Origin of the sequence: Microbacterium sp. No. 7, from assembly GCF_001314225.1 — a bacterium.
GTDB lineage: Bacteria > Actinomycetota > Actinomycetes > Actinomycetales > Microbacteriaceae > Microbacterium.
In genome coordinates this window covers 2,662,389-2,717,003 of the sequence record NZ_CP012697.1, presented here as the reverse complement: position 1 = coordinate 2,717,003, position 54,615 = coordinate 2,662,389, and the positions used below count along the sequence as shown (strand labels likewise).

The following is a 54,615-nucleotide window of genomic DNA, read 5'->3' as shown; positions in this document are numbered from 1 at the left end:
ATCCTCAACGGTGTCGATCTCACCGTGCGCACGGGGGAGACCCACGCGATCATGGGCCCCAACGGCTCCGGCAAGTCGACGCTCGCCTACACGATCGCCGGCCACCCCAAGTACACCGTCACGGGCGGGACGATCACGCTCGACGGCGAAGACGTGCTGGAGATGTCGGTCGACGAGCGCGCCCGCGCCGGCCTCTTCCTCGCGATGCAGTACCCCGTGGAGATCCCGGGCGTGACGGTCACGAACTTCCTGCGCACCGCGAAGACCGCGATCGACGGCGAGGCGCCCTCGATCCGCACGTGGACCAAGGAGGTCAAGGAGGCCATGAAGAACCTCCGCATGGACCCGAAGTTCGCGCAGCGCAACGTCAACGAGGGATTCTCCGGCGGCGAGAAGAAGCGGCACGAGATCCTGCAGCTCGAGGTGCTCAAGCCCGCGATCGCCGTGCTCGACGAGACCGACTCGGGTCTCGACGTCGACGCCCTCAAGATCGTCTCGGAGGGCGTCAACCGCGCCAAGGAGCAGACCAACCTCGGCGTGCTGCTGATCACGCACTACACGCGCATCCTCCGCTACATCAAGCCTGACCACGTGCACGTCATGGTCGCGGGCCGCATCGCGGAGGAGGGCGGCCCCGAGCTGGCCGAGCGTCTGGAGGAGGAAGGCTACGATCGCTACCTCACCGAGACGGCGGACGCCTAGGATCGGTTCATGACCACGACCCTCACCCCCGAGAAGTACGACGAGGTCACCGAGGCGCTCAAGGACGTCATGGATCCCGAGCTGGGGATCAACGTCGTCGACCTGGGCCTCATCTACGACCTCAGCTGGGATGACGAGAACGACGCGCTCGTCATCCACATGACGCTGACCTCTGCGGGATGCCCGCTCACCGACGTGCTCGAGGAGCAGACGGCGCAGGCGCTGGACAACGTGGTCGATCAGTTCCGCATCAACTGGGTGTGGATGCCGCCGTGGGGCCCCGAGCGCATCACCGACGACGGCCGGGACATGATGCGGGCGCTCGGGTTCGCCATCTGACGGGCTCAGGGCTCCACGAGGACCTTGCCGACCGCTCCGCCCTCGTCGAGGCGCGCGAGGGCGGCGCGTGCGTCGGCGAGCGGGTGGACGCGGTCGATCACCGGGACCAGGTCTCCGGATGCCGCGAGGGCGAGCAGCTCCGCCGTGATCGGCGTGCGGGCGACGGCGGCGAGCACGCGCGCGCGCCGGCGGGCGCCGACCGACAGGATCGCGCCGTGCAGCATGCGTCCCAGCGGCCCGATGATGCGGCCGCCGTCGCCGCCGACGTCCACGACGCACCCGCCGTCGCGCACGAGCCGCAGCAGTGAGCGCAGCGGCGTCGCGCCGCCGAGCACGATGACGGCGTCGTATCCGCCGGCGGGCAGGCCCGCCAGGTCGAGGTCGCGCGGGTCGACGCGGGCCGCGCCGAGCGCGGCGACGGCATCCGCCGCCCTGGCGCTGCACAGCGCGTGCACCTCGGCGCCGCGCAGCACCGCGAGGCGCACGACGAACGTGCCCACGCCGCCCCCGGCGCCGAGGACGAGCAGCCGTGCGCCGGCGGTGACCCGCGCGAGGTCGAGGGCCTGCCAGGCCGTGCCGCCCGCGAGGGGGAGCGCCGCCGCGGTGCGGTCGTCGACGGCGTCGGGGACGGGCACGAGCCGGCTCGCGGGGGCGGCGAGGAAGGTCGCGAGGCCTCCGCCGGAGACCTCGCCCGCGACGCGGTCTCCCACGGCGAGGCCGGTCACGCCGTCGCCGAGGGCGACGACGGTGCCGGCGACGTCGCGGCCGGGAACGGGGGTGCGCGGCCGGCGCAGCCCGAAGGCGAGGCGCAGGATCAGGGGCTCGCCGCGCAGGATGCGCACGTCGGCGGAGTTCAGCGCGGCGGCGCCGACGCGCACGAGCACCTCGCCGCGGCGGGGGCGGGGCGTCTCGGCGTCGACGCGGCGGACGATGTCGGGTCCGCCGTAGGCGTCCTGACGCCAGGCGGTCATGGTGGTGGTCACGGTTCCTCCGGGTAGTGGAAGGCGTCTTCGATGCGGACGCCGAAGACGCGGCAGAGCTGGAAGGCGAGCTCGAGCGTGGGGGAGTACTTGCCCTGCTCGATCGCGATGAGGGTCTGGCGGGTGACGCCGACGCGGCGTGCGAGCTCGGCCTGGGTGAGGCCCGCGCCTTCGCGCAGCTCGCGCATCGAGTTGGTGACGCGTGTCGGGCGCGCCATCACGGCATCCCTCCCCGGTAGACGATGACGCGGGCGACGCCGCCGACGATCGACGACAGCGCGAGGCCGGCATAGACGGTGTTGGCGATCCAGAACCACTCCGCGCTCACGGCGCACAGCGCGATCGTGCCGACCATCGCGAGCACGAGGAAGGCCTGGCCGACGCGGTCGCCGAGCCGGGCGATGTCGCGATCGCGCACGTCCTCGACGTGGCGCTCCTCGGGATCGCGGGCGCCCGCGACGATGCCCCACACGATGCCGAGCACGATGGAGACGACGATCGCGCCGCCGACGGTCCAGACCATCGGCCACAGCCAGTCGATCTCGCCGGCCGGCCGCGAGCCGAGCTGGGGCGCCACGATCGCGACGTAGACCGCGATGCCGGCGATGCCCGCGATCAGGCCCGACCAGGTGTTCCGCTCTCCGTAGCCCATGATCCCTCCTCCATGTCTAAGATTCTTTACATCCACGGTAGGGTCGTCGCGAGGGAATGTCAAGAATTCTTTACTCGATGCCGATCGCCCGTCGAGCGGTCGGCGGTAGGCTCGGAGCGTGAGCCCCACTCCTCTCGACGCGCTGCCCCTTGAGACCCTGCGCCGGCGCAGCAGCACCAAGTGGCGCACGTACCCCGACGACGTGCTGCCCCTGTTCGTCGCCGAGACCGACTTCCCGCTCGCCGAGCCGATCACGCGCGTGCTCACCGAGGCCGTCGCGATCGGCGACACGGGCTACACGCCGCCGCGTCCCGGCGTCGCGGAGGCGTTCGCGGGGTTCGCGCGGCGCCGGCTCGACTGGGAGGTCGACCCGCGCCGGGTGCGCTGGACCGGCGACGTCATGATGGGCGTCGTCGAGGTGCTGCGCGCGACGATCGCGCCGGGCGACCGCGTGATCATGACGCCGCCCGTGTACCCGCCGTTCGGCCCGAGCATCGAGGAGGCCGGCGGCGTGGTCGAGTCGGTCCCGCTGATCGACACCGGCGCCGGCTGGGAGCTCGACCTGCCGGGCATCGAGGCGGCCCTCGCCGACGGCGCCCGCGCCGTGCTGCTCTGCAACCCGCACAACCCGACCGGGACGGTGCACACCCGCGAGAGCCTCGCGGGCCTCGCGGCCGCGGCCGCGCGCCACGGCGCCGTCGTCGTGAGCGACGAGATCCATGCGCCGCTCGTGCATCCGGGCGTGACGTACACGCCGTTCCTCGCGGCGTCCGACGACGCGGCGCGGGTCGGCTACGCCGTGACCAGCGCGTCGAAGGCCTACAACCTCGCGGGCCTCAAGTGCGCCGTCATCGCGACGGCCGACGAGGAGACGACGCGCGTCGTGCGCGGCCTGCCGTGGGAGGTCGAGTGGCGCACCGGCCTGTTCGGCGCCCTCTCGAACGTCGCCGCGTTCTCGGAGGAGTCCGACGCGTGGCTCGACGCGCTGCTCGCGGCGCTCGACCGCAACCGCCGGCTGCTCGCCGACCTGCTCGCCGAGCACCTTCCGCTCGCCCGGTACCGCATCCCGGATGCCGGCTATCTCGGCTGGATCGACGTCTCCGCCTACGGCTGGGGCGACGACCCCGCGCCGCGCATCCGGCGCGAGGCGCGCGTCGCGCTGCACCACGGCCCCGAGTTCGGGCCGCAGGGCATCGGGCACGTGCGGGTGAACTTCGGCTGCGCCCCCGAGGTGCTGACCGAGGCCATCGCGCGGGTGGGGGCGCTCGCCCGCGCCCGGTGACGACGGTCGCGGAGCGCCGGGGATGACGCGGACGCGGGGCGAGCCCGATCGCCGGGAGCTGCCGGCCTACGGGGCCGGGTCCGTCGAGGTGCCCTGGGTCATCGGCGTCTTCGACGAGGTCGTCGACCGGCCGACCGAGTGGAGCGGGCACTCGCATCCGACCCACGAGCTGCTCTGGAACGAGCGCGGCGCCTCGAGCGCGACCGTCGGGCGCCGGACGTGGACGATCACGCCGCGGCTCGGCCTGTGGATGCCGGCCGGCACGCTGCACTCCGCGCGCGCCGCGGCCGGCACGTGGTACCGCGCGACGCACTTCAGCACGCCCGTCGTGCGGGCGATCGCCGACGTGCCCGTCGTGGTGGAGATCACGCCGCTGCTCCGGCTGCTGCTGCGCCGGCTCGAGGAGCCGGGGCTGCGCGCCGACTCCCGCCGCATCACGGAGGTGATGGTCGTCGACGTGCTCGCTCCGTCGCCCCGGCAGATCAGCGTCGTCGTGCCCGGCTCCGAGCTGCTGCGCCCCCTCGTCACGGCGATCCGCGCGAACCCCGGCGACCGGCGCTCGCTGGCCGACTGGGCGGCGGAGCTCGGCGTGAGCGCCCGCACGATCACGCGCGCGTTCCGCGCCGAGACGGGGACGGGATTCACCGGCTGGGTGTCGGCGGTGCGCGCGGAGAGCGCCGTCGCGCTGCTCGCGGCGGGGGAGGAGATCGAGGACGTCGCCGCCGAGGTCGGCTACTCCTCGGTCAGCGCCTTCGGCGCCGCGCTGCGGAAGGCGACCGGGCTCACGCCGGGCGCCTTCCGCCGCTGAGTCCGAATCGCTACAGAGCGCGTCTCCTGCGCGCGATTGCGTCGCGTCACCCTGCGTATCTACGCTATTGGTAAGCCTCACCTAATCACTGCGTCCGTGCGAAGGACCCCGCGGAGCGCGTCCGTGCAGAGGCTCCCCCTGAAGACCGGAGAAGAAATGCGCACACGCCTTGTGGCTGCCGTGGCAGCCGCGTTCGTCCTCGCCGCCGGGCTCGCCGGGTGCGGCTCGCAGCCGGCATCCGACGCCCCCGCGGGCACCACGGGCTCGTCTCCGTCCGCCGCGGCGGACGGCGCGCCGATCGTCGTCGAGCACGCCTTCGGCACGACCGAGATCCCCGCCAAGCCCGAGCGCGTCGCGACGGTGAACTGGGCGAACCACGAGGTGCCGCTCTCCCTCGGCGTCGTGCCGGTCGGCATGGCCGCGGCCAACTTCGCCGACGAGGACGGCGACGGCCTGCTGCCCTGGGTCAAGGAGAAGCTCGACGAGCTCGGCGCCGAGACGCCCGTGCTGTTCGACGAGAGCGACGGCATCGACTTCGAGGCCGTGGCCGACACCGACCCCGACGTCATCCTCGCCGCCTACTCGGGCCTCACGCAGGAGGACTACGACACGCTCAGCGCGATCGCTCCGACCGTCGCGTTCCCCGAGAGCCCGTGGACGACCTCGTGGCGCGACATGGTCCGCCTCAACTCCGCGGGCATGGGCATGGCGGAGGAGGGCGACGCCCTCATCGCCGAGCTCGAGGGCCTCATCGAGGACGCCGCGGCGGCGAACCCCGTGCTGGCCGAGAGCTCGGTCATGTTCCTCACGCACGTCGACGTGAGCGACCTCAGCGTCGTGAAGTTCTACACGCCGGCCGACACGCGCGTGCAGTTCTTCTCCGACCTCGGGATGCCGATGCCGGAGAGCATCGCCGCGTACGAGCCCGACCCGGCGAACCCGTTCGCGGGATCGATCAGCGCCGAGAACGCCGACACCTTCGACGACGTCGACGTGATCGTGACCTACGGCGACCAGGCGATGATCGACAGCCTCAAGGCCGACCCGCTGCTGGGCCTCATGCCCGCCATCGCCAACGACGCCGTCGTGCTCCTCGACGGCGCGAGCGCCAACGCGACCGCGGCCAACCCCACGCCGCTGCAGCTGCCGTACCTGCTCGACTGGTACGTCGGCCAGCTCGCGGCCGCCGCCGAGAAGGCGCAGGGCTGAACGAGGTCGAGGCCGCCGCGCCGTCCGTTTCGGGGCTCTTCGCAGTTGAGGGTGTAGTCGAGGTTCGCGGGTCGATTGCCGGATAGGCGTCGAGGTCTTCCAGGATGGAAGTTCCTACACTGCCCATCCGAAAGACCTCGACGTGCTCCAAACTACCTTCGCCGCGCCCTGCCTGACCACGTTCTGCCGTCTCGACGAGCTCGGCCTCGAGGCTGTAGGTCAACATCTCGAGGCGGATCGGGCGGTGATCGAGTGCCGCGTCGTCGAGAACGATCCCTGGTGCCGGAAGTGCGGCGCGGAAGGCGTCCCGAGAGACACCGTGGTGCGTCGGCTCGCGCATGAGCCGTTCGGGCACCGGCCCACGACACTGCTGGTCCGGGTGCGCCGCTACCGGTGCGCGCACTGCGGGAAGACGTGGCGGCAGGACACCACGAAGGCCGCCGCGCCGCGGGCGAAGATCTCGCGTGGCGGGCTCGGGTGGGCGCTGACGGCGATCGTGGTCGACCATCTCACGGTGACCCGCGCCGCGGCCGGTCTGGGGGTGTCCTGGCATACCGCGAACAGTGCGATTCTCGCCGAGGGTCGGCGTCGTCTGATCGACGCTCCCGGCCGGTTCGACGGGGTCACGACCCTGGGCGTCGATGAGCATGTCTGGCGTCACACCCGGTACGGCGACAAGTACGTGACCGTGATCATCGACCTCACGCCCGCCCGCGAGAAGACAGGCCCGGCCCAGCTGCTGGACATGGTCGAGGGCCGTTCGAAGGCCGTGTTCAAGCAGTGGCTCGCGGCACGGCCCAAGGAGTGGTCCAAGCGGATCGAGGTGGTCGCGATGGACGGGTTCAGCGGCTTCAAGACGGCCGCCGCCGAAGAGCTGCCCGACGCGGTCCCGGTGATGGATCCGTTCCATGTGGTCCGTCTCGCCGGCGATGCGCTCGATGTGTGTCGCCGCCGCGTTCAGCAGGATCTACACGGACACCGCGGGATGAAGGGCGACCCGCTCTATCAGGCGCGCCGCACCCTGCACACCGGCGACAAGCTACTCACCGACCGGCAACGCGCTCGGCTGGAGGCGCTGTTCGCGACCGAGGAGCACGTCGAGGTCGAAGCGACCTGGGGCATCTACCAGCGCATGATCGCCGCGTATCGCGAACCCGACAAGAAGAATGGCAAGCAGATGATGCAGACCCTGATCGACGCGGTCAGCACCGGGGTTCCTGCCGCGCTCGTCGAGATCCGCAAGCTCGGCCGCACCCTCAAGCAGCGCGCCGCCGACGTGCTCGCGTTCTTCGATCGGCCCGGCACCTCGAACGGCCCAACGGAGGCGATCAACGGACGACTTGAACACCTCCGCGGCTCCGCGCTCGGCTTCCGGAACCTCACGAACTACATCGCAAGAAGCCTGCTCGAAGCCGGAGGATTCAGACCCCAACTACACCCCTAATTCCGAAGAGCCCGTTTCGGGCGCCGTCGTGCGCCGCCCGAGGCGGACGCGCGTGCTGTGGCTCGTCGTCGTCGCGGCGGTCGTCGCCCTCGTCGCCGTGGCGTCGATCGCGGTGGGCGCGCGCGAGGTCGCGTGGAGCGAGATCGTCTCCGCCCTCGGCGGCGCGAGCGGATCGTTCGACGAGGCGGCGATCGCCAAGCGGATCCCGCGCACCGCGCTCGCGCTGCTCGTGGGCGCGGCGCTCGGCCTCTCGGGCGCCGTGATGCAGGGCGTGACGCGCAACCCGCTCGCCGATCCCGGCATCCTCGGCGTCAACACGGGCGCGGCGCTCGCGGTCGCGATCGGCGTCGCCTGGTTCGGCCTGTGGACCTACACGGGCTACATCTGGACGGCGATCGCGGGCGCCGCGGTCACGGCCGTCTTCGTCTACGCGGTCGGCTCCCTGGGGCGTGGCGGCGCGACGCCGCTCAAGCTCGCGCTCGCCGGCGCGGCGACCTCCGCGGCCCTCGCATCCTTCATCACCGCGGTCGTCCTGGGCCGCAACGACATCGCGAGCGTGCTGCGCTCGTGGCAGATCGGCGGCGTCGGCGGCGGCTCCTTCGACGCGATCGGTCAGGTGCTGCCGTTCCTCGTGGCCGGCACCCTCGTCAGCCTGCTCTCCGCCCGTGCGCTCAACTCGCTCGCCCTCGGCGACGAGCTGGCGGCCGGGCTCGGCGAGAACGTCGTGCTCGCGCGCACGGGCGCCGCGCTGGGCGCCGTGATCCTGTGCGGCGCCGCGACGGCCGTCGCGGGCCCGATCGGCTTCGTCGGACTCGTCGTGCCGCACGTGTGCCGCCTGCTCGTCGGCCCCGACCATCGCTGGCTGCTGCCGTTCTCGGCGCTCGGCGGGGCGGCGCTGCTCACCGTCTCCGACGTCGTGGGCCGCGTCGTGGCACGTCCCAGCGAGATCGACGTCGGCATCGTCACCGCCTTCGTCGGCGCGCCGTTCTTCGTCTGGCTGGTCCGCCGGCAGAAGGTGCGCGAGCTGTGAGCGACGCCACGATCGCGGCCGTGTCGCGCGCCCGCGTGCACCGCGGGCGGCGTCGGCGCACGGTCATCGCCCTGCTCGTCGCGGTCGTCGTGCTCGCCTTCGCGGCATCCCTGATGATCGGGCACACGTTCTACCCGCCGGGCGACGTCGTGCGCGTCATCCTCGGCGAGGACGTCGCCGGCGCATCGTTCACCGTCGGCCGGCTGCGGTTGCCGCGCGCGATCGTCGCGGTGGTCGTGGGGCTCTGCTTCGGTCTCGGCGGCGTGACGTTCCAGACGATGCTGCGCAATCCGCTTGCGAGCCCCGACATCATCGGCATCACCGCGGGCGCCGGCGCGGCGGCCGCGTTCGCCATCATCGTGCTGCGCCTCTCCGACGGGCAGGTGTCGGTCTTCGCGATCGCCGCGGGCCTCGGCGTCGCGCTGCTCGTCTACGTGCTCTCGTTCCGCCGGGGCGTGCTCGGCACGCGGCTCATCCTCGTCGGCATCGGCATCGCCGCGATGCTCGACGCGTTCACGGCGTACGTGCTCTCCCGCGCCGGGGAGTGGGACCTGCAGCAGGCCATGCGCTGGCTCTCCGGAAGCCTGAACGGGGCGACGTGGGCGGATGCCGTCATCGTCGTCGTCGCGCTGGCCGTGCTCGGGCCCGTGCTGCTCTCGCGGACGCGCCACCTCGGCATGCTGCAGCTCGGCGACGACGCCGCGGCCGCGCTGGGCGTGCGCGTCGAGCCCACCCGCGTGCTGCTCATCGTCGCGGCCGTCGGCCTCATCGCCTTCGGCACCGCGGCGGCGGGACCGATCGCGTTCGTCGCGTTCCTCTCCGGCCCCATCGCCGCCCGCGTGGTCGGGCCGCACGGCTCGCTGCTCGTGCCGTCGGCGCTCGTCGGCGCGACGCTCGTGATCGTCGGCGACCTGCTGGGGCAGTGGGCGTTCGGCACGCGCTTCCCCGTGGGCGTCGTCACGGGCGTGCTCGGCGCGCCCTACCTCGTCTATCTCATCGTCCGCACCAATCGCGCGGGAGGATCGCTGTGACCGCCGAACACCTGCTCGCCGCCGAGGCCCTGTCGGTCGGCTACGCCGAGCGCACCGTCATCCGCGACCTCGATCTCGTCGTGCCGCCGGGGCGCATCACCGCGATCGTCGGCGCGAACGCGTGCGGCAAGTCGACGCTGCTGCGCGCGATGTCGCGGCTGCTCGCGCCGCGCGAGGGCCGCGTCGTGCTCGACGGCGCCCTCGTGCACCGGATGCCGGCGAAGCGGCTCGCGCGGGTGCTCGGCCTGCTGCCGCAGTCGCCCATCGCCCCGGACGGGATCACGGTCTCCGACCTCGTCGGCCGCGGCCGGCATCCGCACCAGGGCGTCTTCTCGCGCTGGTCGCGGGAGGACGACGAGGCCGTCGCCGCGGCGCTCGAGGCGACCGACACGGTGGCGCTCGCCGACCGGTCGGTGGACGAGCTGTCGGGCGGCCAGCGGCAGCGGGTGTGGATCGCGATGGCGCTCGCCCAGCGCACCGACCTGCTGCTGCTCGACGAGCCCACGACCTTCCTCGACGTCAGCCATCAGGTCGACGTGCTCGACCTGCTCACCGACCTCAACCGCACGCGGGGCACGACGATCGTCATGGTCCTGCACGACCTCAACCTCGCGGCGCGGTACGCGGATCACCTCGTCGCGATCGCCGACGGCGGCGTGCACGCGGCAGGGGCGCCCGCCGACGTGCTGACCGAGCAGACCGTGCGCGCCGTGTTCGGGCTGGAGAGCCGCGTGATCGTCGACCCGGTCTCGGGCAAGCCGCTCATGCTCCCGATCGGGCGGCACCACCGGGTCGAGTGACGGGCGGGGTGACAGGCGGCCCGGCGGGCGGGCTCAGCGCCCCTCGAAGCGGGGCTCGCGGCGCTCCCGGAAGGCGGCGATCCCCTCGGCGGGGTCGGGGCCCTGCATGATCTCGACGACGGACTCGCGCTCCAGCCGCAGCCCCTCGTCGAGGCCGAGCGTCTGCGACGCCCGCGACAGCCGCTTCATGGCGGCCAGGCCGGGGCGGCTGCGCGTCGCGAGCGTCGCGCAGTACGCCATCGCCTCGTCGTGCAGCGCGTCGGGCGCCGTCACGTAGGTGACGAGGCCCCACGCGTGCGCCGTCGGCGCGTCGATCCAGCGGCCCGTGAACTGGAGGTCGAGGCTGCGCGTGAGCCCGATGCGCTGCGTGAGCCGCTGCGTCGCGCCCCACGCGGCGACGAGGCCGTACTGCGCGTGCTGGTCGCCGAAGCGCGCGTCGCTCGCCGCGAAGACGACGTCGGCCGCGAGGGCGATCTCCAGCCCGCCCGCGAGGGCGAGGCCGTGGCACGCCGCGACGACGGGCAGGGGCGAGTCCTCGAGGCGGCGGAGCGTGGCGCCGACGAAGCGGAGGAAGTCGTCGAGGGCCGCGGGGCTGCCCGACAGCTCGCGCGCCTCGTCGAGGTCGCCGCCCGTGCAGAAGTGCCTGCCCTGCGCGCGGACGAGGATCGCCCGGACGGGCGCGTCGTCGCCCTCGAACTCGTCGACGGCGGCCGCGATCGCCGCGAAGGCGCCGCGCGTCATGGCGTTGAACTTCTCGGGACGGGAGAGCTCGATGACGCCGACGGCGCCGATCCGCTGCACGGTCACGGGGCGGAGGGCGGGCTCGTGCTCGTCGGTCATGCCGGGGAGTCTATCGCCGTGCGCCGGAGCGGGCGGGGCGGGAGGCGGACGGCTGCCGGGCGCGACAGTGGTGATGCGCCCGGCAGCCGGCGGGGACTACTTCGCGGCGACCTCGGCGAGCTTCGCCGCCAGGCCGTCGACCACGAGCGGGATCGAGAGCGGGCTCGCGGCGCTGAAGGCCTCCGTGAGCTCGTCGCCCTGCTCGAGGAACACCGTGCGGCCGTCCTTGACGACGTTCAGCGAGGAGATGAGCGGGTCGGCGAGCAGGTCGTCGAGCGTGTAGCCGATCGGGAAGAACACGGCCACGTCGGCGTCGAGCGCCGTGATCTGCTCGGCCGACAGCGGCACGAAGAAGCCGCTCGTCGGCAGGTCGAGCACGGCGGGGTTCTGCTCGAAGCCGAACGACTCCAGCAGATCCCAGCGGAAGTCGCCCGCGATGTACGCGCCGTACTGGTCGCCGAACTTCGTGCCCGTCACCGCGGTCTTGCCCGCGAACTCGGGGTGCGCGGCGGTCGCGGCGAGGATCTGCGCCTCGATCTTCGCGACGATGGCCTCGCCCTCCGACACCTTGCCCAGCGCCTGGGCGACCTGCAGCGTCTGCGCGTCCCACGACGTGCCGAAGGCGGCCGTGCCCGCGGGCGCGTACACGGTCGGGGCGATCGTCGACAGGCGGGTGAACTGCTCCTCGTCGCCCGCCGACCGGGTGTTGAGGATGAGGTCGGGCTCGAGCGCGGCGATCGTCTCGTAGTCGAGGGCGTCGCCGACGTTCTCGATGATGGTCGGCGTCTCGTCGCCGAACTCCGACGCGGCCCACGGGCCGACGCCGTTGTCGTCGGCGCCGAAGCCCTGCCAGTCGTACACGGCGACGGGCGTGACGCCCAGCGCGAGCGCGACCTCGGCGTCGGACCAGCCGAGCGCGACGACGGTGAGCTCGCCGTCGGCGGGCTCCGGGATCTCGACGGGGCCGAAGAGCGTGTCGTCGACCGTCGCGAGCAGGGCGTCGCCGGCGGCGGACGACGAGTCGGGCGATTCGGTGCCCGGGGTCTCCTCGGGGGTGCTCGACGTGCAGCCGGCGAGGGCGAGGGCCGCGATGGCGGCCGTGGCGAGGGCCAGACGAGGATGTCTCATGGGGGTCTCTGCTTTCCTTGGTGCGTGTTTCCTGATGCGTGGCATGCGTGCGGAGGGGAGGGCTGGAGGTCAGGACGACGGCGGCGCGTGCGGCACGACGAGGGGGCCGCCGGTCTCGGGGTCGGGCACGATGCGTGCGCGCACCCCGAAGACGTCGTGCACGAGGTCGGAGGTGACGATGTCGGCGGGCGCTCCCTGCGCGACGATGCGGCCCTCCTTCATCGCGACCAGGTGGGTCGCGTAGCGCGCCGACTGGTTGAGGTCGTGCAGCACGGCGACGAGCGTGCGCTTCTCGCGGTGCAGGCTCGTGCAGAGGTCGAGCACGTCGATCTGGTGCGAGATGTCGAGGTACGTCGTCGGCTCGTCGAGCAGCAGCAGGGGCGTCTCCTGTGCGAGCGCCATCGCGATCCAGACGCGCTGGCGCTGGCCGCCCGACAGCTCGTCGACGACGCGGGTGCTGTGCTCCGTGAGGTGCGTGCGCTCCAGCGCCTCGCGCACCGCGTCCTCGTCCTGCGTGCTCCAGCGGCGCAGCAGGCCCTGGTGGGGGTGACGGCCGCGCGTGACGAGGTCGATCACGGTGATGCCCTCGGGCGCGATCGACGTCTGCGGCAGCAGCCCGATCTCGCGCGCGAGGTCCTTCGTGCGGGCGCGCGAGATGTCGGCGCCGTCGAGCAGCACCGCGCCGGCGGCAGGCGGGATGAGCCGGGCGAGCGAGCGCAGCAGCGTCGACTTGCCGCATCCGTTCGGCCCGATGATGACCGTGAACGAGCCGTCGGGCACGTCGAGGTCGAGGTCGGAGATGATGCGCCGCTCGCCGTACCCCGTGGAGAGGGCGCGGGCCTGCAGTCGCGATGCGGCGGTGGTGTTCTCGGCCACGGTCAGCGTGCCTTCCTTCCGAACGAGGCGAGCAGCCACACGAGGTAGGCGCCGCCGAAGCACAGGGTGACCACGCCCACCGGCAGCTGCGCCGGGGCGATGATCGTGCGCGCGACGAGGTCGCTCGCCGTCAGCAGCAGGGCGCCGAACGCGGCCGCCGGGACGATGCGCACCCCGGGCGTCGCGCCGACCCGCATGGCGAGCTGGGGAGCGGCGAGGGCGACGAAGGCGATCGGGCCGGCGGAGGCCGTGACGAGCGCGACGAGGGCGATGCCCAGCAGCAGCAGCCACATGCGCACGGGCTCGGCGCGCACGCCCAGGCCGCGCCCCGCGTCGTCGCCCAGCTCGAGCATGCGCATGTCGGCCTGCAGCACGAGCACGATCGGGAGCGCGATCGCGAGCCCGACGACGACCGGCACGGTGTGGACCCAGCCGATCTCGTTGAGCGATCCCGCCCCCCAGCTGGCGGCGGAGAGGGCCTGCTCGAGGCGCATGGTCGTGAGCACCCACGTGTTGAAGGCGCCGAGGAACAGGCTGACGCCGATGCCGACGACGATGATGCGCATGCCCGTGACGCCGCGCCGGTAGGCGAGCAGGTACACGGCGACGCCCGTGAGGATGCCGCCCGCGAGCGCCCCGATCGACGTGCCCAGCGCGCTGCCGGTCGCGAACAGCGCGACGAGCAGGGCGCCCGTGTAGGCGCCGGTCGAGAACCCGATGATGTCGGGGCTGCCGAGGGGGTTGCGGGTGACGGACTGGAACACGGCGCCGCCGATCGCGAGCGCCGCGCCGCCGACGATCGCGAAGACGACACGCGGCAGGCGCCACTCGACGATGATGCGGGTCGTCGCCTCGCTCGCCTCGCCGCGCAGCGCCGCGACGACGTCGGCGAGCCCCAGGCCGGCGCTGCCGACCGTGAGCGACCACGCGCCGATCGCGAGGGTGAGGACGAGCACGACGACCGTGACGACGAGGGCGCGCACCTCGATGCGCAGGCTCCGCCCCGCGATGCGCACGGGACGGATGCCGCGGGGCCAGGTGAGGGTGCCGGTCATAGCCCGCGGGCCCCCTTGCGTCGGGTCAGCGCGATGAGCACGGGCGCGCCGAGGAAGGCCGTGACGACGCCGGCGGGCAGCTCTCCCGGAGCGACGAGCCGGCCGACGATGTCGGCCGCGAGCAGGAGGATGGGGGCGGCGACGAGGCTCAGCGGCACGATCCAGCGCTGATCCGGGCCGACGATGCTGCGCAGCGCGTGCGGGATCATGAGGCCGACGAACGCGATGGGGCCGGCGGCCGCCGTGGCGGCGCCGCACAGGAGCGTGACGGCGACGACGCCGGCGAGCTTGGTGGTCGCGGGCCGCGAGCCGAGGGCGACGGCCACGTCGTCGCCGAGGGAGAGGGCGTTGAGGGCGCGGGGGAGCGCGAGCGCGATGACGACGCCGACGACGATGAACGGCAGCACCGCCCACAGCGTGTCGAACTGACGGTTCTGCAGCGACCCCGCGCTCCAGAACCGGATGCGGTCGAACACGTCGGGGCGGGTGAGGGTCACGGCGAAGCTGACGCCGGTGAGCACCGCGCCCAGCGCGGTACCGGTGAGCACGAGCTTGGTGGGCGTGCCGCCGGCGGGCCCGCTCGTGCCGATGCCGTAGACGACGAGCGCCGCGACGAGGGCTCCCACGAGGGCGACGCCCACGTGACCGGTCGTGAGGCTCGGGCCGAGCACGGCGGCCGCGAAGACGACGGCCGTGTAGGCGCCCGCGTTGACACCGAGGATGCCGGGGTCGGCGAGCGGGTTGCGCGTCACCGCCTGCATGATCGCGCCCGACAGGCCGAGCGCGATGCCGACGGTGATCGCGAGCAGGGTGCGGGGGATGCGGAACTCGCGCACGATGAGCGCGGTCGAGGAGCCGTCGTCGGCGCGGAGCGCCTCCCAGACCGCCGCGACGGAGATGCCGCCCGAACCGACGAAGAGGCTGAGCGTCGCGAGGACGGCGAGCAGCGCGATCCCGATGCCGGTGACCACGACGGAGCGCGCGATGCCGGTGCGTGTCGGCGCTGGCGGTGCCGCGGACGCGGCGGGGGCGAGGGTCACGGGTCTCCAGGTGTGCGAGAGCGGGGCTGGAGAAAGTTTAGGTGAGCCTAAGCTCGGTATCCATCATTCGTCGTGCGTTGTTGCCGAATCGATTCCTTCCCGGCGCCCGTCAGACCGCGCAGGATCGCCCGCACGCCGGCGTCGAACTGCGCCGCGAGCTCGCGCGCCTCGCTCGCGACGTCGGCCGTCACGACGCCGAGCCGGGCCGCCTGCAGGCGCTGCTGCACGATCGTGGCGTGGCCCAGGGTGAAGTGCAGCAGCGTCGTCGCGCCCGTCTGCGCCGGGCCCTCCCGCGGGTCGTCGCCGTCGCGCCGCAAGGCGTCGCGGAGCCGCCGGTGCGCGTCGCCCGCGCCGAGGGCGAGGGCCTGCGTGCCGATGACGATGTCCGCGCCGTCGCGGTGGCGCAGGAGGGCGTCGCGCAGCCCGTGCGCGACGGCGTGCACGCCGGCATCCGCCGGGATGGCGCGCAGCCCGTCGTCGACGATGCGGTCGGCGACCGCGGCGAGCAGGGCCTGCTTGCTGTCGAAGTGCCAGTAGAGGGCCGACGGCTGGATGCCGAGGGCGCCGGCGATCCGCCGCATGGAGAGCTCGCCCAGGCCGCCCTCGTCGAGCAGGGCGAGGGCCGTGTCGACGACGCTCGCGCGATCGTGCCGCTGCGGGCGTGGTTCGCGGTCTGTCACGGCCTCACTATACTGAACGACGTTCAGGTGAACAGTGTTCAGGAGGAAGCTCATGGCCCAGGCAGGGACGTTCGACGGGCGCGACATCGCGCGCATCGCGGTGTTCGCCGCGATCATCGTGGCACTCGGGCTGGTCGGCCCCATCCCCGTGCCGGGGCTCGTGCCGATCACGGCGCAGACGCTCGGCGTCATGCTCGCGGGGGCCGTGCTCGGCTGGCGGAACGGCGCGCTCGCCGTGCTCGTCGTGATCGTGCTCGTGGCGGTCGGGCTGCCGGTGCTCTCGGGCGGCCGCGGCGGGATCGGCGTGTTCGTGGGCCCCAGTGCCGGGTACCTGTTCGGATGGCTGGCCGGCGCCGCGCTCACGGGACTGATCGCGCACTCCGGCGGACGCCCGCTGAGGTGGTGGCGCGTCGCGCTCGGCTGCGTCGTGGGCGGCATCCTCGCGATCTACGCCTTCGGCATCCCCGTGCAGTCGCTCGTGACGGGCCTGCCGATCGGCGACGCGGCCATCGCGAGCCTCGCCTTCCTGCCCGGCGACGCGATCAAGGCGGCGCTCGCGACCGTGCTGACCCTCGCGCTGCAGCGCGCATACCCGCCCGCCTTCAGCGGCGTGCGGGCGGCGGGGAGCAGTGTCCGCGCCCGCTGACCCGACGCGCGGCATCGAGCTGCGCGCCGTGGCGGTCGAGATCGACGGCCGCGGCATCCTCGACGACGTCTCGGCGACGCTGACACAGCGGACGGTCGCGGTGATCGGCGCCAACGGATCCGGCAAGTCGACGTTCGCGCGGCTGCTCAACGGGCTCGTCCGCGCGAGCGCCGGCGAGGTGCGCGTGCACGGGCTCGACGTCGCACGGGAGACGCGGCGCGTGCGCGAGCGGGTGGGGTTCGTGTTCACGAACCCCGACGCGCAGATCCTCATGCCGACCGTCGCGGAGGACGTCGCGCTGTCGCTGAAGGGACGCGGCCGGGGACGCGAGGAGGCCGCCGCGCGGGTCGCGGCCGTGCTCGACCGGTTCGGCCTGTCGGCGCTCGCCGACCGGCCCGCCTACAGTCTCTCGGGCGGGCAGAAGCAGCTGCTCGCGCTCGCGTCGGTGCTCGTGACCGAGCCCGCCGTCGTCGTGGCCGACGAGCCGACGACCCTGCTCGACCTCGGCAACGCGCGCCTGATCGGCGACGTGCTCACGAGCGGCATCGCCGTGCAGACCGTCATCGTGACGCACGACCTGGAGCTCGCCGAGCGGTGCGACGCGGCCCTGCGGTTCGCCGACGGCCGGCTGGTCGACGCCGGCGAGCCGGCCGAGGTGACCGGCCGCTACCGGGCCGCGTTCGCGTGAGCGCGAGAGGACGGTTGCCATGATCTCGCTGTACCGGCCCGGCCGCAGCCCGCTGCACCGCGCGCCCGCCGGCCTGAAGCTGCTGGCGCTCACCGCCGTCGCGCTCGCGATGTCGTTCATCCCCGGCACGATCTGGACGTCGGCGGTCTGGCTCGGCGTGGTCGTCGTCGCCTACGCGCTCGGCGGCTTCGGGCTGCCGACGCTCGCACGCCAGCTGTGGGCGACGCGCTGGATCGTCGTGCTCATGGTCGTGACGCAGCTGATCTTCCTCACGCCCGACGCGGCGGTCGCGAACACGACGCGCGTCGTCGCCGTGGTCATGCTCGCCGGCGTGCTGACGCTCACCACGCGCACCGAGGACCTCATCGACGTGCTGCAGCGCCTGCTCTCGCCGCTGCGCCGGTTCGGGGTCGACCCGTGGCGCGTCGGCTTCACGCTCTCGCTCACGCTGACGCTCGTGCCCGTGATCGCCGACTTCGGCCGCCGCGTGCGCGAGGCCGAGCGGGCCCGGGGCGTGCGCCTCGGCGTGCGGGCGATCGTGCCGCTGCTGGTCATGTCGCTGCGGCACGCCGACGACGTCTCCGACGCGATGACCGCCCGGGGGATCGCGTGAGCGGCGCGGCGGAGCCCGCGGGCGGTGCAGAGGAGCCCGTGGGCGGCGCGGAGGATCGTGGGGGCGGTGCGGCGGATCGTGTGGGCGGTGCGGAGCCCGTGCGGGTCGGGGACGTCGTCGTGCACGGCGTCGGCGTCGACGCGCAGACGCGCTGCGCCCACTACGCGGGTCCGAACGACGTGCTCGCGCTCCTGTTCCGCTGCTGCGATCGGTGGTATCCGTGCCACGCGTGCCATGCCGCCGTCGCGACGCACGACGCCGCCCGCTGGCCGGTCGCCGACGGCGACGCGCACGCGCTGCTGTGCGGCCGGTGTGGGCGGACCTCGACCATCGACGAGTACCTGGGCTCGTACGCGTGCGCCCGCTGCGGCGGCGCGTTCAACGAGCGCTGCGCCCTGCACCACGATCTGTACTTCGAGTGACCGCCGCGCGCCCGGTAACCCCGACGGCGCCCCTCATCCCCCCCCCGCGAGGGTGCCACCTATCCTTGCGGGGGTGCCACCTGTTCTCGCGGGGGTGCTACTTGTCTCCGCGAGGGTGCTCCTTGTTCTCGCCGGGGTGCCCGGTACTTTCTCGGGCGCAACTGGCACCCTCGCGGGGACAAGTGGCACCGTCGCGGAGACAACTGGCACCCTCGCGGAGACAAGTGGCACCGTCGGGTGGTGAGAGAGCGGAGGGCATGATCGTCGTGTCGGGAGCGAGCCCTCGCGGCTGTCGTGCTGCGGATCGCGACGACACTCAGACCGCCGCCGCCGGTCGCTCTGCCCGCCCCCACGGAGCGGCCGCCCTGCCGAGATGGTGGGTTTCTCGCCGAGCAGGTGCCCACCGTCTCGGCGAGAAACCCACCGTCTCGGCGAGAAGCCCACCGTGTCGGCGAGAAACCCACCGTCTCGCTGGGATGTGACCGCGACGTGCGCAGAAGGCGTCAGAGCGCGGGGAGGCGCCACTTGCGGCGCACCTCGGCCGTGAGGTCGACGTCGAAGCGCTCGGCGAGCAGAAGCACCTGGCCGTAGACGTCGGCGAGTTCCGCGCGGAAGCGTGCCGTGCGCTCCGTGGCGGTGTCACCCTTGTCGCGCGCTTGACCGGACAGGGCCAGAAATGCCTGCGTGAACTCACCGACCTCTTCATTGAGTTTGAGCACGAGCCATTCATCAGTGCGCTGGATGCCGTTGCTCGCGGCGTACGCGCTCGAAGCGCCCTCGATGAGGCGTTGCAGGGGGACGCTGTTCATGGATGCCACGATCGTGCACACCGGTGGCGATGCGGTGGACGGAAGATGGCCGCCGTGTGCGCCGCGCCGACACCGCCGGCGCTCCGGCGCCCGGCCGGCCCGTTCGCAACTCAGGAAGAACGCCCGGCTCGACCCGCGGCGGCCGGTCCGGCCGCGGTTCTTCCTGAATTGTGGACGGCAGTCGGCGGCGCCGCGCGCCGGGCCTATACTGGGAGGCTGGCCATTCGGCCGCCACCCCCTGCCACCGAAGAACGGACGTCTGCTGTGCTCGCCGTGCACGACCTCGAGATCCGCGTGGGCGCGCGCACCCTCATGTCGGAGGTGTCGTTCCGCGTCTCCGACGGCGACAAGATCGGCCTGGTCGGGCGCAACGGCGCGGGCAAGACGACCCTCACCAAGGTGCTCGCGGGCGACCTGCTGCCCGCCGAGGGGCGCGTCGACCGCTCCGGCGAGCTCGGCTACCTGCCGCAGGACCCGCGCTCGGGCGACCCCGAGATGCTCGCGCGCACGCGCATCCTCGACGCCCGTGGACTGGGCACCCTCGCGATCGGCATGCGTGAGGCGTCGGAGCTCATGGCATCCGACGACGCCGCGGCTGCTGCGAAGGCGATGCGCCGCTACGCGAACCTCACCGAGCGGTTCGAGGCGCTGGGCGGATACGCCGCCGAGGCCGAGGCGGCCTCCATCGCGCACAACCTCTCGCTGCCCGACCGCATCCTCGATCAGCCGCTCAAGACGCTCTCCGGCGGTCAGCGCCGCCGCATCGAGCTCGCCCGCATCCTGTTCTCGGATGCCGGCACGATGATCCTCGACGAGCCCACGAACCACCTGGACGCCGACAGCGTCGTGTGGCTGCGAGAGTTCCTGAAGGGCTACAAGGGCGGCCTCATCGTCATCAGCCACGACGTCGAGCTCGTCGGAGAGACCGTCAACCGCGTCTTCTACCTCGACGCGATGCGCCAGGTCATCGACATCTACAACATGAACTGGAAGAACTACCTGCGTCAGCGGGTGGCCGATGAGGAGCGCCGCAAGAAGGAGCGCGCCAACATCGAGAAGAAGGCCACGGCGCTGCAGCTCCAGGCCGCACGGTTCGGCGCGAAGGCGAGCAAGGCCGCCGCGGCGCACCAGATGGTCGCCCGCGCCGAGAAGATGCTCTCCGGCCTCGAAGAGGTGCGGCAGGAGGACCGCGTCGCCAAGCTGCGCTTCCCCAAGCCCGCGCCGTGCGGCAAGACGCCGCTCATGGCGAAGAACCTGTCGAAGTCGTACGGCTCTCTGGAGATCTTCACCGACGTCGACCTCGCGATCGACCGCGGCTCGAAGGTCGTCGTGCTCGGCCTCAACGGCGCCGGAAAGACGACGCTGCTGCGCATCCTCGCGGGCGTCGACGCGCCCGACACGGGGGGCATCGAGCCGGGCCACGGACTGAAGATCGGCTACTACGCGCAGGAGCACGAGAACCTCGACGTGAGCCGCTCGGTGCTCGACAACATGATGTCGGCCGCCCCCGACATCACGCAAGTCGAGGCGCGCAAGGTGCTGGGCTCGTTCCTGTTCACGGGCGACGACGTGCTCAAGCCCGCCGGGGTGCTCTCAGGCGGCGAGAAGACGCGCCTGTCGCTGGCGACGCTCGTCGTCTCGTCGGCCAACGTGCTGCTGCTCGACGAGCCCACGAACAACCTCGACCCCGCGAGCCGCGAGGAGATCCTCGGCGCGCTCGCGCACTACGAGGGCGCCGTCGTGCTCGTCTCGCACGACGAGGGCGCCGTGCAGGCGCTGAACCCCGAGCGCGTGCTCATCCTGCCCGACGGCGTCGAGGACATCTGGGGCCGTGACTACGTCGACCTGATCACTTTGGCGTGACGCGGTCCGGCGTAACGCCGTCCGCGGTTCAACCGCGGCAATGTGCGGGAGAAGACCCGTGGAACCCGCAGGATGCCGCGGTCGAACCGGCGTTGGTCATCGGGCGTCGACGAGGGCGTCTTCTTCTTCGGCGTCGCGATCGCGACGGCGCTTCGGGCGGGGCGGAGGCGCCGGAGCGCCTGAGGCGCGGGCCGCCGCGTCCTCGGCGTCCTCGCGGCGGTGCTTGAGCTCGGTGCGGATCATGTACCAGATGAACGCGAAGCCCATGATCGCGAAGAGGATCCACTGGATCGCGTACGACAGGTGCGGACCCGGGTCCTCCGACGGCGACGGGAGCTCGGAGGGGCGCGCCGAGGGGGCAGGCGTCTCGCTCACCATGATGCCGTAGACGCCGTCGACGACCCTCTCGCCCGGGAGCGTCTCGGCGATGATGTCCGTCGTGACGGTCGGCACCTGGCCGGGGGGAGCGGTGCGTCCCGAGCGCGGCGCGGGCTCGTCGGGCATGAGCCGCGCGACGACGGTCACGGGTCCCTCCGGCGCGGCCGGCACGCTGTCGGGCTCGGGCTGGTCGGCGCCCGGCGGCACCCAGCCGCGGTTCACGATGAAGACGCGCCCGTCGTCGGTGCGGAACGGCACGAGCACCTCGAAGGCGCTCGTCCCGCCGCGCGGCCGGTTGCGCGCGAGCAGCTGGTGCTCGGTGAGGTACTCGCCCGTGACGACGACGGGATGCCACTGGTCGGCGCCGTCGAACACGCCGCCCGCGGGGATCAGCCGGTCGAGCGGCACCGGCTCGGCGTCGTAGTTCGCGGCGATGAGCTCGAGCTGCGCGTCGCGCTCCGCGCCGCGCTCGAACTGCCAGTGCGACAGGAAGCCGCACGCGATCGCGAAGACGATCGCGAAGGCGACGTAGCCGCTCCAGCGCAGCACGGTCTGCCGGTTCATCGCGCGGCCTCGCCGTCGAACGCGACGACCTCGACGGGGAAGCCGCGGGTCGCCAGGTAGTCGCGCAGATAGCCCACGTGCTCCTCGCACGCGGCCCAGATCTTGCGGCGGTCGGCCGCGTGGATGCGGGGGTTGCGCCACACCACCTGCCAGACGGCCTCCGCCCGGCATCCCGCACGCGAGCAGACGCGGTCGGTCACGATGCGCTCGGCGGACGCTTCTCGTGCACCTGGATGACCGTCGGCCCGGTGTCGGCCGGCACCGCCGCCGTCGGTGCCGGGGCGGCGAGCTGCCGCTCGGGCGGCACCGCGGCCGTCTCGCGCACGTTCTTGCCGACGTTCGCGATCACGACCGCGAGATAGGGCAGCACGATCGCCCCGATGGCGAAGAGGAACGTATACCAGCCGTAGGGCGTGACCGCCACCATCAGCACGAAGCACGACGCGCGCACCGTCATCATGATGAAGTACTTCGTCATGCGCGACTGCGCCTCGTCGCGCGGAGCGCGCGGCAGCGAGGTCGCCGACTGCGGTGCGGGCGTGTTTCTCATGGACGGACGCCGATCAGAACGACGACGAGGCGGCGATGCCGATCCACAGGAAGATGAGGAAGACGAACACGAGGCCGTAGATGCCGATGCCCACCCAGCCGGTGATGACGCCCGTCAGGGCCAGGCCGCGGCCGCCCTCGTTCGTGCGCTTGAGCTGGTTCAGCGACATGTGGCCCGTGATGACGCCCACGATCGACCCGATGAAGGGCAGGATCGTGAGGCCCGCGATGCCGCCGATGAGGGCGATGATCGCGAGCGTGTTCGTCGCGACGGGCGCCGCATAGGCGCCGTACGGCGTGCCGGACCCCGGATAGGAGGGCTGCGCGTACGAGGCGGCGGGCGCGGCATAGGGTCCCGTCGGCTGCGCGGGCGCGGCCGGATAGCCGGGGGCGGCGGCCTCCGCGGCCGGCGTGTACGCCGGGGGCGCCGGTGCCTCGGCGGCGGGCTCCGCGGCGGCGTAGCTCGGCGGCGTGTAGGCCGGGGGCGGGGTGTAGGCGGGCGGAGGCGTGTACGCCGCGGCCGGCGTGTAGGCCGGCGGGGGCGTGTACGCGGGCGGAGGCGTGTAGCCGGAGGCCTGCGGCGCGGCGGTCTCGTCGCCGGCGACGCCCGGGTCCGGCGTCACCTCGTCGGCGGGCTCGGGAAGAGCCTGCTCACCCTGTGCGGGGAGATCGTTCGTGCTGTCGGGGGACGTGGGATCGCTCATGACATCTCCTGGGTTCGCGACGCGTCTAAGCCTACCCCCGGCTGCTTCGCGTGGAGGTCTCGGTACGCCGAGGCTACGCTGAGAGGCGATTCGTCCACGTCTCCCGGGAGCCTGCATGTCCTCTGATCGCGTCGTCCTTGTCACCGGCGGAAACCGCGGCATCGGCCGCGCCATCGCCGAGCGATTCGTGCGTGAGGGCTACCGCGTGGCCGTCACGGCGCGCAGCGGCGAGGGCCCCGAGGGCACTCTCACGGTGCGCGCCGACGTGACGGATGCCGCGTCGATCGACGCCGCCTTCGCCGAGGTCGAGCGCGAGCTCGGACCCGTCGAGGTCGTGGTGGCCAACGCGGGCATCACGAAGGACACCCTGCTGCTGCGCATGACCGAGGACGACTTCGACTCGGTCGTCGCCACGAACCTCGGCGGCACGTTCCGCGTCGTCAAGCGCGCCGCCAAGGGGCTGCTGCGCGCCAAGTGGGGACGCGTCATCCTCATCTCCAGCGTCGTGGGCCTGTACGGCTCGGCCGGCCAGATCAACTACTCGTCGTCGAAGAGCGCGCTCGTGGGCTTCGCGCGGTCGCTCACGCGCGAGCTCGGCGGCCGCGGCATCACGGCGAACGTCGTGGCGCCGGGGTTCATCGAGACCGACATGACCGCGGCCCTGCCCGACGAGACGCAGGCCGAGTACAAGCGCAACATCCCGGCGGGCCGGTTCGCGAGCGCCGACGAGGTCGCCGGCGTCGTGACGTGGCTCGCCTCCGACGACGCGGCCTACATCTCGGGCGCCGTCATCCCCGTCGACGGCGGCCTCGGCATGGGGCACTGAGCCCGCGGGCGCATACGGCGGCCCGCGGGAGCATCCGTCAGGGCAGCAGCGGGACGACCTCGCGCAGGTCGACGTCGGCGATCACCAGGTCGGCCTGCGCGCGCACGGCGGGCTTCGCGTTGAATGCGATGCCGAGCCCCGCGGCATCCATCATGCGCAGGTCGTTGGCGCCGTCGCCGATCGCGTAGGTGCGCGAGAGCGGAACGCCGGCGGCGGCCGCCCACTCGCGGAGCGCGGCGGCCTTGCCCTCGGCGTCCACGATCTCGCCGTCGACGCGTCCCGTGAGCACGCCCTCCGAGACCTCCAGCCGGTTCGCGCGCCACAGGTCGACCCCGAGCGCGGGGGCGACGGTGTCGAGGATCTCGTGGAACCCGCCCGACACGACCGCCGCGACGCCGCCGCGCGCATGGATCTCGGCGATCAGCTCGCGCACGCCGGGCGTCGGCTCGATGCGCGCGAGCACGCGGGCGAAGGCCTCGACGGGAACCCCGCGCAGCGCCTCGACGCGCGAGCGCAGGCTCGTCGCGAAGTCGACCTCGCCGCGCATCGCCGCCTCGGTCGCCGCGGCGACCTCGGCACCGCGGCCGGCCTCGTCGGCGATCAGCTCGATGACCTCGTTGCGGATGAGAGTGGAGTCGGCGTCGAAGACGACGAGAAGACGAGCGTCGGGCACCCCACCACCGTACCGGGTGGCGGAACGCCCGACGCTCTCGTGCCCGTCGCGTCAGCCCGTGACGCGGATGCCCTTGCCGACGACCGTGATGCCGCTGTCGGTGACCGTGAAGCCCCGCGCGAGGTCGCGCTCGCGGTCGACGCCGACGGTCGCGCCCGCGTCGAGCACGACGTTCTTGTCGAGGATCGCGTGGTGCACCCGGGCACCGGGGCCGATGGTGACGCCGTCGAACAGCACGGAGTCGGTGATCGTGGAGCCGCCGCCCGACAGGCTCCACGGGCCGACGACGCTGCGCTCGAGGTGCGTGCCCGAGAGCACCGACCCGAGCGAGACGATCGAGTCGATCGCGTTGCCCATGCGTCCCACGCCGTCGCGCACGAACTTCGCGGGCGGCGAGTTGATCGCCTGCGAGTGGATCGGCCAGTCGGTGTTGTAGAGGTTGAACACGGGCAGCGTGGAGATGAGGTCCATGTGCGCGTCGAAGAACGAGTCGATCGTTCCCACGTCGCGCCAGTAGTCGCGATCGCGATCCGTCGAGCCGGGCACGTCGTTCGCCTTGAAGTCGTAGACCGCGGCATCCCCCTTGCTCACGAAGTAGGGGATGATGTCGCCGCCCATGTCGTGGTTCGAGCCGGGCAGGTCGCCGTCCTCGACGACGGCGTCGATGAGGGCCTGCGCGTCGAAGATGTAGTTGCCCATCGAGGCGAGCACCTCGTCGGGGCTGTCGGGCAGGCCCACCGGGCTCTGCGGCTTCTCCAGGAACTCGCGGATGCGCGTCGGGTCGGTGGGATCGATGTCGATCACGCCGAACTGGTTCGCGAGCGAGATCGGCTGGCGGATGCCGGCCACCGTCGCCTTCGCGCCCGACTCGATGTGCGCGTCGAGCATCTGCCGGAAGTCCATGCGGTACACGTGGTCGGCGCCGATCACGATCACGATGTCGGGCTTCTCATCGTTGATGAGGTTGAGGCTCTGCAGGATCGCGTCGGCGGAGCCGGCGAACCAGCGCTTGCCCAGGCGCTGCTGCGCCGGCACCGAGGCGACGTAGGAGTTCAGGAGCGCCGACATGCGCCAGGTCTGCGAGATGTGCCGGTCCAGGCTGTGCGACTTGTACTGCGTCAGCACCACGATCTGGCGCAACCCCGAGTTGATGAGATTGGAGATCGCGAAGTCGATCAATCGGTACTGCCCGCCGAACGGGACGGCAGGCTTGGCACGGTCGACAGTAAGGGGCATGAGTCGCTTTCCCTCACCGCCGGCGAGGACGATTCCGAGGACCTTCGGCGCTGTAGGCATGGCTTCAGACTATGCCGGAAAGGCGCGCTGTACTAGCGTTCGTTTCATGCGAGTCGACGTGGTCACGAAGGAGTATCCGCCGGAGATCTATGGGGGTGCCGGAGTGCATGTCACCGAGCTCGTGCGCGCCCTGCGCACGGCCATCGACGTGCACGTCAGGGCCTTCGGGGCGGAGCGCGACGAGGACGGCACGACGTCGTACGGCGTGCCCGCGGAGCTGCGCTCGGCGAACGCCGCGATCCAGACGCTCGGCACCGATCTGGAGATCGTCGGCGACGTCGCGGGCGCCGATGTCGTGCACAGCCACACCTGGTACGCGAACTTCGCCGGCCACCTCGCCTCGCTGCTGCACGGCATCCCGCACGTCGTCACGGCGCACTCGCTCGAGCCGCTGCGGCCGTGGAAGGCGGAGCAGCTGGGCGGCGGGTACGCCGTCTCGAGCTACATCGAGAAGACCGCCTACGAGGGCGCCGCGGCGATCGTCGCGGTGAGCGAGGGCATGCGCCAGGACATCCTGCGCAGCTATCCGTCGCTCGACCCCGACCGGGTCAAGGTCATCTACAACGGCATCGACGTCGAGGCCTGGCACCCGCGGGAGGACGCCGCGCTGCTGGAGCGCCTCGGCATCGACCCGGCGCGTCCGTCGGTCGTGTTCGTCGGGCGCATCACGCGCCAGAAGGGCCTGCCCTACTTCCTGCGCGCCGCCGAGCGCCTGCCCCGGGACGTGCAGCTCGTCCTCTGCGCCGGGGCGCCCGACACGCCCGAGATCATGGCCGAGGTGCAGGGGCTCGTGCGCGACCTGCAGGCGCAGCGCGACGGCGTCGTGTGGATCGAGGAGTTCCTGCCGCGCGAGCAGCTGTGCGCCATCCTCTCCAGCGCGACGACGTTCGTGTGCCCCTCGGTGTACGAGCCGCTCGGCATCGTCAACCTGGAGGCCATGGCGTGCGGCGCCGCGGTCGTGGGCACCGCGACGGGCGGCATCCCCGAGGTCGTCGTGGACGGCGTGACGGGCCGGCTCGTGCCCATCGAGCAGGTGCAGGACGGCACCGGCACGCCGACCGACCCCGAGCGGTTCGTCTCCGACCTCGCGGCCGTGCTCACCGAGGTCGTCTCCGACCCCGCGAAGGCGCGCGCCTACGGCGAGGCGGGCCGGCGGCGGGCGGCCGAGGACTTCAGCTGGAGCGCCATCGCCGACGCGACGGCCGCACTCTACCGGGAGGTCGTGGCGTCGGGTCGCGCGGGCGCACCCGGCCGATAGGCTTGGGGGCATGCCCCAGGCCCTCGATTTCTCCGATGTCGTCGTCCGCCGTCACAGCCGCAATATCGTCGACGGGGTCGACTGGACCGTCAACGGCGACGAGCGCTGGGTCGTGCTCGGCCCCAACGGCGCCGGGAAGACGACGCTGCTGCAGCTCGCGTTCACGCTGATCCACCCGACGTCGGGCACCGTGACGATCCTCGACGAGCGGCTCGGACGCTCCGACGTGTTCGAGCTGCGCCCGCGCATCGGGTTCGCCTCGTCGTCGATGGCGCGTCGCGTGCCGCACGAGGAGACCGTGATCGACGTCGTGCTGACCGCGGCGTACTCGGTGCTCGGCCGCTGGCGCGAGCGGTACGAATCGGTCGACGAGCGCCGCGCCCGCCGCGTGCTCGCGGAGTGGCGGCTCGACCAGCTCGCCGAGCGCACGTTCGGCACGCTCTCCGACGGAGAGCAGAAGCGCGTGCAGATCGCGCGCGCGGTCATGACCGACCCGGAGCTGCTGCTGCTCGACGAGCCCACCGCGAGCCTCGACCTCGGGGCGCGCGAGGAGCTGCTCGGCCTGCTCAGCGGCTACGCGCAGGCCCCCGGCACGCCGGCGATGGTGATGGTGACGCACCACGTCGAGGAGATCCCCGTCGGGTTCACGCACGTGCTGCTGCTGCGCGAGGGCCGCGTCGTCGCGCAGGGGCCGATCGCCGAGACGCTCACGGCGCAGAACCTGACGGCGACGTTCGGCATGGAGATCGCGCTGACCGAGGCCGACGGGCGCTATGCGGCGCGGGCCGTCGCGGCATCCGAAAGCTGATAGAATCGCTCTTTGGTGCGTTCGCACCGCAGACTTCGACTGTCCTGGCAAAATCCAGGGCGCCTCTGAGAAGGATCATCATGAAGACCGACATCCACCCCGAGTACCAGGCGGTCGTGTTCCGCGACCTCGGCTCCGGCGAGACCTTTCTGACCCGTTCGACGGTCACGAGCGACAAGACGATCGAGCTCGACGGCGTGACGTATCCCGTCATCGACGTCGAGATCTCCTCCGCGTCGCACCCGTTCTACACGGGCAAGCAGCGCATCATGGACTCGGCCGGCCGCGTCGAGAAGTTCAACCAGCGCTTCAAGAACTTCGGCAGCAAGTAAGCACGCCGCCACCCCGCGAAGGCCCCGCTCCGGCGGGGCCTTCGTCGTTCCGGCGCGCCGTGGCCATGGGATGCTGGGGACGTGACGTCCGATCCCGAGCTCGAGGCGCTGCGCGCGCTGGCCTACGGGCCCGGCGGCGGGCGCCTGGATGCCGCGCAGCTGCGCCGGCTCGAAGAGCTGGAGGCCGCGCGCACCCCCGTCGTCGCCCCGCGCCGTCCCGAGCTGCCCGTCCCGTCGGCGGCGCACCGTGCGCACCCGGAGGGCTCCGCGACGACGGCCGTGCTCGACGCCCCGCGGCGGCACGCGCCGCGGGGGAGATGGCTGCGGGCCGCTCTCGTGGCGGTGCTGGTCGTCGCCGCCGGGGTGCTGGGGTTCCGGTGGGGCGCCGCGTCGGCGGTCGAGGGCGGAACGGCGCCGCAGCCGCTGGTGCTCGGGGGATGGGTCACCGACAGCGAGGCGAGCCGGGAGCGCGTGCAGGCGACGCCGACGTCCGAGGTGACGGCGCACGGCGGATGGGATGCCGGGGTGACGCTGCTCGCGCAGTACGAGGAGGCGCTCGTCTGGTGGGGGACGGCCGCCGGCGGCGCGCAGACCTGCGTCACGCTCGAGGTGCGGGGACGCTCCGGCTCGATGTGCGGGGAGAGCGACGACGTGCGGGCCGGCGGCCTGCTCGTCGGGTTCGACCTCGTCGACGTGGAGCCTCAGACGATCGTCGAGCGGCAGTCCGGCGCACCCTTCGTGTGCGAGGAGTGCGAGGGCGGCGTCGAGTCCTCGCCGGGCATGATCATCGTGCAGGCGCACCCCTACCAGTCGAGCGTCGCGTTCCTCGTGGGCGATCTGCGCGGGCAGCGCTGAGGGCGGGCGGTGCGGGCCCGGGGATCGGGCTCAGCGGATCGGCCAGCTGCCGTCGAGCTCCTCGGCGGGGTCGAGCCGTCCCACGCGCACGAGGTACTCGGTCAGGCTCGCCGACTGCTCCTGCGCCCAGCCGACCTGCTCGGCGTGCAGGTCGAGCGCCGACGCGGGCAGCTCGAAGCGGCTCGCGATCGCCTGTGCGACGCGTCCGGCCGCGGTCGCGTCGGCCGACGCGTCGTGCGCGCCGTCGAGCGGCACGGCGTAGTGCTGCGCGACCGCCTCGAGGGTGCGCTTGCCCTTGCGGAAGCGATCGACGCGCTTGTCGACGACGAGCGGGTCGATGACGGGGGCGGGATCGTCGATGGGCGGGATGCCGTGCCGCAGGGCCTCGTGCCGCAGCAGGGAGAAGTCGAACGGCGCGTTGTATGCCACGACGGGAATGCCCTGGGCGAACAGCTCGCGCAGGGCGTCGATGATCTCGGCGACGACCTCGCGCGCGGGCCGGCCCGACGCCCGCGCATGCGCCGTCGTGATGCCGTGCACCTCGGATGCCGCCGCGGGAATGGGAACGCCGGGGTCGGCCAGCCACGTCCGCGCGCTGATCGCGGTGCCGTCGGCGGCGAGCACGCCCACGTGCGCCGTCACGATGCGATCGCCCGCCACGTCGACGCCCGTCGTCTCCAGGTCGAACACGCCGAGGCGGTGCGCCCACTCGGGGGTCGGCGCCGGGGCGGGCTCGTCGGCCTGCCCCGGACCGTCGCGCCGCTCGCCGTCGTGCCACTCGTCGTCGTCCCACAGGGGGAGGGTGTCGGGCCGCCGCTCGTTCATGACAACGACGCTAGGCCCGAGCACCGACATCGGCAAACCGACGGGGCCGGGCGAGACGGCGCGGGCGCGCGGCGAACGTAGACTCGACGGGTGAGCGGCCCGAACCCCTATGCCGAGCGTCTCGCGGCGATCCCCGTCGAGCGCCGCGAGGTCGACGTGCTCGGCGGGACGACGGCGTACTGGGTCTACGGCGATCCGCACGCGGAGACGACGCTCGTGCTCGTGCACGGGTTCCGCGGCGACCACCACGGGCTCGAGCCGGTCGTGGCGCACCTCGACGGCGTCCGCGTCGTCTCGCCCGACCTGCCGGGCTTCGGCGAGACGCCGCCGCTGCCGGGCACCGTGCACACGATCGACGCATACGCGCGCTGGCTGACGGCGTTCGCGGCCGCGACGGCGCCGGGCGCGCCCGTGCTCGGCCATTCGTTCGGCTCGATCGTCGTCGCGGCGGCGGTCGCCGGGGGACTCGAGACGCCGCGCGTGATCCTCGTCAACCCCATCGGCGCCCCCGCGCTGGAGGGGCCCCGCGGCATCCTCACCCGCCTCGCGGTGCTGTACTACCGTGCGGGCGCGGCCCTGCCGCGCCGCGTGGGCGAGGCGCTGCTGCGCAACCGGCTCATCGTGCGGGTCATGAGCGCGTCGATGGCCAAGACGCGCGACCGCGGGCTGCGCGCGTTCGTCCACGACCAGCACGACACGTACTTCTCGCGCTTCGCCGACCGCGACGTGCTGCTGCAGGCGTTCGTCGCCTCGGTGTCGAACGACGTGCGGCAGTTCGCCCCGCGCATCGCGCAGCCGACGCTGCTGATCGCGGCGCAGCTCGACGACATCACCCCGATCGAGGCCGAGCGGCGCCTGCAGACGCTCTTCCCGGACGCCGAGCTCGTCGAGATCCCGGCGGTCGGCCACCTCATCCACTACGAGACGCCGCAGCCGGCCGCGGAGGCGATCAGGCGCTCTCTCGCGCCTTCCGGCGACGGTAGGCGTTGACGTTCATGCGGTTGCCGCAGTTGCCGACGTCGCAGTAGCGCTTGGAGCCGTTCTTCGAGTAGTCGATGTACACGGCCGTGCAGTCGTCCGCGGCGCAGACGCGCACCCGGCCCCACTCGTCGGAGCGGATGACGTCGACGAACGCCATGCCGGCCTCGACGAGCATGCGCGTCGCGAGCGGCGCGCTGTCGTCGGCGGCGTGGATGTGCCAGTCGAAGCCCTCGTGCCGCACCAGCTGGGGGAGCGCGCGCCCGTCGCGCAGCATCGCGTTCACGAGCGGCACGGCGTCGTCGCGGCCGACGTCCCACAGGGCGCGGAGGCGGCGCCGGTGGGCGCGCACGGCGGCCAGCTCCTGCTCGTCGCGCACGAGCGCGCCCGTGTAGGGGTAGACGGCGATGTACGCCTCGAAGTCGTCGCCGCCCACGAGGTGGTCCTCGCCGTCGGGACTGCACTCGGGCAGCGTGTTGACGAGCGCGACCGCGGCCCTCAGCGCCATCTCCGTGTCACGGATGAAAAGCATCTTGACTCCTGACGTATCGACCCGCTAGCGTCTCCCTCATCGTCACCAGTGTAAACACCGGTCACTCATGACCGCCCGAACCCCGAAGGATGCGCCGTGACGCAGACGGCCCCCGTCCCGCTCGTCGGCCCGCTCGCGCCGCCGATCGAGCCCGTCGCGTCGGCCCCGCGCTCGATCGGGATCGTGCTCGGCGTCGCGTCGGCGCTCGCCTTCGCGTCGAGCGGCCCGCTCGTCAAGCCGCTGCTGGAGGCGGGCTGGTCGCTCACGTCGGCGCTCGTCGTGAGGATGGGGCTCGCGGGGCTCGTCCTGTCGCCGATGCTCGTCATCGCCGTGCGCCGCGAGCGCGCCTTCCTGCGCCGGCACTGGTCGTCGCTCGTGCTCTTCGGCCTGTTCCCCGTGGTCGGATGCCAGCTGCTGTTCTTCACGGCGATGCAGCGGATGCCGGTCGCCGTCGCCCTGCTCATCCAGTACCTGGCGCCGGTGATCCTCGTCGGCTGGGTCTGGCTGCGCACCCGCCGGGCGCCCTCCCGGCTCGTGGTCGGCGGCTCCGTCGTCGCGATCGCCGGGCTCGTGCTCGTCGTCGACATCGCGGGCGCGCGGTTCGGCCCGCTCGGCACGCTCTTCGCGCTCGGCGCGGCCGTGTGCGTGTGCTTCTACTTCGTCCTCGCGGAGCGCACCGGCGACGACCTGCCGCCGCTCGCGCTCGCGTCGGGGGGCCTCCTCATCGGCGCCGCGTTCATGGCGCTGCTGGGCGTCACCGGCATCCTCCCGTTCGCCGCCCCGGAGGTGACGGTGGTCTTCCGTGGCGTCGAGGTGCCGGGGATCGTGCCGATCCTGTTCGTCGGGATCGTCGCGACGACGCTGGGGTATGCGCTGGGCGTCATGGCGGTGCCCTATCTGGGCTCGCGGCTCGCGTCGTTCGTCGGCCTCAGCGAGGTGCTCTTCGCGCTCATGTACGCGTGGCTGCTGCTGGCCGAGACGCCGGCCCCCGTGCAGCTCGTCGGGGGCGCGCTCATCCTCGCCGGCGTCGTGCTCGTGCGCCTCGACCGCACGCCTCCGGTACGGGGCCGGCTGCTCAGCGCTCCGCGCGGGCGGCGTCGAGCAGGGGCCGCACCCGGTAGGCGATGACGTCCTGCATCACCAGCGACGTCTCGGTGCGCTCGACGCCGTCGATCGCCAGGATCCGCTCGTCGATGTCGAACAGGTGCTGGGTGTCGACCGCGGCGACCCGCACGACGAGGTCGGTCTGACCGCTGAGGCCGAGCGCGTGCAGCACCTCGGGGATCGCCGCGAGCTCGTCGGCGATCGCCGGCAGGCTCGCCTGGTGCACGACGACGCTGATGAGCGCCTCGATGGGATAGCCCAGCGCGCGCGGCGACATCGCGTGCTCGTAGGAGAGGAACACCCCCGAGCGCTCGAGCTTCGCCATGCGGGCCTGCACCGTGTTGCGCGAGAGGCCGAGCCGCTCGGCGAGGGCGACGACGGTCGCCCGGTGGTCGTCGGCGAGGGCGCTCAGGAGCTCAATGTCGGTGCGGTCGAGCAGTCTCATAATGCGAAAGAGTAGCAGTCCTGAACGGCCGGGTATGCGCAAGATGCTCAAAGCTTCGCGACATGCTTGAGCGAGGTGCGACCTCGACGTACGCTCTGTCGCAACAGCCGACGACGCCGTCGGCCCCGTGACCCGCTGCCGCGCCCACAAGGCGCGGGGCGAACGAGAGGGATGACGATGATGCACACCCTGAGCACGACGAACCCCACCGACATCGGCGCCGTCGCGCGCCTGCTCACCGAGGACGGCACCCGCGTCGTCGATCCGCTGCTGGAGCCGTGGAGCGCCGGGATCGACGACGGGACGCTCCGCGGCCTGTACCGCGACATGGCGCTCACGCGCCGCATCGACGCCGAGGGCGTCGCCCTGCAGAGACAGGGGCAGCTCGGTCTCTGGGCGCCCGCGCAGGGGCAGGAGGCGGCGCAGATCGGCACCGTCCGCGCCTGCCGGCCCGACGACGCCGTCTTCCCCAGCTACCGCGAGCACGGCGTGCTCTTCGCGCGCGGCGCCCGGCCCGCCGACCTGGTGCTGAGCTGGCGCGGCGAGGTGGCGTCGACCTTCGACCCGAACGAGCTGCACGTCGCGACCCCGCAGATCATCATCGGCGCGCAGAGCCTGCACGCCGTCGGCTACGCCATGGGCGTGCAGCGCGACGGCGGGGACCAGGTGGCCGTCGCCTACTTCGGCGACGGCGCGACGAGCCAGGGCGACGTCAACGAGGCGATGGTCTTCGCCTCGTCGTTCGGCGCACCGGTCGTCTTCGTCTGCTCCAACAACCACTGGGCGATCTCGGAGCCGGTGAGCGTGCAGGCGAGGCATCCGATCGCGGGCCGCGCGCCGGGCTTCGGCATCCCCAGCGTGCGCGTCGACGGCAACGACGTGATCGCGTGCACCGCGGCGATGCGCTGGGCGCTCGACCACGCGCGCGGCGGCCATGGCCCGGCGTTCATCGAGGCCGTGACCTACCGGATGGGGCCGCACACCACGTCCGACGATCCGACGCGCTACCGCAGCGCCGACGAGGTCGAGGCCTGGCGGCGCCGCGACCCGCTCACCCGGCTCGAGGCGCATCTGCGCGCACGCGGCGCGTACGACGACGCGTTCGCCGCCGAGGTCGAGCGCGAGGCCGACGCCTTCGCCGCCGAGATGCGCGCGGCGGCGATCGGGGCGGTCCCGGCCGATCCGATCACGGTGCTCGACCACGTCTACGCGACGCCGCACACGGGGCTCGCCGCCCAGCGCGCCCGGTTCGGCGCGTACCTCGCGTCGTTCGAGGGGGTGTGAGCGATGGCCGCGCTCACGATGGGCAAGGCGCTCACGGCGGCGCTGCGCCGCTCGCTCGCCGACGACGACCGCGTGCTGATCATGGGCGAGGACGTCGGCACGCTCGGCGGGGTGTTCCGCATCACCGACGGGCTGCAGGCGGAGTTCGGCCCGCAGCGGGTGATCGACACGCCGCTCGCGGAGTCGGGCATCGTCGGCACCGCGGTCGGGCTCGCCATGCGGGGCTTCCGTCCGGTCGTCGAGATCCAGTTCGACGGGTTCGTCTATCCCGCGTTCGACCAGATCGTGTGCCAGGTCGCGAAGATGCACTACCGCACGCGCGGGCGCGTGCGCATGCCGCTGACGATCCGGATGCCGTGGGCGGGCGGCGTCGGCGCCGCCGAGCATCACTCCGAGTCGCCCGAGGCGTACTTCGCGCACACCGCGGGGCTGCGCGTGGTGGCCGTCTCGAACCCGGCCGACGCCTACACGATGCTGCGCCAGGCGATCGCGTGCGACGACCCCGTGGTCTTCTTCGAGCCCAAGCGCCTCTATCATTCGGCGGGCGAGGTCGATCTCGACGCGGACATCGCCGACGCGGCGCCCATGGGCGTGGCGCGCGTCGTGCGCGAGGGCACCGACGTGACCGTGCTCGCCTATGGATCGCAGGTGCACGTCGCGATGGATGCCGCGATCGCCGCCGAGGACGAGGGCGTCTCGCTCGAGGTCATCGACCTGCGCTCGCTCTCGCCCGTCGACTACCGCACGGTCACGGCATCCGTGCGCAAGACGGGCCGCGTCGTCGTGACGCACGAGGCGCCCCGCGAGGCCGGGCTGGGCGCCGAGCTGATCGCGAGCGTGACGGAGCTGTGCTTCCACCATCTGGAGGCGCCGCCGCTGCGCGTGACCGGTCACGACATCCCCTACCCGCCGGCGAAGCTGGAGAAGCACCACATCCCCGATCTCGACCGCCTGCTCGACGCCGTCGACCATGTGCAGGGCCGGCCCAGCAGCCACAGCGCGGCGGGGGTGACGTCGTGATCGCCGAGTTCCGCCTTCCCGATCTCGGGGAGGGCCTGCCCGAGGCCGAGATCGTGCAATGGCTCGTCAGCCCCGGCGACGCCGTCGCGCTCAACCAGCCGATCGCCGAGGTCGAGACCGCGAAGGCGATCGTCGAGCTGCCGTCGCCGTTCGCCGGCACGGTCGCCGCGCTGCACGCGGCCGCGGGCGACGTGGTCGCGGTCGGCGCGCCCGTGATCGCGATCGAGACGGGAGCGCCCGAGCGCGCTCCCGAGCCGTCTGCGCACGACGCGGAGGAGCGCCCGGCGCCGAACCTCGTGGGGTACGGCGCCGCGCCGCGCGCCGCGGGCCGGCCGCAGCGCCGGCCCCGCACGCACGGCGCGGCGGCCGGCCTCGACACCGCGGCGGCGCTCGACACCGCCGTGCGCGCGGCGGCCCCGCACGACGCCGTCGCCGCGCACGTCGCCGACGAGGCGCCTCACGAGAGGCCGCGCTCGACGCCGCCCGTGCGCGCACGCGCGCGCGACCTGGGCGTCGACCTCGAGCTGGTCACGGCATCCGATCCGTCGGGCGTCATCACCCGCGCCGACGTCGACGCGTACGTCGCGCGCCGGGCGGAGGCTCCGCCGGACGATCGCGTGACGCGGATCCCCGTGCGCGGCGTGCGCCGGCACACGGCCGACGCGATGGTGCGCAGCGCCTTCACCGCGCCGCATGCGACGACGTTCCTCGAGGTCGACGTCACGGCGACCACCGAGCTCGTCGCCCGGCTGCGCGCCGATCCCCGCGCGGCGCCGCATCGCATCGGCGTGCTCGCCGTCGTCGCGAGGGCCGTGTGCCTCGCGCTGTCGCGGCATCCCGACCTCAACGCGCGCTGGGACGAGGAGGCCGGCGTCATCGAGCAGTACCGCTTCGTGAACCTCGGCATCGCCGCGGCGACCGAGCGGGGCCTCGTCGTGCCGAACGTGAAGGAGGCCGGCCGGCTCGGCCTCGCCGAGCTCGCCGACGCGATCGCGGGGCTCGTCGACGAGGCACGCGGCGGCCGGCCCGCGCTCGAGACCCTTTCCGGCGGCACCTTCTCGATCACGAACTACGGCGTGTTCGGGGTCGACGCCGGAACGCCCATCCTGAATCCGGGCGAGGCCGGCATCCTCGGCATCGGAGCCGTGCGACGGCGCCCGTGGGAGCACGACGGCGGGATCGCGCTGCGCGACGTGCTCGCGCTCAGCCTGTCGTTCGACCATCGCGTCGTCGACGGCGAGCAGGCGTCGCGGTTCCTCGTCGAGGTCGGCGCCCTGCTGCGCGAGCCCGCGCGGGCGCTGCTGTTCGGGGGCTGAGCGGCCGCCGGGTCGGGAGGTCGCCGGGTCGAGAGGTCGCCGGGCCGGGCGGCCGCCGGGCTCAGCGCGCGAGCAGCCCGTCGGAGAGGGCCTGCAGCACCTCGGACGTGCCGGCGTCGATCTTGACGCTCGCGCGGCGGTCGGCGCGGGTCTCGCCGCGGTTGACGATCACGACCGGCAGGCGCCGCCGCCGCGCCCGCTCGACGAGCCGCACGCCGGAGTTCACCGCGAGCGACGACCCCGCCACGAGCAGGGCGCCGCTGGCCGCGACCAGCTGCTCCGCCTCGCCGAACCGCAGGGCGGGCACGTACTCGCCGAAGAACACGATGTCGGGGCGCAGCATGCCGCCGCACACCGAGCAGTCGGGCACGACGAACCGATCGCTGGACGCCGGCAGCACGTCGCCGTCGGGGCCGAGCTCGACGGCATCCGGAACCGTGATCCACGGGTTGTCCGCCTCGATGCGCGCCGCCAGGTCGCGCCGGTCGAACACCTGCCCGCACGCCGTGCAGCCGACGCGGCGCATCGTGCCGTGCAGCTCGATCACCCGGCGGCTGCCCGCCTGCAGGTGCAGGCCGTCGACGTTCTGCGTGACGACGCCCGACGCGAGCCCGTGCTCCTCGAGGGCCGCGAGCGCCGCGTGCCCGCGGTTGGGCGCCGCGGCCGAGAACGCGCGCCAGCCGAGGTGGCTGCCCACCCAGTAGCGGCGCCGGGCCGCCTCCGACTCGCGGAACGTCTGCCACGTCATGGGCGTGCGGGTCGGCGCGCCCTTGCCGCGATAGTCGGGGATGCCGGAGTCGGTCGAGACCCCGGCTCCCGTGAGCACCGCGATGCGGCAGCCTGCGAGGGCGTCCACGGCCCGGCGCACGTCGAGGGCGGTCACATCGTCGAGCTCGACCACGGGAGTCATGCGAGCGACACTACGCCGCCCGGTTTTCGGGCATGTTACGGGACCGTGCGAGAGTAGGGGGATGCCTGTCACCGTGCGCATCGACGATCCCGGCGACCCGCGGCTGGCCGACTACCGCGACCTCACCGACGTCGCGCTGCGGCGCGTGCTCGAGCCCGAGGGCGGGCTCTACATCGCCGAGTCGGCGAAGGTCATCGCGCGGGCCGTCGCGGCGGGACACCGCCCGCGGTCGGTGCTCGTGCAGGAGAAGTGGCGGGACGACGTCGACGGCCTCGCGGGCGACGCGCCCGTGTACGTCGTGACGGATGCCGTGGCCGAGCGGCTCACGGGCTACGCCGTGCACCGCGGGGCCCTCGCCGCCATGCACCGGCCCGCGCTGCCCGCCGTGGCCGACGTCGTCGCGGGCGCCCGCCTCGTGCTCGTGCTGGAGGACATCGTCGACCACACCAACGTCGGAGCCGCGTTCCGCGCCGCGGCGGGGCTCGGCGCCGACGCGGTGCTCATCTCGCCGCGCTGCGCCGACCCGCTCTACCGGCGCAGCGTGCGGGTGAGCATGGGCACCGTGTTCCAGGTGCCGTGGACGCGGCTGCCGGAGTGGCCCGCGGCATCCGACGTGCTGCGCGACGGGGGCCTGCACGTCGCCGCGCTCGCGCTCGCCGACGACGCGGTGCCGCTCGACGCGTTCGCCGCGAGGCGTCCCGACCGCGTCGCCCTGCTGCTCGGCGCCGAGGGCGACGGCCTCTCCCGCCACGCCCTCTCCACAGCCGACACCATCGTCACGATCCCCATGCACGGCGGCGTCGACTCCCTCAACGTCGCCGCGGCCGCCGCCGTCGCCCTCTGGGCCCTGCGCTGAGCGGTCGGCGATCCCGCGCCGAGTCAACCCTCCGGCGCCCAGTCAATGCCCCGCAAGCGCGGAACGAGTATTGGCTCGGCGGGCGGGGATTGACTCGGGGCGGGGCTGAGCGGCTCGGGATCAGGCGTCGGGGCGCACGCCCTCCACGGGCAGCGCGTCGGGGCGCTTGGCGGTGACGTTGTCGCCCGACGACTGGTGGCGCAGGCGCCGCAGCACCCACGGCACGAGGTGCTGGCGCGCCCACACGATGTCGTTGGCGCGGGCCTCGCGCCACGACAGCGTCGGCACGGGACCGGGCTGCATCGGCCGCAGGTCGTTCGGCACGTTCAGGGCGCGCAGCACCATGCGGGCGATCTCGTGGTGGCCGAGCGCGTTGTAGTGCAGCCGGTCGTCGTCGAAGAACCGCGGATCCTGCACCTCCTTGAGCGCCCACTGGTCGGCGACGATGCAGTCGTACCGGTCGGCGATCGCGCGGATGTTCTCGTTGTAGATGGCGACGCGGCCGCGGATGCCGCGGAACACCGGCGTGAAGTTCGTGTCGATGCCCGTGAACACGACGAGCGTCGCGCCGCCCGACGACAGGCGGATGACGGCGTCCTCGAACTGCTGCGCGACCTCGTCGGGGTCGGCACCGGGACGGATGACGTCGTTGCCGCCCGCCGAGAAGGTGATGAGATCGGGGCTGAGCGCCAGCGCGGGCTCGATCTGGTCGGCCGTGATCTGCGCGATGAGCTTGCCCCGCACCGCGAGGTTCGCGTACGCGAAGTCGTCCGCCTGCGCCGCGAGCACCTCGGCGACGCGGTCGGCCCAGCCCCGCAGGCCGTTGGGCGCGGTGGGCTCGGGGTCGCCGACGCCCTCGGTGAAGGAGTCGCCGATCGACACCATGCGCCGCCACGGATGGGCGGTCTCGTTGGCGACGTAGGGGGAACGGTGATCGTCGGGCGACGGATCGTCTCTGCGCATGACACTTCCTCGACTCGTGGTCGGTACGAGGCTACCCCGCATCCGCGGTGACGCGGCCGGCCGTGTCGCACGGTTCGCCTAAGGTGGTCTCTCGTGATCGGGGACGCGCAGGGGGAGCAGCACTTCGGCAGCTTCGCGGCCGAGCACCTGCCGCCGTCGTTCCCGCAGCGCGCCCCGTGGGGCACGGCGCAGAGCCTGCGGGCGTGGCAGGCCGAGGCCCTGCAGACCTACTTCGACCTCGACGGGCCCGACGGCGTCGGCAAGGGCCCGCGCGACTTCCTCGCCGCCGCGACGCCCGGCGCGGGGAAGACGACGTTCGCCCTGCGCCTCGCGAGCGAGCTGCTGCGCCGCCGCGTCGTCGACCGCATCGTCGTCGTCGCCCCGACCGAGCACCTCAAGACGCAGTGGGCCGACGCGGCGGCGCGCGTGTCGATCCGCCTCGATCCGCGCTTCTCCAACCGGCACCGCGTGCCCGCGCGGCACTACCACGGCGTCGCCGTGACGTACGCGCAGGTGGCGGTCAAGGCATCCGTGCACCGGCACCTCGTCGACGACGCGCGCACGCTCGTGATCCTCGACGAGGTGCACCACGGCGGCGACGCGCTCAGCTGGGGCGACGCGCTGCGCGAGGCGTACGGCCGGGCGACGCGGCGCCTGCTGCTCAGCGGCACCCCCTTCCGCAGCGACACCGCGCCGATCCCGTTCGTCGAGTACCACCCGAACGAGAAGGGCATCCGCCTCTCGCGCACCGACTACAACTACGGCTACGGCCGCGCGCTCGCCGACGGCGTCGTGCGGCCCGTGCTGTTCCTCGTCTACGCCGGCAAGATGCGCTGGCGCACGAAGGCCGGCGACGAGCTCGAGGCCCACCTCGGGCAGGACAACACGAAGGACGTCACGGCGCAGGCGTGGCGGACCGCCCTCGACCCCGAGGGGGAGTGGATCCCGGCGGTGCTGCGCTCCGCCGACCGGCGCCTGTCGGAGGTGCGCGCCGATGTGCCGGATGCCGGGGGGCTGGTCATCGCGACCGACCAGACCGCGGCGCGGGCGTACGCGGCGATCCTCCGCGAGATCACGGGGGAGCAGCCCACGGTCGTGCTCTCCGACGACGCCGACGCCTCGTCGCGCATCGAGCGGTTCACCACGGCGACGAACCGCTGGATGGTCGCCGTGCGCATGGTGTCGGAGGGCGTCGACGTGCCGCGTCTGGCGGTCGGCGTCTACGCCACGAGCGCGTCGACGCCGCTGTTCTTCGCGCAGGCCATCGGGCGCTTCGTGCGGGCCCGGCGCCGCGGCGAGACGGCATCCGTGTTCCTGCCGCACGTGCCGCAGCTCATGGAGCTGGCCGGCGAGATGGAGCGCGAGCGCGACCACGCGCTCGACCGCGAGTCGGACGGCGACGACGACGGCCTCGACGACGACCTGCTGGAGAAGGCCGAGCGCGAGGACGACGCATCCGACGCGCTGACCGAGGAGTTCTCGTACCAGGCGCTCGGCTCGGTCGCGCACTTCGACCGCGTGCTCTACGACGGGCGGGAGTTCGGTCAGCTCGCGGTGCCCGGAACGCCCGAGGAGGAGGAGTTCCTCGGCATCCCCGGGCTGCTGGAGCCCGAGCACGTGCACGAGCTGCTCATGCAGCGCCAGGCACGGCAGTCGCGGCACCGCAAGGAGCGAGAGCGCACCGAGGCGGCCGAGACGCCCGAGAAGCCCGAGGACGACGCGGCCGGGCTGCCCGCGCCGCTGCACCGCACGCTGCGCGAGCAGCGCCAGCTGCTGAACAGCCTCGTGGGGCTCTACGCGCGGCAGAGCGGCGAGCCGCACGGCGCGATCCATGCCGAGCTGCGGCGCGTGTGCGGCGGCCCGGAGGTCGCGCGCGCGACGGTCGCCCAGCTGCAGTCGCGCATCGAGGTGATGCGCCGCCGCGTGCGCTCGTAGCCGCGCATCCGTCGTCCCCGTGCCGGGGTCGGCGTCCTGTTCGGATGCCCGAAATGCTGGCAATCGGGGCGAACGCGGGGTGCGCGGCACGCGCCGCCGCTAGCGTGGAGGCGTTTTGTTCCCCTGATCGTTCCGCCGAGTGCTGGAGGCTTCTGTGACCGCGACCGCCACGCCGACCGACCGCGATCGCCGTCGCTGGGCGCGGTACCTCGTCGACGAGCGCGCCGAGGCCCGGGTCTACCGCGAGCTGGCCGCACGGCGCGAGGGCGAGGAGCGCGAGATCCTGCTCGCCCTCGCCGAGGCGGAGGGGCGGCACGAGGCGCACTGGCTCGCGCTGCTCGGCGGCGAGCCGGCGCGGCTGCCGGCCCCGAGTCTCGGCGGCCGCGTGCTCGGCTGGATGGCCCGGCGGTTCGGCTCGATCTTCGTGCTCGCGCTCGCGCAGAACGCCGAGGACCGCTCGCCGTACGACACCGAGCCGTTCGCGACGCCGCAGATGGCCGCCGACGAGAAGATCCACCGCGAGGTCGTGCGCGGCCTCGCGGCACGCGGCCGGCGGCGGCTGTCGGGCACGTTCCGCGCGGCGGTGTTCGGGGCGAACGACGGCCTCGTCTCGAACCTCGCGCTCGTCATGGGCATCGGGGCGACCGGCGTCTCGTCGTCGTTCGTGCTGTTCAGCGGCGTCGCGGGACTGCTCGCGGGCGCCCTCTCGATGGGTGCGGGTGAGTTCGTCTCGGTGCGCTCGCAGCGGGAGCTGCTCGATGCGACCGAGCCGAACGCGTACGCCGACGAGGCGCTGCCCGACCTCGACCTCGACGCGAACGAGCTCGCCCTCGTGTACCGCACCCGGGGGCTCGGCGCCGACGAGGCGCGCGACAAGGCGCATCGCGTCGTCGCCGCGGCGCAGGCGGCGGACCGGTCGCAGCCGTATCAGCGCCCCGCCGAGGCGCGCAACGACCACGAGGTCGTCGGCAGCGCGCTCGGGGCCGCGGCATCCAGCTTCCTCTTCTTCGCGTCGGGTGCGATCATCCCCGTGCTGCCGTGGCTGTTCGGCATGACGGGCGTCGCCGCCGTCGTGCTCGCCCTCGTGCTCGTCGGCCTCGCGCTCCTGCTCACCGGCGCGACGGTCGGCCTGCTGTCGGGCGGCCCGCCGCTCAAGCGCGGCCTGCGCCAGCTCGCGATCGGCTTCGGCGCCGCCGCGATCACGTACCTGCTGGGCCTCGTCTTCGGCGTCTCCCTCGCCTGACACCGCCTCCTCAGCCCCGCGAGACGGCATCGGTGCGACGAGACAGCCCGCCAGACCGGCAGTCTCGTCGCGCACGTGCAGTCTCGCCGAAGTAAGGGGATGCGCTGGGGCGGACAGAGAGGCGCGTGTGGAGGGGATGACGGGAATCGAACCCGCACCATCAGTTTGGAAGACTGAGGCTCTACCATTGAGCTACATCCCCGCGGCGGCGTGAGCCGCGGCAACCAGACAAGTCTACAGGCCTTCGTCGGCTAGACTTGCACGCGGTCGTTTTCGGCGCACGCTCGTGCGCGCCCCGGGGCGTAGCTCAGCTTGGTAGAGCGCCCGCTTTGGGAGCGGGAAGTCGCAGGTTCAAATCCTGTCGCCCCGACACGGACCCCACAGACCCAGACCACTACCCGGTCGCGTGCGCGCGGCCGGACACGAGGAGAACGAAGGCATGGTCACCAGCACCGTCGAGACGCTGAGCCCCACACGGGTGAAGCTCCACATCACGGTCACCCCTGACGAGCTCAAGCCGAGCATCGCCCACGCGTACGAGCACATCGCGAAGGACGTGCAGATCCCCGGCTTCCGCAAGGGCAAGGTGCCCGCGCCCATCATCGACCAGCGCATCGGCCGCGGCGCCGTGCTCGAGCACGCGGTCAGCGAGGGCCTCGACGGGTTCTACCGCGAGGCCGTGACCGCGAACGAGGTGCGCACCGTCGGCCGCCCGTCGGCCGAGGTCGTCGAGTGGCCGAGCGACAAGGACTTCTCGGGCGACCTGAAGGTCGAGGTCGAGGTCGACGTGCGTCCCGAGTTCGAGCTGCCCGCCTACGAGGACATCTCGATCGAGGTCGACGCGGTCGCCACCGACGACGCCGCGATCGAGGAGGAGCTCGACCGCCTGCGTGCCCGCTTCGGCACGCTCATCACGGTCGACCGTCCCGCCGCGACCGGCGACTTCGTCGAGCTCGACCTCGTCGCGACGATCGACGGCGCCGAGATCGACCGCGCCGAGGGCGTGTCGTACGAGGTCGGCTCGGGCGAGATGCTCGACGGCATCGACGAGGCGATCGACTCGCTCACCGCCGGTGAGGAGACCACGTTCCGCTCGACGCTCGTCGGCGGCGACCACGCCGGCGAGGAGGCCGAGGTCGCCGTGACCGTCAAGGCGGTCAAGGAGCGCGAGCTGCCCGAGGCCGACGACGACTTCGCTCAGATGGCGAGCGAGTTCGACACGATCGCCGAGCTGCGCGAGTCGCTCGTCGAGCGCGTCGCCCAGCAGTCCGTCTTCGGCCAGGGCGCCGCCGCGCGCGACAAGCTCGTCGAGCTGCTGATCGAGAAGGCCGACATCCCCGTGCCCGCACAGCTCGTCGAGGACGAGGTGAACGAGCACCTCGAGGGCGAGGGCCGCCTCGAGGACGACGAGCACCGCGCCGAGGTGACCGAGGCCAGCGAGCGCCGCTTCCGCACGCAGATGATCCTCGACAAGATCGTCGAGCAGGAGCAGGTGCAGGTCTCGCAGGACGAGCTGACGCAGTTCCTCATCCAGTCGGCCGCGCAGTACGGCCTGGCCCCGCAGGACTTCGTCAACATGCTGCAGCAGTCGAACCAGCTGCCCGTCATGATCGGCGAGGTCGCCCGCAACAAGGCGCTCGCGATCGTGCTCGGCAAGGTCTCGGTCGTCGACACTGACGGCAAGGCCGTCGACCTGAGCGAGTTCGCCGCCGTCGACACCGGCGCCGACGACGAGGCTGCCGAAGAGGATGCCGCGGACGACGCCGCCGACGAGGCGGCCGCCGACGAGGCCGCTGACGACGAGGCGCCCGCCGACGACGCGAAGTAACCACATCGGCGAAGGGGTGGATGCCGCGGCATCCACCCCTTCGCCGTACCGGCACTATGCCGACGGCGAACACGGGCGGGGCGCCCGTGGCGCGTGGGTAGATTCGATGTCGACCACATCCCGGAAACAGGAGCACTCATGGCTGAACCCCTTGTCGCGACGAGCGTCTTCGACAGGCTGCTTAAGGACCGCATCATCTGGCTCGGGTCGGAGGTGCGCGACGAGAACGCGAACGAGATCTGCGCCAAGATCCTGCTGCTCGCCGCGGAGGACTCCGAGCGGGACATCTACCTCTACATCAACTCGCCCGGCGGCTCGATCACCGCGGGCATGGCCATCTACGACACGATGCAGTTCGTGCCGAACGACATCGTCACGGTCGGCATCGGCATGGCCGCCTCGATGGGCCAGCTGCTGCTGACCAGCGGCACCAAGGGCAAACGCTACATCACGCCGAACGCGCGCGTGCTGCTGCACCAGCCGCACGGCGGCTTCGGCGGCACCGCGAGCGACATCCAGACGCAGGCGGAGCTCATCGTCTCGATGAAGAACCGCCTCGCCGAGATCACCGCCGCGCAGACCGGCAAGAGCGTCGAGCAGATCAACGCCGACGGCGACCGCGACCGCTGGTTCACCGCCGAGGAAGCCCTCGAGTACGGCTTCGTCGATCACATCCGCGCCCATGCCGCCGACGTCAGCGGCGGCGGCGGAACCGACAACTGAGACCGGAGGAGACAGACCCGATGAACACCCCCGCCTTCGGCCTTCCGCAGGGCCGCCCCCTGCCGCAGAGCCGCTACATCCTGCCCCAGTTCGAGGAGCGCACCGCCTACGGCTACAAGCGCCAGGACCCGTACAACAAGCTGTTCGAGGACCGCGTGATCTTCCTCGGCGTGCAGGTCGACGACGCCTCGGCCGACGACGTCATGGCGCAGCTGCTCGTGCTGGAGAGCCAGGACCCCGACCGCGACATCATCATGTACATCAACTCGCCCGGCGGCTCGTTCACGGCCATGACGGCGATCTACGACACGATGCAGTACGTGTCGCCGCAGATCCAGACCGTCGTGCTGGGCCAGGCGGCCTCGGCCGCGTCGGTGCTGCTCGCGGCCGGCGCGCCGGGCAAGCGCCTCGCGCTGCCGAACGCGCGCATCCTCATGCACCAGCCGGCGATGGGCGAGGCCGGCCACGGCCAGGCCTCGGACATCGAGATCCAGGCCGCCGAGATCATGCGCATGCGCACGTGGCTCGAGGAGACGATGGCCCGCCACACGGGCCAGGACGTCGCGAAGGTGCACAAGGACATCGACCGCGACAAGATCCTCTCGGCCGCCGAGGCGCTCGAGTACGGCATCGTCGACCAGGTGCTCACCACCCGCAAGCGCGGGCAGCAGGCGGCGCTGTCGGCCTGACGACGCCCGCTCCGGAGAACCTCGCCGCGCCTGCGCGGCGGGGTTCCGTCGTTCGGGGGCCTCAGCGGGGGCCCATGCGGATCGCGCCGTCGAGGCGGATGGTCTCGCCGTTCACCATGGGATTGTCGATGATGTGGTCGGCGAGGGCGGCGAACTCGTCGGGTCGTCCCAGTCGCGCGGGATGCGGAACCTGCGCGGCGATGCCGTTGAGGGTCTCCGGCGAGAAGCGTGCGAGGATCGGCGTCTCGAACAGTCCCGGTGCGATGGTGTTGACGCGTACGAGCCGTGAGGCGAGATCGCGTGCGGCGACGATCGTCATGCCCACGACCCCTGCTTTGGAAGCGGAGTACGGAGTCTGGCTGATCTGCCCCTCCCAGGCGGCGACCGACGCCGTCAGCACGCAGACTCCCCGCTCGCCGTCGATCGGGTCGTTCGTGACCATCTGCGCCGCGACGAGCCGGAGCACGTTGAACGTGCCCATGAGGTTGATGCTGACGATCTCGTCGAACAGCTTCTGATCGCCGGGCTCGCCGTCTCGGTCGACCACGCGCACGCCACCGCCGCGTCCTGCGCAGTGCACGAGGATGCGCAGGGGCGCGATCGCGGCCGCGGCTTGCACGGCGTGAGCGACGGCCTCACTGTCGCGAACATCGGCCGGAGCGAACGATCCGCCCAGTTCCTCGGCTATCGCGGCGCCCTCGCTGGTGGGCAGATCAAGGATGACGACGTGCGCGCCGCGACGGGCGATCCGCCGCGCGGTGGCGAGGCCGAGGCCGGATGCGCCGCCGGTGACGATGGCGGACGCTGCTGAGATCTCCACGGTGTGCTCCTTCGAGGGTCGCGCGATCAGATGCGCTCGATGATCGTGGCGTTGGCCATACCGCCCGCCTCACAGATGGACACGAGACCGTAGCGGCCGGCCGTGTCTTCGAGCGCGTTCAGCAGCGTGGCGAAGATGCGTGCGCCGGATGCCCCGAGCGGGTGGCCGAGCGCGATCGCCCCGCCACGCGTGTTGAGTCTCGTGTCGTCGACGCCGAGCTCGGCCGACCATGCCATCGGCACCGACGCGAAGGCTTCGTTGATCTCGAAGAGATCGATGTCGTCCGTCGTCATGCCCGCCCGACGCAGCGCTTTCCGCGTCGCGGTGATGGGGCCCGTGAGCATGAGGATCGGATCGTCGCCCACGACGGCCATCTGATGGATCCGTGCCCGTGGCGTGAGCCCGAGCCGTTGTGCGACGCGTTCGCTCACCAGCAGGACGGCGGCGGCACCATCAGTGATCTGCGACGAGTTCCCGGCCGTGACGCTCCAGGCGATCTGGGGGAAGCGTTCGGAGAGCTCGTCTGTTCGGAACGGGGCGGGCAGGCCGGCCAACGACTCGAGTGTCCCGCCGCGGCGGATCGACTCGTCGGCGGCCACGAGGCCATCGGGTGTCGAGATCGGCACGATCTCACGGGCGAAGCCGCCGTTGTCGGCGGCCGCTGCGGCCCGGCGGTGCGACTCGAGCCCGAATGCATCCATCTGCTCTCGCGTGAGCCCCCACTTCGCTGCGACGAGCTCGGCCGACACGCCCTGGGAGACGAGGCCGGGGGAGTATCGCTGCGCGATGTCCGGCCCGAACGGATCCTTGCCGTTGCGGTTGCTGCCCATGGGCTCACGACTCATCATCTCGATGCCCGCGGCGATCACGATGTCATATGTGCCAGACATGATGCCTTGCGCCGCGAAGTGGATGGCCTGCTGTCCCGAGCCGCACTTGCGGTCGATCGTGACAGATGGCACGTGCTCGGGGAGCCCCGCGGCGAGCCAGGCGAACCGCCCGGGCGACGCGGACTGCTCGCCGACCTGCGTGACGCATCCGACGATGATGTCGTCGACCTCAGCGGGGTCGAGCGACGGATGGCGAGCCAGCAGCGCCTGGAACACCTGCGCCAGCACCTCCACCGGGTGCAGGCCGCTGAGCGCGCCGCCTGCCTTGCCCTTCCCCATCGGAGACCGGATCGCGTCGATGACGAAGGCGTCGGAAGTCATGGTTCTCCTTTGAACGGCGCTGGAGGGGACGATACCGACCCGGATATCGGATCGCCATGTGGAGTATATCTCTGACTATGATTGATAACATTGAAGTGCGTGTCTCGCTCACACGAGACCGCGCCGCTCGCTCGTCAGCCAACACATTGAGGAGAGGGTCAATGGCGACCTCTGGCATCCAGCGCACCGTTTCGGAGCTGCTTCGTCGTTCGTACGACGTCTTCGCTGATCGTCCGGCCTACGTCGCGCGCTCGGGCGAGGATGTCAGCTTCGCGCAGCTTCGCACGAAGGCTGCGCGTCTCGCCGGCGGAATCGCAGGACTGGGTGCGAGCCCCGACGACCGCGTCGTGCTTGCGCTGCGCAACAGCGAGGAGTTCTTCCTGCTCGACCACGGGTTGCTCTGGGGCGGGTACGTGCGCGTCGCGGTGAGCTTCCGCCTGCACGCGAACGAGATCGCCGGGATTGCGCAGAACGCCGATGCGAGGGCGATCGTGGTCGATCCCGAGACGTACGACGCGGTCGTCGCCGCCGTCGGTGCGCTCCGATACGACGTGCACGTCGTCAGGAGCACGGGCGCGCCGGATGAGCTTACGGTCGCACGGCTGCTCGAGGCGGAACCGGCGGCACCGCACGCGGGCGCTCCTTCCGACCTCGCCTGGATGCCGTACACGTCGGGCACCACCGGGAGCCCGAAGGGCGTGATGCACACGCATGCGACGATCACGGCGACACTGCGCAATCTCATGGCGGAACTGCCGTCGGTGAGTGAGCACGACACGCTGCTGCAGGTCGCGCCGCTCAGCCACCTCGCCGGATGGATCGGCCTGCTCTATGCGGTGCGCGGAGCCCGCCAGGTCTTCCTGGGCGAGTTCAAGGCCGACGAGGCTCTCGCTGCGATCGGTGCATACGGTGTGACGGCCACGCCCGTCGTTCCCACGATCGTCACGATGCTGACCGATGAGGCCGAGCGCGGCGACTACGACACGAGCACCCTGCGCACGGTCATCTACGCCGGTTCGCCGATGGCGCCTGACAAGGTCGTCCGTGCGATCAAGGCCTTCGGCTCGGTCTTCGTGCAGTGCTACGGGCTCACGGAGGCTCCCGTGCCGCTCACCGCGCTCAGCCAATCGGACCACATGCTGCTCCCCGACGGCAGCGTGCCGAAGACGCTCGCGAGCGCCGGCCGGGTCACTCCGTTCATCGACCTGCGGATCGTCGACGGCGACGGCGACGAACTGCCCGACGGAGAGCCCGGAGAGGTGCAGGTGCGAGGCGACCAGGTGCTCGCCGGATACTGGCGGCTCCCCGGCGAGACGATCATCGGCGACGACGGCTGGCTTGCCTCCGGCGACATCGGGGTGCTGGAGAACGGCTATCTCTACATCGTCGACCGCAAGCGCGATCTCATCGTCTCGGGCGGCTTCAACGTCTTTCCGAGTGAGGTCGAGGCTGTGATCTCGACGGTGCCCGGCGTCGCCGAGGTCGCCGTCGTGGGCATCCCCGATCCCAAGTGGGGCGAGACGGTGCTGGCCGCGGTCGTCGCGGAGCCGGGCGCGGGACTCACGACCGAGGCGATCGCGCGAGCATGTCGCGAAGGCATCGCGGGCTACAAGCAGCCTCGGCGGATCGAGATCGTCGACGAGCTGCCGAAGAACTCTTCGGGCAAGCTCATGCGGCGTGACCTGCGCGCGCGGTACTGGGATGGCGCGGACCGTGCCGTCGGCGGCTGACGCGGACCCGCCGATTCGCGGCCTGGCCGTGGTGCGGAGAGGAAGCGAAGAAGGATGAGCGGGGTGCAGACACGCGAGATCACGGGCGGCCGGCTGCTCGTGAGCGGGCTGACCTGGCCGGAATGCCCGCGATGGACCTCTGCGGGCCTGATCTTCTCGGATATGCACGCGGGCACTGTCCTCGGCTACGCCGACGGCGAGGTGCGCGTGCTCGCGACGCTGCCTCCTCCCGGTGACGACGGCTCCGCGCTGGCGGGAGGCACAGGGCTGACCGCCGAGGGGGATCTGCTCGTGGTGTCGATGCTCGAGCGCATCGTCTACCGCTTCCGCGGTGCGTCGGGCGACCCCGAGCTGTTCGCCGACCTGCGACCTCTCCCGGGCGGCACGGCCAACGACCTCATCCTCTTCGATGACGGCACCGGCTTCGTCAGCCAGTTCGGCTCCGATTTCTTTGCCCGGGAACCGGCGACCGCAGCACCTCTGCTGGCGTTCGACGCTTCCGGCCGGGTGCGCTCGGCCGACGAGCTCGGCGGGTTCGACGATGCGAACGGCATGGCGAGCGACGGGACGACGTTCTACGTCGCGGAGTCTTCGGGCGCTCGCATCACCGCCGTCGACCTGTCCGTCACGGGCTCGCGGCGTACGTTCGTCGAGACGCCGCCGGTGCCCGACGGCATGTCGTGGGGGAGCGAGGGACTCTGGGTCGCCTTCCCCGCATCGCGCGACGTGCTCTGCTGGGATGCCGAGGGCCGGCTCGTCGCACGGGTGACGTTGCCCGCGCAGGCCGGCAGCCCGTCGGCGTGTGCGGTCGGAGGGGAGGAGGGACGCACGCTCTACGTGTGCGCCGGCTTCCACCCGCTCAACCCTGCCAAGGCGCGCGAGGTGCGAGGCGGATCGGTCTGGGCCGTCGAGATCTGAGACCGCGTCGCTCGGTCAGAGCTCCCAGACGATGCGCGCATCCAGCGCACTCGGGTGGCGCGCGACGACATAGTCCATGTACTCCTGAATGTGCAGCGCCATCGCGTTCTCGGCGGCATCGGGATCGGAGTTCAGGATGGCGTGATGGATCCGGCGATGCGCGTCGAGCACGGCTCGGCGGCGGGGCTCCGAGTAGGTCACGCCCACGGTGTGGCCGTCGATGAGGTGCGCCAGTGCGTCGACGACGCATCCGTAGATCACGTTGGCGGACCCGTGCGCGAGCTCGATGTGGAAGTCGCGGTTGTAGTGGAGGAACGATTCGTTGTCGTCGATGTGCGCCGACATGAGCTCGAGGTTCTCGGTGAGCGACTGCCGTTGAGCGACGGTCATGCGGCTCGCCGCGAGGCGGGCTGTCAGCGGTTCCAGGCCACGCCGCGACTCGATGAGCGTCTGCAGCGTCGCGCCGCCGAACTGCATGAGAAGCGTGAGCGTCGTTGCCAGCCCCGACGCGTCGGGCGCTTGCACCACGGGCCCGCCGCCGGGTCCGGGCTTGAGCATGATGATGCCTTGGAGCTCGAGGAAGCGCAGCGACTCGCGTAGCGTTCCCCGGCCCACTTCGTACTGCTCGAGCATCGCGCGCTCGGGGGGCAGACGGTCGCCGGGGATGTTTCCCCGGCGGTTGATGTCGGCGACGATCTGCTGCGCCACGAAGATCGCGGTCTTCAGCGGTCGAGCGGCTCTGCGATTCATGGCCGCCTCCTTGTTCGATCGATGGACATCGAATCGAACCATTATATTGATCGGCAGCCTTCTGCTCGGCGAAGGCCGGCGGCATCGCTCAGCCTATTCTCCCGCGACGCACGATGACGAGGTGCGTCGATCAATCCGCCATCATGTCGGTGCGACCGGTTAGGCTCAAGGTGCTTCCTGATCCGTCCACGAGGAGGAGCGAGATGGCTCGCATCGGTGAGAGCGCCGACCTGTTCAAATGCTCCTTCTGCGGCAAGAGCCAGAAGCAGGTGCAGCAGCTCATCGCGGGCCCCGGCGTCTACATCTGCGACGAGTGCGTCGAGCTGTGCAACGAGATCATCGAGGAGCGCATGGCGGAGTCGTCGGGCTCCGCGGTCGTCGAGTTCGACCTGCCCAAGCCGCGCGAGATCTTCTCCTTCCTCGGCGAGTACGTCGTCGGTCAGGATCAGGCCAAGCGCGCGCTGTCGGTCGCGGTCTACAACCACTACAAGCGCGTGCGCTCGCACGGCACGCTGCAGCCCGCCGAGCAGCGTGCCGAGCAGGTCGAGATCGCGAAGAGCAACATCCTGCTGCTCGGCCCCACTGGCTGCGGCAAGACCTATCTCGCGCAGACGCTCGCCAAGCGGCTCAACGTGCCGTTCGCGGTCGCCGACGCCACGGCCCTGACCGAGGCCGGCTACGTCGGCGAGGACGTCGAGAACATCCTGCTCAAGCTGCTGCAGGCCGCCGACTTCGACGTGAAGCGCGCCGAGACCGGCATCATCTACATCGACGAGGTCGACAAGATCGCCCGCAAGGCGGAGAACCCGTCGATCACGCGCGACGTCTCCGGCGAGGGCGTGCAGCAGGCGCTGCTGAAGATCCTCGAGGGCACGGTGGCGTCCGTCCCCCCGCAGGGCGGGCGCAAGCATCCACACCAGGAGTTCATCCAGATCGACACGACGAACGTGCTGTTCATCGTCGCCGGGGCCTTCGCGGGGCTGGAGGACATCGTGTCGTCGCGCGTCGGCAAGCACGGCGTCGGCTTCGGCGCGCCGCTGCAGGACAAGGGCAAGAACCTCGACCTGTTCGCCGAGGTCGAGCCCGAGGACCTGCACAAGTTCGGGCTCATCCCCGAGTTCATCGGACGGCTGCCCGTCGTGACCTCGGTCGCGCCGCTCGACCAGGAGGCGCTCATCGAGATCCTCACGGGTCCCAAGAACGCCTTCGTCAAGCAGTACCAGCGCATGTTCGAGCTCGACGGCGTCGACCTCGAGTTCGAGGACGACGCGCTGCGCGCCATCGCCGACCTCGCGATCGCGCGCAAGACCGGCGCGCGCGGCCTGCGCGCGATCCTGGAGAACGTGCTGGGTCCGATCATGTTCGAGATCCCGTCGGCCGACGACGTCGTGAAGGTCGTCGTCACGCGCGCCGCCGTCACCGAGGGCGCGCCGCCCACGCTCGTGCTGCGGCAGAAGCGCAAGAGCGCCTGACCCGCGGCATCGGCCTGCGATCGGCGGTCAGCCCGCGATCGGCATGATGAGGTCGGTGCGCAGCTCGTCCTCGGCGTTCGACGGGTCGGTCACGTAGATCTCGATCCAGACGCCGGCGGGGCCCGCACCCTGCTCGGCCCCCTCGGCGACGAGGGAGCCCCACGCCTCGCCGAGCCCGTCGTAGTCGCCGACGTGCGTCGTCGCGAGGGCCGGTCCGGCGGGGAGGGCGGATGCCGTGATCTCCGTGCCGCGATCCACGATGGGCGTCCGCGGCGCGGCCGTGACCACGAACCCGAGCTCGAGGTCGAACACGTCCTGCGGGTCGCCGCGGTAGATCGCGATCGCCGGGCTCGTGGGCGTGAGAGCCCCGCCCGCGAAGGCGCGGCCGAGGGCGGAGAAGCCCGCGTCGAAGACGCTGCGCAGGTCGTCGAGGCGCAGGCCCGCGTGACGCACCACGGCGAGGGGGAGCGGCTCGAGGTCGATGCGATCGGCGAGGCTGCGGGGCGCGTCGGGAACGAGGGTCATGATGGCCTCCTGTCGGTCTTCCGCCAGCCTAGGCTCAGCGACCCGGTCGGGGCCATCGCCCCGGCGATGTCGGAGGTGCCGCCTAGCATCGCGGTCATGACACGATTCCTCTTCGACACGGCGACCTCCCTCAACGGCTGGATCGCGGACGAGCACAACTCGCTGGGCTGGCTGTTCGCGGTGGAGGGCGGCGACAGCCCCGACGAGAGCCTCCTGCCGGCGAACGCGGGCGTGCTCGTGGAGGGGTCCACGACGTACGAGTGGCTGCTCGCGGAGTCCGACCTGCTCGCGCACCCGGAGAAGTGGGCGGAGTTCCACGGCGAGCGCCCGGTGTACGTCTTCACGACACGCGACCTGCCGGTGCCGGCGGGCGCCGACGTGCGGTTCGTCCGGGGGCCGGTGGCCGAGGCGCTGCCCGCGATCCGCGCGGCGGCGGGCGACCGCGACGTGTGGGTGGTCGGCGGCGGCGACCTCGCCGGACAGTTCGCCGACATCGGCGCGCTCGACGAGATCGCCGTCTCGATCGCCCCGGTGCTGCTCGCCGGCGGTGCCCCGCTCCTGCCGCGCCGCATCGAGTCCGATCGCCTGCGGCTCGTCTCGGCGCGCGCGGCGGGCCAGTTCGCCCGGCTCGTCTACGCCGTCGGCGCGCCGCCCGCCGACGGGTGAGGCCGGCGTCCGGGGCACCGTCAGGCGTCGAGGCCCCGACGTGCCAGGAGCGGCGCGATCTCGGCGTCTCGGCCGCGGAAGTCGCGGTAGGCCTCCAGCGGGTCCTTCGCCCCGCCGACGCCGAGCAGGCGCCGGCGGAAGCGCTCGCCGTTCTCGCGCGTGAGCCCGCCGTTCTCGCGGAACCACTCGACCGTGTCGGCGTCGAGCACCTCGCTCCAGATGTACGAGTAGTACCCGGCGCTGTAGCCGCCCGAGAACACGTGGGCGAAGTACGTCGACGAGTAGCGCGTCGGCACGGCCGGGTTGTCGAGGCCGATGTCGGCCAGGGCGCGCGCCTCGAACGTCGCGACGTCGATGTCGGAGGCCGCCTCGGCGGCCGAGAGCGAGTGCCAGGCCTGGTCGAGCCACGACGCCGCGAGGTACTCGCTCGTCGCGAAGCCCTGGTTGAAGGTCTCCGACGCCCGCAGCCGGTCGACGACGTCCTGCGGCAGCGGCTCGCCGGTGTCGGCGTGACGCGCGTAGCCCATGAGGATCTCGGGCCACAGGATCCACATCTCGTTGACCTGGCTCGGGAACTCCACGAAGTCACGGTACACGTTCGTGCCCGCGAAGCGCGGGTAGGTGACGGTCGCGAACAGGCCGTGCAGCGCGTGCCCGAACTCGTGGAAGAGCGTCGTGACCTCGTCGAGCGT

General features: G+C 72.2%; 60 protein-coding genes and 2 tRNA genes (2 of these 62 running past the window's edge). 35 read left to right on the top strand and 27 right to left on the bottom strand.

Annotation, left to right across the window (positions count from 1 at the left end; genetic code table 11):
• Nucleotides 1–702 carry the 3' portion of a Fe-S cluster assembly ATPase SufC gene (gene sufC, locus AOA12_RS12620; RefSeq protein ID WP_054683243.1) on the top strand. Its footprint begins 63 nt before the window's first position, so only the last 702 of its 765 coding nucleotides appear in the window; the start codon falls outside the window, past its left edge; its stop codon occupies nt 700–702.
• A 9-nt stretch (nt 703–711) separates the two neighbouring features.
• Nucleotides 712–1,041: a metal-sulfur cluster assembly factor gene (locus AOA12_RS12615; protein WP_054683242.1), complete on the top strand. Its 330-nt coding sequence runs from the start codon at nt 712–714 to the stop codon at nt 1,039–1,041.
• Between the two features lie 5 nt (nt 1,042–1,046).
• On the opposite strand, the gene AOA12_RS12610 is transcribed toward AOA12_RS12615, so the two are convergent.
• The 3 genes from AOA12_RS12610 to AOA12_RS12600 are packed head-to-tail and all read right to left on the bottom strand — an operon-like array spanning nt 1,047 to nt 2,673.
• Nucleotides 1,047–2,024, bottom strand: coding sequence for a quinone oxidoreductase family protein (locus tag AOA12_RS12610; protein ID WP_231637080.1), 978 nt, complete (start codon nt 2,022–2,024; stop codon nt 1,047–1,049).
• On the bottom strand, nt 2,021–2,239 hold the full coding sequence (locus AOA12_RS12605) for a helix-turn-helix transcriptional regulator (protein ID WP_054683240.1): 219 nt from the start codon (nt 2,237–2,239) through the stop codon (nt 2,021–2,023). The genes AOA12_RS12610 and AOA12_RS12605 overlap by 4 nt, the downstream gene beginning before the upstream one ends.
• A complete protein-coding gene (locus AOA12_RS12600; protein ID WP_054683237.1) occupies nt 2,239–2,673 on the bottom strand; it encodes a hypothetical protein in 435 nt (144 codons plus the stop codon). The genes AOA12_RS12605 and AOA12_RS12600 overlap by 1 nt, the downstream gene beginning before the upstream one ends.
• A 118-nt stretch (nt 2,674–2,791) precedes the next feature.
• On the opposite strand from AOA12_RS12600, the gene AOA12_RS12595 reads away from it, so the two are divergent.
• The 7 genes from AOA12_RS12595 (at nt 2,792) to AOA12_RS12565 (ending at nt 10,277) form a co-directional block, all read left to right on the top strand.
• Nucleotides 2,792–3,955, top strand: coding sequence for a MalY/PatB family protein (locus AOA12_RS12595; protein ID WP_054683234.1), 1,164 nt, complete (start codon nt 2,792–2,794; stop codon nt 3,953–3,955).
• Between the two features lie 22 nt (nt 3,956–3,977).
• Nucleotides 3,978–4,763 (top strand): helix-turn-helix domain-containing protein, encoded by a 786-nt coding sequence (locus AOA12_RS12590; RefSeq protein ID WP_054683232.1) that lies wholly within the window; start codon nt 3,978–3,980, stop codon nt 4,761–4,763.
• A 156-nt stretch (nt 4,764–4,919) separates the two neighbouring features.
• Nucleotides 4,920–5,972, top strand: a complete 1,053-nt coding sequence (locus tag AOA12_RS12585) for an iron-siderophore ABC transporter substrate-binding protein (protein ID WP_054683230.1) — start codon at nt 4,920–4,922, stop codon at nt 5,970–5,972.
• A gap of 142 nt (nt 5,973–6,114) precedes the next feature.
• Nucleotides 6,115–7,416 (top strand): ISL3 family transposase, encoded by a 1,302-nt coding sequence (locus tag AOA12_RS12580; protein ID WP_054678531.1) that lies wholly within the window; start codon nt 6,115–6,117, stop codon nt 7,414–7,416.
• 52 nt (nt 7,417–7,468) lie between these two features.
• Complete coding sequence (locus AOA12_RS12575; protein ID WP_197280917.1) at nt 7,469–8,446, top strand: FecCD family ABC transporter permease; 978 nt, start codon at nt 7,469–7,471, stop codon at nt 8,444–8,446.
• On the top strand, nt 8,443–9,477 hold the full coding sequence (locus tag AOA12_RS12570) for a FecCD family ABC transporter permease (protein WP_054683226.1): 1,035 nt from the start codon (nt 8,443–8,445) through the stop codon (nt 9,475–9,477). Before AOA12_RS12575 ends, AOA12_RS12570 begins: the two co-directional genes overlap by 4 nt.
• Nucleotides 9,474–10,277 (top strand): ABC transporter ATP-binding protein, encoded by an 804-nt coding sequence (locus tag AOA12_RS12565; RefSeq protein WP_054683224.1) that lies wholly within the window; start codon nt 9,474–9,476, stop codon nt 10,275–10,277. Before AOA12_RS12570 ends, AOA12_RS12565 begins: the two co-directional genes overlap by 4 nt.
• A gap of 33 nt (nt 10,278–10,310) precedes the next feature.
• Here AOA12_RS12565 and AOA12_RS12560 read toward each other — a convergent pair whose 3' ends face one another.
• The 6 genes from AOA12_RS12560 to AOA12_RS12535 form a co-directional block, all read right to left on the bottom strand.
• Complete coding sequence (locus AOA12_RS12560; protein WP_054683222.1) at nt 10,311–11,117, bottom strand: enoyl-CoA hydratase/isomerase family protein; 807 nt, start codon at nt 11,115–11,117, stop codon at nt 10,311–10,313.
• A gap of 96 nt (nt 11,118–11,213) precedes the next feature.
• On the bottom strand, nt 11,214–12,245 hold the full coding sequence (locus tag AOA12_RS12555) for an iron-siderophore ABC transporter substrate-binding protein (RefSeq protein ID WP_054683220.1): 1,032 nt from the start codon (nt 12,243–12,245) through the stop codon (nt 11,214–11,216).
• 69 nt (nt 12,246–12,314) lie between these two features.
• A complete protein-coding gene (locus AOA12_RS12550) occupies nt 12,315–13,121 on the bottom strand; it encodes an ABC transporter ATP-binding protein (RefSeq protein ID WP_054683218.1) in 807 nt (268 codons plus the stop codon).
• Between the two features lie 2 nt (nt 13,122–13,123).
• Nucleotides 13,124–14,176: a FecCD family ABC transporter permease gene (locus AOA12_RS12545; RefSeq protein ID WP_054683216.1), complete on the bottom strand. Its 1,053-nt coding sequence runs from the start codon at nt 14,174–14,176 to the stop codon at nt 13,124–13,126.
• Entirely contained in the window at nt 14,173–15,216 is a 1,044-nt protein-coding gene (locus tag AOA12_RS12540; RefSeq protein ID WP_054683214.1) for an iron chelate uptake ABC transporter family permease subunit, read from the bottom strand. Before AOA12_RS12540 ends, AOA12_RS12545 begins: the two co-directional genes overlap by 4 nt.
• Before the next feature lie 47 nt (nt 15,217–15,263).
• Complete coding sequence (locus AOA12_RS12535) at nt 15,264–15,896, bottom strand: TetR family transcriptional regulator (RefSeq protein WP_231637079.1); 633 nt, start codon at nt 15,894–15,896, stop codon at nt 15,264–15,266.
• Nucleotides 15,897–15,948: 52 nt separating this feature from the next.
• Here AOA12_RS12535 and AOA12_RS12530 point away from each other — a divergent pair, with 52 nt between their 5' ends.
• The 4 genes from AOA12_RS12530 to AOA12_RS12515 are packed head-to-tail and all read left to right on the top strand — an operon-like array spanning nt 15,949 to nt 18,265.
• Nucleotides 15,949–16,542, top strand: a complete 594-nt coding sequence (locus AOA12_RS12530; RefSeq protein WP_054683212.1) for a biotin transporter BioY — start codon at nt 15,949–15,951, stop codon at nt 16,540–16,542.
• Nucleotides 16,526–17,230 carry an energy-coupling factor ABC transporter ATP-binding protein gene (locus tag AOA12_RS12525; protein ID WP_082406224.1) on the top strand — a complete coding sequence of 235 codons (705 nt, stop codon included), beginning with the start codon at nt 16,526–16,528 and terminating at the stop codon, nt 17,228–17,230. The genes AOA12_RS12530 and AOA12_RS12525 overlap by 17 nt, the downstream gene beginning before the upstream one ends.
• A 19-nt stretch (nt 17,231–17,249) precedes the next feature.
• A complete protein-coding gene (locus AOA12_RS12520) occupies nt 17,250–17,843 on the top strand; it encodes an energy-coupling factor transporter transmembrane component T (RefSeq protein WP_054683210.1) in 594 nt (197 codons plus the stop codon).
• The gene (locus AOA12_RS12515) at nt 17,840–18,265 is read left to right on the top strand and encodes a CHY zinc finger protein (protein WP_231637078.1); all 426 of its coding nucleotides are present in this window, start codon (nt 17,840–17,842) and stop codon (nt 18,263–18,265) included. The genes AOA12_RS12520 and AOA12_RS12515 overlap by 4 nt, the downstream gene beginning before the upstream one ends.
• A 503-nt stretch (nt 18,266–18,768) precedes the next feature.
• Here AOA12_RS12515 and AOA12_RS12510 read toward each other — a convergent pair.
• Entirely contained in the window at nt 18,769–19,074 is a 306-nt protein-coding gene (locus AOA12_RS12510; RefSeq protein ID WP_054683208.1) for a hypothetical protein, read from the bottom strand.
• 264 nt (nt 19,075–19,338) lie between these two features.
• On the opposite strand from AOA12_RS12510, the gene AOA12_RS12505 reads away from it, so the two are divergent.
• Complete coding sequence (locus AOA12_RS12505; RefSeq protein WP_054683206.1) at nt 19,339–20,937, top strand: ABC-F family ATP-binding cassette domain-containing protein; 1,599 nt, start codon at nt 19,339–19,341, stop codon at nt 20,935–20,937.
• 96 nt (nt 20,938–21,033) lie between these two features.
• On the opposite strand, the gene AOA12_RS12500 is transcribed toward AOA12_RS12505, so the two are convergent.
• The 4 genes from AOA12_RS12500 to AOA12_RS12485 are packed head-to-tail and all read right to left on the bottom strand — an operon-like array spanning nt 21,034 to nt 23,132.
• Nucleotides 21,034–21,879 carry an SURF1 family cytochrome oxidase biogenesis protein gene (locus tag AOA12_RS12500; protein WP_054683204.1) on the bottom strand — a complete coding sequence of 282 codons (846 nt, stop codon included), beginning with the start codon at nt 21,877–21,879 and terminating at the stop codon, nt 21,034–21,036.
• Nucleotides 21,876–22,079 (bottom strand): hypothetical protein, encoded by a 204-nt coding sequence (locus AOA12_RS12495; RefSeq protein ID WP_054683201.1) that lies wholly within the window; start codon nt 22,077–22,079, stop codon nt 21,876–21,878. The genes AOA12_RS12500 and AOA12_RS12495 overlap by 4 nt, the downstream gene beginning before the upstream one ends.
• Entirely contained in the window at nt 22,076–22,429 is a 354-nt protein-coding gene (locus tag AOA12_RS12490) for a DUF3099 domain-containing protein (protein WP_054683199.1), read from the bottom strand. The genes AOA12_RS12495 and AOA12_RS12490 overlap by 4 nt, the downstream gene beginning before the upstream one ends.
• A 13-nt stretch (nt 22,430–22,442) precedes the next feature.
• Nucleotides 22,443–23,132, bottom strand: coding sequence for a DUF4190 domain-containing protein (locus tag AOA12_RS12485; RefSeq protein WP_054683197.1), 690 nt, complete (start codon nt 23,130–23,132; stop codon nt 22,443–22,445).
• Between the two features lie 115 nt (nt 23,133–23,247).
• Between AOA12_RS12485 and fabG the strand changes: the two genes are divergently transcribed.
• The gene (gene fabG, locus AOA12_RS12480) at nt 23,248–23,958 is read left to right on the top strand and encodes a 3-oxoacyl-ACP reductase FabG (protein ID WP_054683195.1); all 711 of its coding nucleotides are present in this window, start codon (nt 23,248–23,250) and stop codon (nt 23,956–23,958) included.
• A gap of 37 nt (nt 23,959–23,995) precedes the next feature.
• Here the strand turns inward: fabG and serB are convergent, their stop codons facing one another.
• Nucleotides 23,996–24,631 carry a phosphoserine phosphatase SerB gene (gene serB, locus AOA12_RS12475; RefSeq protein ID WP_054683193.1) on the bottom strand — a complete coding sequence of 212 codons (636 nt, stop codon included), beginning with the start codon at nt 24,629–24,631 and terminating at the stop codon, nt 23,996–23,998.
• Nucleotides 24,632–24,682: 51 nt separating this feature from the next.
• Nucleotides 24,683–25,927 carry a glucose-1-phosphate adenylyltransferase gene (gene glgC / locus AOA12_RS12470; RefSeq protein ID WP_054683191.1) on the bottom strand — a complete coding sequence of 415 codons (1,245 nt, stop codon included), beginning with the start codon at nt 25,925–25,927 and terminating at the stop codon, nt 24,683–24,685.
• A 46-nt stretch (nt 25,928–25,973) separates the two neighbouring features.
• Here glgC and glgA point away from each other — a divergent pair, with 46 nt between their 5' ends.
• The 4 genes from glgA (at nt 25,974) to AOA12_RS12450 (ending at nt 29,180) form a co-directional block, all read left to right on the top strand.
• Nucleotides 25,974–27,185, top strand: a complete 1,212-nt coding sequence (gene glgA / locus AOA12_RS12465; RefSeq protein ID WP_054683190.1) for a glycogen synthase — start codon at nt 25,974–25,976, stop codon at nt 27,183–27,185.
• A gap of 10 nt (nt 27,186–27,195) precedes the next feature.
• A complete protein-coding gene (locus AOA12_RS12460; protein WP_054683188.1) occupies nt 27,196–27,993 on the top strand; it encodes an ABC transporter ATP-binding protein in 798 nt (265 codons plus the stop codon).
• A gap of 80 nt (nt 27,994–28,073) precedes the next feature.
• Nucleotides 28,074–28,325 carry a type B 50S ribosomal protein L31 gene (locus AOA12_RS12455; RefSeq protein WP_054683186.1) on the top strand — a complete coding sequence of 84 codons (252 nt, stop codon included), beginning with the start codon at nt 28,074–28,076 and terminating at the stop codon, nt 28,323–28,325.
• A gap of 81 nt (nt 28,326–28,406) precedes the next feature.
• On the top strand, nt 28,407–29,180 hold the full coding sequence (locus tag AOA12_RS12450; protein WP_054683183.1) for a hypothetical protein: 774 nt from the start codon (nt 28,407–28,409) through the stop codon (nt 29,178–29,180).
• Between the two features lie 30 nt (nt 29,181–29,210).
• Here AOA12_RS12450 and AOA12_RS12445 read toward each other — a convergent pair whose 3' ends face one another.
• Entirely contained in the window at nt 29,211–30,005 is a 795-nt protein-coding gene (locus tag AOA12_RS12445; RefSeq protein WP_231637077.1) for a 3'-5' exonuclease, read from the bottom strand.
• 90 nt (nt 30,006–30,095) lie between these two features.
• Between AOA12_RS12445 and AOA12_RS12440 the strand changes: the two genes are divergently transcribed.
• Nucleotides 30,096–30,995 carry an alpha/beta fold hydrolase gene (locus AOA12_RS12440; RefSeq protein ID WP_054683180.1) on the top strand — a complete coding sequence of 300 codons (900 nt, stop codon included), beginning with the start codon at nt 30,096–30,098 and terminating at the stop codon, nt 30,993–30,995.
• On the opposite strand, the gene AOA12_RS12435 is transcribed toward AOA12_RS12440, so the two are convergent.
• Entirely contained in the window at nt 30,955–31,515 is a 561-nt protein-coding gene (locus AOA12_RS12435; RefSeq protein WP_054683178.1) for a CGNR zinc finger domain-containing protein, read from the bottom strand. The two genes, AOA12_RS12440 and AOA12_RS12435, sit on opposite strands and share 41 nt — an antisense overlap.
• 96 nt (nt 31,516–31,611) lie before the next feature.
• On the opposite strand from AOA12_RS12435, the gene AOA12_RS12430 reads away from it, so the two are divergent.
• A complete protein-coding gene (locus tag AOA12_RS12430) occupies nt 31,612–32,643 on the top strand; it encodes an EamA family transporter (RefSeq protein WP_231637076.1) in 1,032 nt (343 codons plus the stop codon).
• On the opposite strand, the gene AOA12_RS12425 is transcribed toward AOA12_RS12430, so the two are convergent.
• Nucleotides 32,591–33,064 carry an Lrp/AsnC family transcriptional regulator gene (locus AOA12_RS12425; RefSeq protein ID WP_054683176.1) on the bottom strand — a complete coding sequence of 158 codons (474 nt, stop codon included), beginning with the start codon at nt 33,062–33,064 and terminating at the stop codon, nt 32,591–32,593. The genes AOA12_RS12430 and AOA12_RS12425 overlap by 53 nt on opposite strands.
• Before the next feature lie 171 nt (nt 33,065–33,235).
• Between AOA12_RS12425 and pdhA the strand changes: the two genes are divergently transcribed.
• Genes pdhA through AOA12_RS12410 form a run of 3 tightly spaced genes read left to right on the top strand, consistent with a single transcriptional unit; the run spans nt 33,236 to nt 36,684 of the window.
• Nucleotides 33,236–34,348 (top strand): pyruvate dehydrogenase (acetyl-transferring) E1 component subunit alpha, encoded by a 1,113-nt coding sequence (gene pdhA, locus AOA12_RS12420; protein ID WP_054683174.1) that lies wholly within the window; start codon nt 33,236–33,238, stop codon nt 34,346–34,348.
• Nucleotides 34,349–34,351: 3 nt separating this feature from the next.
• Complete coding sequence (locus AOA12_RS12415) at nt 34,352–35,368, top strand: alpha-ketoacid dehydrogenase subunit beta (RefSeq protein ID WP_054683173.1); 1,017 nt, start codon at nt 34,352–34,354, stop codon at nt 35,366–35,368.
• Entirely contained in the window at nt 35,365–36,684 is a 1,320-nt protein-coding gene (locus tag AOA12_RS12410; protein ID WP_054683171.1) for a dihydrolipoamide acetyltransferase family protein, read from the top strand. Before AOA12_RS12415 ends, AOA12_RS12410 begins: the two co-directional genes overlap by 4 nt.
• 61 nt (nt 36,685–36,745) lie before the next feature.
• Here AOA12_RS12410 and AOA12_RS12405 read toward each other — a convergent pair whose 3' ends face one another.
• Entirely contained in the window at nt 36,746–37,594 is an 849-nt protein-coding gene (locus AOA12_RS12405) for a Sir2 family NAD-dependent protein deacetylase (RefSeq protein WP_054683168.1), read from the bottom strand.
• A 61-nt stretch (nt 37,595–37,655) separates the two neighbouring features.
• Here AOA12_RS12405 and AOA12_RS12400 point away from each other — a divergent pair, with 61 nt between their 5' ends.
• Nucleotides 37,656–38,450: a TrmH family RNA methyltransferase gene (locus AOA12_RS12400; RefSeq protein WP_054683166.1), complete on the top strand. Its 795-nt coding sequence runs from the start codon at nt 37,656–37,658 to the stop codon at nt 38,448–38,450.
• Between the two features lie 120 nt (nt 38,451–38,570).
• Here AOA12_RS12400 and AOA12_RS12395 read toward each other — a convergent pair whose 3' ends face one another.
• Nucleotides 38,571–39,413 (bottom strand): SGNH/GDSL hydrolase family protein, encoded by an 843-nt coding sequence (locus AOA12_RS12395; RefSeq protein ID WP_054683164.1) that lies wholly within the window; start codon nt 39,411–39,413, stop codon nt 38,571–38,573.
• Nucleotides 39,414–39,506: 93 nt separating this feature from the next.
• Between AOA12_RS12395 and AOA12_RS12390 the strand changes: the two genes are divergently transcribed.
• Nucleotides 39,507–41,348, top strand: coding sequence for a DEAD/DEAH box helicase (locus AOA12_RS12390; protein ID WP_054683163.1), 1,842 nt, complete (start codon nt 39,507–39,509; stop codon nt 41,346–41,348).
• Nucleotides 41,349–41,502: 154 nt separating this feature from the next.
• Nucleotides 41,503–42,591 (top strand): VIT1/CCC1 transporter family protein, encoded by a 1,089-nt coding sequence (locus AOA12_RS12385; RefSeq protein WP_054683161.1) that lies wholly within the window; start codon nt 41,503–41,505, stop codon nt 42,589–42,591.
• 128 nt (nt 42,592–42,719) lie between these two features.
• On the opposite strand, the gene AOA12_RS12380 is transcribed toward AOA12_RS12385, so the two are convergent.
• A tRNA-Gly gene (locus AOA12_RS12380) sits at nt 42,720–42,793 on the bottom strand.
• A 94-nt stretch (nt 42,794–42,887) separates the two neighbouring features.
• Between AOA12_RS12380 and AOA12_RS12375 the strand changes: the two genes are divergently transcribed.
• The 4 genes from AOA12_RS12375 (at nt 42,888) to AOA12_RS12360 (ending at nt 45,831) form a co-directional block, all read left to right on the top strand.
• A tRNA-Pro gene (locus AOA12_RS12375) sits at nt 42,888–42,961 on the top strand.
• 69 nt (nt 42,962–43,030) lie between these two features.
• The gene (tig, locus tag AOA12_RS12370; protein ID WP_054683159.1) at nt 43,031–44,419 is read left to right on the top strand and encodes a trigger factor; all 1,389 of its coding nucleotides are present in this window, start codon (nt 43,031–43,033) and stop codon (nt 44,417–44,419) included.
• A 138-nt stretch (nt 44,420–44,557) separates the two neighbouring features.
• A complete protein-coding gene (locus AOA12_RS12365; RefSeq protein ID WP_054683157.1) occupies nt 44,558–45,142 on the top strand; it encodes an ATP-dependent Clp protease proteolytic subunit in 585 nt (194 codons plus the stop codon).
• A gap of 20 nt (nt 45,143–45,162) precedes the next feature.
• Nucleotides 45,163–45,831, top strand: coding sequence for an ATP-dependent Clp protease proteolytic subunit (locus tag AOA12_RS12360; RefSeq protein ID WP_054683155.1), 669 nt, complete (start codon nt 45,163–45,165; stop codon nt 45,829–45,831).
• A 61-nt stretch (nt 45,832–45,892) separates the two neighbouring features.
• On the opposite strand, the gene AOA12_RS12355 is transcribed toward AOA12_RS12360, so the two are convergent.
• Both AOA12_RS12355 and AOA12_RS12350 read right to left on the bottom strand, forming a co-directional pair.
• Nucleotides 45,893–46,651: an SDR family NAD(P)-dependent oxidoreductase gene (locus tag AOA12_RS12355; RefSeq protein WP_054683152.1), complete on the bottom strand. Its 759-nt coding sequence runs from the start codon at nt 46,649–46,651 to the stop codon at nt 45,893–45,895.
• A gap of 26 nt (nt 46,652–46,677) precedes the next feature.
• Nucleotides 46,678–47,862, bottom strand: a complete 1,185-nt coding sequence (locus AOA12_RS12350; RefSeq protein WP_054683150.1) for a thiolase family protein — start codon at nt 47,860–47,862, stop codon at nt 46,678–46,680.
• A 161-nt stretch (nt 47,863–48,023) separates the two neighbouring features.
• Here AOA12_RS12350 and AOA12_RS12345 point away from each other — a divergent pair, with 161 nt between their 5' ends.
• Nucleotides 48,024–49,592, top strand: coding sequence for a class I adenylate-forming enzyme family protein (locus tag AOA12_RS12345; protein WP_054683147.1), 1,569 nt, complete (start codon nt 48,024–48,026; stop codon nt 49,590–49,592).
• A gap of 63 nt (nt 49,593–49,655) precedes the next feature.
• On the top strand, nt 49,656–50,510 hold the full coding sequence (locus AOA12_RS12340; protein ID WP_054683145.1) for an SMP-30/gluconolactonase/LRE family protein: 855 nt from the start codon (nt 49,656–49,658) through the stop codon (nt 50,508–50,510).
• A 15-nt stretch (nt 50,511–50,525) separates the two neighbouring features.
• On the opposite strand, the gene AOA12_RS12335 is transcribed toward AOA12_RS12340, so the two are convergent.
• Nucleotides 50,526–51,260, bottom strand: a complete 735-nt coding sequence (locus AOA12_RS12335; protein WP_054683143.1) for a FadR/GntR family transcriptional regulator — start codon at nt 51,258–51,260, stop codon at nt 50,526–50,528.
• A gap of 203 nt (nt 51,261–51,463) precedes the next feature.
• On the opposite strand from AOA12_RS12335, the gene clpX reads away from it, so the two are divergent.
• Nucleotides 51,464–52,732 (top strand): ATP-dependent Clp protease ATP-binding subunit ClpX, encoded by a 1,269-nt coding sequence (gene clpX / locus AOA12_RS12330; protein ID WP_054683142.1) that lies wholly within the window; start codon nt 51,464–51,466, stop codon nt 52,730–52,732.
• A 27-nt stretch (nt 52,733–52,759) separates the two neighbouring features.
• On the opposite strand, the gene AOA12_RS12325 is transcribed toward clpX, so the two are convergent.
• Nucleotides 52,760–53,257 (bottom strand): GyrI-like domain-containing protein, encoded by a 498-nt coding sequence (locus AOA12_RS12325; RefSeq protein WP_054683139.1) that lies wholly within the window; start codon nt 53,255–53,257, stop codon nt 52,760–52,762.
• 96 nt (nt 53,258–53,353) lie between these two features.
• Between AOA12_RS12325 and AOA12_RS12320 the strand changes: the two genes are divergently transcribed.
• Nucleotides 53,354–53,923 carry a dihydrofolate reductase family protein gene (locus AOA12_RS12320; RefSeq protein WP_054683137.1) on the top strand — a complete coding sequence of 190 codons (570 nt, stop codon included), beginning with the start codon at nt 53,354–53,356 and terminating at the stop codon, nt 53,921–53,923.
• 20 nt (nt 53,924–53,943) lie between these two features.
• Here the strand turns inward: AOA12_RS12320 and AOA12_RS12315 are convergent, their stop codons facing one another.
• Nucleotides 53,944–54,615, bottom strand: partial view of a M3 family metallopeptidase gene (locus tag AOA12_RS12315; RefSeq protein ID WP_054683135.1) — the 3' end only. It continues 1,386 nt past the right edge of the window; only the last 672 of its 2,058 coding nucleotides appear in the window; its start codon lies off the right edge, out of view — the gene reads right to left on this strand; it ends in the stop codon at nt 53,944–53,946.

Bases quoted from the DNA above. Each gene is read 5' to 3' on its own strand.
- AOA12_RS12615 (WP_054683242.1), top strand. From the start codon at position 712: ATGACCACGACCCTCACCCCCGAGAAGTACGACGAGGTCACCGAGGCG.
- AOA12_RS12605 (WP_054683240.1), bottom strand. From the start codon at position 2,239: ATGGCGCGCCCGACACGCGTCACCAACTCGATGCGCGAGCTGCGCGAA.
- AOA12_RS12600 (WP_054683237.1), bottom strand. From the start codon at position 2,673: ATGGGCTACGGAGAGCGGAACACCTGGTCGGGCCTGATCGCGGGCATC.
- AOA12_RS12590 (WP_054683232.1), top strand. From the start codon at position 3,978: ATGACGCGGACGCGGGGCGAGCCCGATCGCCGGGAGCTGCCGGCCTAC.
- AOA12_RS12585 (WP_054683230.1), top strand. From the start codon at position 4,920: ATGCGCACACGCCTTGTGGCTGCCGTGGCAGCCGCGTTCGTCCTCGCC.
- AOA12_RS12560 (WP_054683222.1), bottom strand. From the start codon at position 11,117: ATGACCGACGAGCACGAGCCCGCCCTCCGCCCCGTGACCGTGCAGCGG.
- AOA12_RS12555 (WP_054683220.1), bottom strand. From the start codon at position 12,245: ATGAGACATCCTCGTCTGGCCCTCGCCACGGCCGCCATCGCGGCCCTC.
- AOA12_RS12545 (WP_054683216.1), bottom strand. From the start codon at position 14,176: ATGACCGGCACCCTCACCTGGCCCCGCGGCATCCGTCCCGTGCGCATC.
- AOA12_RS12530 (WP_054683212.1), top strand. From the start codon at position 15,949: ATGGCCCAGGCAGGGACGTTCGACGGGCGCGACATCGCGCGCATCGCG.
- AOA12_RS12520 (WP_054683210.1), top strand. From the start codon at position 17,250: ATGATCTCGCTGTACCGGCCCGGCCGCAGCCCGCTGCACCGCGCGCCC.
- AOA12_RS12510 (WP_054683208.1), bottom strand. From the start codon at position 19,074: ATGAACAGCGTCCCCCTGCAACGCCTCATCGAGGGCGCTTCGAGCGCG.
- AOA12_RS12500 (WP_054683204.1), bottom strand. From the start codon at position 21,879: ATGAACCGGCAGACCGTGCTGCGCTGGAGCGGCTACGTCGCCTTCGCG.
- AOA12_RS12490 (WP_054683199.1), bottom strand. From the start codon at position 22,429: ATGAGAAACACGCCCGCACCGCAGTCGGCGACCTCGCTGCCGCGCGCT.
- AOA12_RS12485 (WP_054683197.1), bottom strand. From the start codon at position 23,132: ATGAGCGATCCCACGTCCCCCGACAGCACGAACGATCTCCCCGCACAG.
- fabG (WP_054683195.1), top strand. From the start codon at position 23,248: ATGTCCTCTGATCGCGTCGTCCTTGTCACCGGCGGAAACCGCGGCATC.
- glgC (WP_054683191.1), bottom strand. From the start codon at position 25,927: ATGCCTACAGCGCCGAAGGTCCTCGGAATCGTCCTCGCCGGCGGTGAG.
- glgA (WP_054683190.1), top strand. From the start codon at position 25,974: ATGCGAGTCGACGTGGTCACGAAGGAGTATCCGCCGGAGATCTATGGG.
- AOA12_RS12460 (WP_054683188.1), top strand. From the start codon at position 27,196: ATGCCCCAGGCCCTCGATTTCTCCGATGTCGTCGTCCGCCGTCACAGC.
- AOA12_RS12455 (WP_054683186.1), top strand. From the start codon at position 28,074: ATGAAGACCGACATCCACCCCGAGTACCAGGCGGTCGTGTTCCGCGAC.
- AOA12_RS12445 (WP_231637077.1), bottom strand. From the start codon at position 30,005: ATGAACGAGCGGCGGCCCGACACCCTCCCCCTGTGGGACGACGACGAG.
- AOA12_RS12435 (WP_054683178.1), bottom strand. From the start codon at position 31,515: ATGCTTTTCATCCGTGACACGGAGATGGCGCTGAGGGCCGCGGTCGCG.
- AOA12_RS12425 (WP_054683176.1), bottom strand. From the start codon at position 33,064: ATGAGACTGCTCGACCGCACCGACATTGAGCTCCTGAGCGCCCTCGCC.
- pdhA (WP_054683174.1), top strand. From the start codon at position 33,236: ATGACGATGATGCACACCCTGAGCACGACGAACCCCACCGACATCGGC.
- AOA12_RS12415 (WP_054683173.1), top strand. From the start codon at position 34,352: ATGGCCGCGCTCACGATGGGCAAGGCGCTCACGGCGGCGCTGCGCCGC.
- AOA12_RS12405 (WP_054683168.1), bottom strand. From the start codon at position 37,594: ATGACTCCCGTGGTCGAGCTCGACGATGTGACCGCCCTCGACGTGCGC.
- AOA12_RS12400 (WP_054683166.1), top strand. From the start codon at position 37,656: ATGCCTGTCACCGTGCGCATCGACGATCCCGGCGACCCGCGGCTGGCC.
- AOA12_RS12395 (WP_054683164.1), bottom strand. From the start codon at position 39,413: ATGCGCAGAGACGATCCGTCGCCCGACGATCACCGTTCCCCCTACGTC.
- tig (WP_054683159.1), top strand. From the start codon at position 43,031: ATGGTCACCAGCACCGTCGAGACGCTGAGCCCCACACGGGTGAAGCTC.
- AOA12_RS12365 (WP_054683157.1), top strand. From the start codon at position 44,558: ATGGCTGAACCCCTTGTCGCGACGAGCGTCTTCGACAGGCTGCTTAAG.
- AOA12_RS12360 (WP_054683155.1), top strand. From the start codon at position 45,163: ATGAACACCCCCGCCTTCGGCCTTCCGCAGGGCCGCCCCCTGCCGCAG.
- AOA12_RS12350 (WP_054683150.1), bottom strand. From the start codon at position 47,862: ATGACTTCCGACGCCTTCGTCATCGACGCGATCCGGTCTCCGATGGGG.
- AOA12_RS12345 (WP_054683147.1), top strand. From the start codon at position 48,024: ATGGCGACCTCTGGCATCCAGCGCACCGTTTCGGAGCTGCTTCGTCGT.
- AOA12_RS12335 (WP_054683143.1), bottom strand. From the start codon at position 51,260: ATGAATCGCAGAGCCGCTCGACCGCTGAAGACCGCGATCTTCGTGGCG.
- clpX (WP_054683142.1), top strand. From the start codon at position 51,464: ATGGCTCGCATCGGTGAGAGCGCCGACCTGTTCAAATGCTCCTTCTGC.
- AOA12_RS12325 (WP_054683139.1), bottom strand. From the start codon at position 53,257: ATGACCCTCGTTCCCGACGCGCCCCGCAGCCTCGCCGATCGCATCGAC.
- AOA12_RS12320 (WP_054683137.1), top strand. From the start codon at position 53,354: ATGACACGATTCCTCTTCGACACGGCGACCTCCCTCAACGGCTGGATC.